This is a genomic window from Mesorhizobium sp. WSM1386, from assembly GCF_055901595.1.
This window is the reverse complement of sequence record NZ_CM148373.1, coordinates 3,108,030-3,159,272: the sequence shown is the minus strand read 5'-3', so window position 1 is coordinate 3,159,272 and position 51,243 is coordinate 3,108,030. Positions and strand designations below refer to the sequence as shown.

General features: G+C 64.1%; 69 protein-coding genes, 1 tRNA gene and 2 pseudogenes (2 of these 72 running past the window's edge). 32 read left to right on the top strand and 40 right to left on the bottom strand.

Annotated features, from left to right (window positions below):
* Positions 1–72, top strand: the final stretch of a protein-coding gene (locus AC0NIH_RS15600; RefSeq protein ID WP_473465350.1) for a hypothetical protein. The gene continues 636 nt to the left of window position 1, outside the view; 72 of the gene's 708 nt are visible here — the last part of the coding sequence; its start codon lies beyond the left edge, outside the window; its stop codon occupies positions 70–72.
* Positions 73–174: 102 nt separating this feature from the next.
* Here AC0NIH_RS15600 and AC0NIH_RS15595 read toward each other — a convergent pair whose 3' ends face one another.
* The 7 genes from AC0NIH_RS15595 to AC0NIH_RS15565 form a co-directional block, all read right to left on the bottom strand.
* On the bottom strand, positions 175–573 hold the full coding sequence (locus AC0NIH_RS15595; RefSeq protein ID WP_473465353.1) for a GNAT family N-acetyltransferase: 399 nt from the start codon (positions 571–573) through the stop codon (positions 175–177).
* A 240-nt stretch (positions 574–813) separates the two neighbouring features.
* Entirely contained in the window at positions 814–1,131 is a 318-nt protein-coding gene (locus AC0NIH_RS15590) for a hypothetical protein (RefSeq protein ID WP_473465674.1), read from the bottom strand.
* Positions 1,132–1,216: 85 nt separating this feature from the next.
* On the bottom strand, positions 1,217–1,411 hold the full coding sequence (locus tag AC0NIH_RS15585) for a hypothetical protein (protein ID WP_473465355.1): 195 nt from the start codon (positions 1,409–1,411) through the stop codon (positions 1,217–1,219).
* Entirely contained in the window at positions 1,396–1,635 is a 240-nt protein-coding gene (locus AC0NIH_RS15580) for an ABC transporter permease (protein ID WP_473465358.1), read from the bottom strand. Before AC0NIH_RS15580 ends, AC0NIH_RS15585 begins: the two co-directional genes overlap by 16 nt.
* A complete protein-coding gene (locus AC0NIH_RS15575; RefSeq protein WP_023768179.1) occupies positions 1,632–1,754 on the bottom strand; it encodes a hypothetical protein in 123 nt (40 codons plus the stop codon). The genes AC0NIH_RS15580 and AC0NIH_RS15575 overlap by 4 nt, the downstream gene beginning before the upstream one ends.
* Before the next feature lies 1 nt (position 1,755).
* A complete protein-coding gene (locus tag AC0NIH_RS15570) occupies positions 1,756–1,923 on the bottom strand; it encodes a hypothetical protein (RefSeq protein ID WP_473465361.1) in 168 nt (55 codons plus the stop codon).
* 2 nt (positions 1,924–1,925) lie between these two features.
* Positions 1,926–2,636 carry a glycoside hydrolase family 108 protein gene (locus tag AC0NIH_RS15565; RefSeq protein ID WP_473465363.1) on the bottom strand — a complete coding sequence of 237 codons (711 nt, stop codon included), beginning with the start codon at positions 2,634–2,636 and terminating at the stop codon, positions 1,926–1,928.
* Between the two features lie 29 nt (positions 2,637–2,665).
* Between AC0NIH_RS15565 and AC0NIH_RS15560 the strand changes: the two genes are divergently transcribed.
* Together AC0NIH_RS15560 and AC0NIH_RS15555 are read left to right on the top strand one after the other, a co-directional pair.
* Positions 2,666–2,902: a hypothetical protein gene (locus AC0NIH_RS15560; RefSeq protein ID WP_156934519.1), complete on the top strand. Its 237-nt coding sequence runs from the start codon at positions 2,666–2,668 to the stop codon at positions 2,900–2,902.
* A 203-nt stretch (positions 2,903–3,105) separates the two neighbouring features.
* Complete coding sequence (locus AC0NIH_RS15555) at positions 3,106–3,879, top strand: glycosyltransferase family 25 protein (RefSeq protein WP_198028496.1); 774 nt, start codon at positions 3,106–3,108, stop codon at positions 3,877–3,879.
* Here the strand turns inward: AC0NIH_RS15555 and AC0NIH_RS15550 are convergent.
* The 6 genes and pseudogenes from AC0NIH_RS15550 to AC0NIH_RS15525 form a co-directional block, all read right to left on the bottom strand.
* Positions 3,876–4,265 carry a hypothetical protein gene (locus AC0NIH_RS15550; RefSeq protein WP_023768183.1) on the bottom strand — a complete coding sequence of 130 codons (390 nt, stop codon included), beginning with the start codon at positions 4,263–4,265 and terminating at the stop codon, positions 3,876–3,878. The two genes, AC0NIH_RS15555 and AC0NIH_RS15550, sit on opposite strands and share 4 nt — an antisense overlap.
* Entirely contained in the window at positions 4,265–6,076 is a 1,812-nt protein-coding gene (locus AC0NIH_RS15545) for a hypothetical protein (protein ID WP_473465367.1), read from the bottom strand. Before AC0NIH_RS15545 ends, AC0NIH_RS15550 begins: the two co-directional genes overlap by 1 nt.
* Positions 6,077–6,087: 11 nt before the next feature.
* A pseudogene (locus AC0NIH_RS15540) lies at positions 6,088–6,375 on the bottom strand (terminase large subunit domain-containing protein); the annotation flags it as partial.
* Positions 6,376–6,620: 245 nt separating this feature from the next.
* Positions 6,621–7,385 carry a terminase large subunit domain-containing protein gene (locus AC0NIH_RS15535; protein WP_473465370.1) on the bottom strand — a complete coding sequence of 255 codons (765 nt, stop codon included), beginning with the start codon at positions 7,383–7,385 and terminating at the stop codon, positions 6,621–6,623.
* Complete coding sequence (locus AC0NIH_RS15530) at positions 7,273–7,668, bottom strand: hypothetical protein (protein ID WP_023768185.1); 396 nt, start codon at positions 7,666–7,668, stop codon at positions 7,273–7,275. Before AC0NIH_RS15530 ends, AC0NIH_RS15535 begins: the two co-directional genes overlap by 113 nt.
* A complete protein-coding gene (locus AC0NIH_RS15525) occupies positions 7,661–8,071 on the bottom strand; it encodes a hypothetical protein (RefSeq protein WP_473465373.1) in 411 nt (136 codons plus the stop codon). The genes AC0NIH_RS15530 and AC0NIH_RS15525 overlap by 8 nt, the downstream gene beginning before the upstream one ends.
* Before the next feature lie 542 nt (positions 8,072–8,613).
* On the opposite strand from AC0NIH_RS15525, the gene AC0NIH_RS15520 reads away from it, so the two are divergent.
* The 3 genes from AC0NIH_RS15520 to AC0NIH_RS15510 all read left to right on the top strand — a co-directional run bounded on the left by AC0NIH_RS15520 (position 8,614) and on the right by AC0NIH_RS15510 (position 10,505).
* Positions 8,614–9,429 carry a class I SAM-dependent methyltransferase gene (locus AC0NIH_RS15520; protein WP_473465376.1) on the top strand — a complete coding sequence of 272 codons (816 nt, stop codon included), beginning with the start codon at positions 8,614–8,616 and terminating at the stop codon, positions 9,427–9,429.
* Positions 9,430–9,862: 433 nt separating this feature from the next.
* Positions 9,863–10,117 carry a hypothetical protein gene (locus tag AC0NIH_RS15515; protein ID WP_224685290.1) on the top strand — a complete coding sequence of 85 codons (255 nt, stop codon included), beginning with the start codon at positions 9,863–9,865 and terminating at the stop codon, positions 10,115–10,117.
* Positions 10,118–10,199: 82 nt separating this feature from the next.
* A complete protein-coding gene (locus AC0NIH_RS15510; RefSeq protein ID WP_013894492.1) occupies positions 10,200–10,505 on the top strand; it encodes a hypothetical protein in 306 nt (101 codons plus the stop codon).
* A gap of 24 nt (positions 10,506–10,529) precedes the next feature.
* Here the strand turns inward: AC0NIH_RS15510 and AC0NIH_RS15505 are convergent, their stop codons facing one another.
* The gene (locus AC0NIH_RS15505) at positions 10,530–10,958 is read right to left on the bottom strand and encodes a DoxX family protein (protein WP_473465380.1); all 429 of its coding nucleotides are present in this window, start codon (positions 10,956–10,958) and stop codon (positions 10,530–10,532) included.
* A 647-nt stretch (positions 10,959–11,605) separates the two neighbouring features.
* On the opposite strand from AC0NIH_RS15505, the gene AC0NIH_RS15500 reads away from it, so the two are divergent.
* From AC0NIH_RS15500 to AC0NIH_RS15490, 3 genes are all read left to right on the top strand, one after another.
* Positions 11,606–11,785, top strand: a complete 180-nt coding sequence (locus AC0NIH_RS15500; protein WP_013894490.1) for a DUF3606 domain-containing protein — start codon at positions 11,606–11,608, stop codon at positions 11,783–11,785.
* A gap of 83 nt (positions 11,786–11,868) precedes the next feature.
* The gene (locus AC0NIH_RS15495) at positions 11,869–12,312 is read left to right on the top strand and encodes a GFA family protein (RefSeq protein ID WP_473465383.1); all 444 of its coding nucleotides are present in this window, start codon (positions 11,869–11,871) and stop codon (positions 12,310–12,312) included.
* A gap of 103 nt (positions 12,313–12,415) precedes the next feature.
* On the top strand, positions 12,416–12,652 hold the full coding sequence (locus AC0NIH_RS15490; protein ID WP_013894488.1) for a DUF982 domain-containing protein: 237 nt from the start codon (positions 12,416–12,418) through the stop codon (positions 12,650–12,652).
* Between the two features lie 121 nt (positions 12,653–12,773).
* Here the strand turns inward: AC0NIH_RS15490 and AC0NIH_RS15485 are convergent, their stop codons facing one another.
* Complete coding sequence (locus tag AC0NIH_RS15485; protein ID WP_023768191.1) at positions 12,774–12,908, bottom strand: hypothetical protein; 135 nt, start codon at positions 12,906–12,908, stop codon at positions 12,774–12,776.
* 88 nt (positions 12,909–12,996) lie between these two features.
* Positions 12,997–13,290: a hypothetical protein gene (locus AC0NIH_RS15480; RefSeq protein WP_023768192.1), complete on the bottom strand. Its 294-nt coding sequence runs from the start codon at positions 13,288–13,290 to the stop codon at positions 12,997–12,999.
* A gap of 150 nt (positions 13,291–13,440) precedes the next feature.
* Here AC0NIH_RS15480 and AC0NIH_RS15475 point away from each other — a divergent pair, with 150 nt between their 5' ends.
* The 5 genes from AC0NIH_RS15475 to AC0NIH_RS15455 all read left to right on the top strand — a co-directional run bounded on the left by AC0NIH_RS15475 (position 13,441) and on the right by AC0NIH_RS15455 (position 15,891).
* A complete protein-coding gene (locus tag AC0NIH_RS15475; protein ID WP_473465387.1) occupies positions 13,441–14,328 on the top strand; it encodes an alpha/beta fold hydrolase in 888 nt (295 codons plus the stop codon).
* 491 nt (positions 14,329–14,819) lie between these two features.
* Positions 14,820–15,110: a hypothetical protein gene (locus AC0NIH_RS15470; RefSeq protein ID WP_473465393.1), complete on the top strand. Its 291-nt coding sequence runs from the start codon at positions 14,820–14,822 to the stop codon at positions 15,108–15,110.
* A 36-nt stretch (positions 15,111–15,146) separates the two neighbouring features.
* Positions 15,147–15,220: transfer RNA gene (locus AC0NIH_RS15465), tRNA-Gln, on the top strand.
* 99 nt (positions 15,221–15,319) lie between these two features.
* Positions 15,320–15,526: a hypothetical protein gene (locus AC0NIH_RS15460; RefSeq protein ID WP_013894483.1), complete on the top strand. Its 207-nt coding sequence runs from the start codon at positions 15,320–15,322 to the stop codon at positions 15,524–15,526.
* A gap of 119 nt (positions 15,527–15,645) precedes the next feature.
* A complete protein-coding gene (locus tag AC0NIH_RS15455) occupies positions 15,646–15,891 on the top strand; it encodes a DUF982 domain-containing protein (protein ID WP_140576255.1) in 246 nt (81 codons plus the stop codon).
* Positions 15,892–15,910: 19 nt separating this feature from the next.
* Here the strand turns inward: AC0NIH_RS15455 and AC0NIH_RS15450 are convergent, their stop codons facing one another.
* Both AC0NIH_RS15450 and AC0NIH_RS15445 read right to left on the bottom strand, forming a co-directional pair.
* Positions 15,911–16,984 carry a sensor histidine kinase gene (locus tag AC0NIH_RS15450; RefSeq protein ID WP_473465397.1) on the bottom strand — a complete coding sequence of 358 codons (1,074 nt, stop codon included), beginning with the start codon at positions 16,982–16,984 and terminating at the stop codon, positions 15,911–15,913.
* Between the two features lie 91 nt (positions 16,985–17,075).
* Positions 17,076–17,318: a hypothetical protein gene (locus AC0NIH_RS15445; protein WP_023768197.1), complete on the bottom strand. Its 243-nt coding sequence runs from the start codon at positions 17,316–17,318 to the stop codon at positions 17,076–17,078.
* 280 nt (positions 17,319–17,598) lie between these two features.
* Between AC0NIH_RS15445 and AC0NIH_RS15440 the strand changes: the two genes are divergently transcribed.
* A complete protein-coding gene (locus AC0NIH_RS15440) occupies positions 17,599–17,904 on the top strand; it encodes a hypothetical protein (RefSeq protein WP_023779766.1) in 306 nt (101 codons plus the stop codon).
* Positions 17,905–17,990: 86 nt separating this feature from the next.
* Here the strand turns inward: AC0NIH_RS15440 and AC0NIH_RS15435 are convergent, their stop codons facing one another.
* The 6 genes from AC0NIH_RS15435 to AC0NIH_RS15410 form a co-directional block, all read right to left on the bottom strand.
* A complete protein-coding gene (locus AC0NIH_RS15435) occupies positions 17,991–19,100 on the bottom strand; it encodes a D-alanine--D-alanine ligase family protein (RefSeq protein ID WP_473465400.1) in 1,110 nt (369 codons plus the stop codon).
* Positions 19,101–19,117: 17 nt separating this feature from the next.
* A complete protein-coding gene (locus tag AC0NIH_RS15430; protein ID WP_473465402.1) occupies positions 19,118–19,735 on the bottom strand; it encodes a C39 family peptidase in 618 nt (205 codons plus the stop codon).
* 103 nt (positions 19,736–19,838) lie between these two features.
* Positions 19,839–20,354, bottom strand: a complete 516-nt coding sequence (locus AC0NIH_RS15425) for a hypothetical protein (protein ID WP_473465676.1) — start codon at positions 20,352–20,354, stop codon at positions 19,839–19,841.
* A 232-nt stretch (positions 20,355–20,586) separates the two neighbouring features.
* The gene (locus tag AC0NIH_RS15420; protein ID WP_473465405.1) at positions 20,587–21,015 is read right to left on the bottom strand and encodes a VOC family protein; all 429 of its coding nucleotides are present in this window, start codon (positions 21,013–21,015) and stop codon (positions 20,587–20,589) included.
* 71 nt (positions 21,016–21,086) lie between these two features.
* Complete coding sequence (locus AC0NIH_RS15415; protein ID WP_473465679.1) at positions 21,087–22,286, bottom strand: aminotransferase-like domain-containing protein; 1,200 nt, start codon at positions 22,284–22,286, stop codon at positions 21,087–21,089.
* A gap of 131 nt (positions 22,287–22,417) precedes the next feature.
* Positions 22,418–22,912 carry a hypothetical protein gene (locus AC0NIH_RS15410; protein ID WP_473465407.1) on the bottom strand — a complete coding sequence of 165 codons (495 nt, stop codon included), beginning with the start codon at positions 22,910–22,912 and terminating at the stop codon, positions 22,418–22,420.
* 117 nt (positions 22,913–23,029) lie between these two features.
* Here AC0NIH_RS15410 and AC0NIH_RS15405 point away from each other — a divergent pair, with 117 nt between their 5' ends.
* A complete protein-coding gene (locus AC0NIH_RS15405; protein WP_474025266.1) occupies positions 23,030–23,626 on the top strand; it encodes a DUF922 domain-containing Zn-dependent protease in 597 nt (198 codons plus the stop codon).
* 12 nt (positions 23,627–23,638) lie between these two features.
* On the opposite strand, the pseudogene AC0NIH_RS15400 reads toward AC0NIH_RS15405, so the two are convergent.
* Positions 23,639–24,192 (bottom strand): annotated as a pseudogene (locus AC0NIH_RS15400) (RBBP9/YdeN family alpha/beta hydrolase).
* A gap of 108 nt (positions 24,193–24,300) precedes the next feature.
* Here AC0NIH_RS15400 and AC0NIH_RS15395 point away from each other — a divergent pair.
* Positions 24,301–24,780 (top strand): Lrp/AsnC family transcriptional regulator, encoded by a 480-nt coding sequence (locus AC0NIH_RS15395; protein WP_473465413.1) that lies wholly within the window; start codon positions 24,301–24,303, stop codon positions 24,778–24,780.
* 153 nt (positions 24,781–24,933) lie between these two features.
* Here the strand turns inward: AC0NIH_RS15395 and AC0NIH_RS15390 are convergent, their stop codons facing one another.
* Both AC0NIH_RS15390 and AC0NIH_RS15385 read right to left on the bottom strand, forming a co-directional pair.
* A complete protein-coding gene (locus AC0NIH_RS15390; RefSeq protein WP_473465416.1) occupies positions 24,934–25,992 on the bottom strand; it encodes a Gfo/Idh/MocA family protein in 1,059 nt (352 codons plus the stop codon).
* A 150-nt stretch (positions 25,993–26,142) separates the two neighbouring features.
* Entirely contained in the window at positions 26,143–26,760 is a 618-nt protein-coding gene (locus AC0NIH_RS15385; protein WP_023768209.1) for a helix-turn-helix domain-containing protein, read from the bottom strand.
* A 136-nt stretch (positions 26,761–26,896) separates the two neighbouring features.
* On the opposite strand from AC0NIH_RS15385, the gene AC0NIH_RS15380 reads away from it, so the two are divergent.
* From AC0NIH_RS15380 to AC0NIH_RS15370, 3 genes are all read left to right on the top strand, one after another.
* Positions 26,897–28,030, top strand: coding sequence for an NAD(P)/FAD-dependent oxidoreductase (locus AC0NIH_RS15380; RefSeq protein ID WP_473465419.1), 1,134 nt, complete (start codon positions 26,897–26,899; stop codon positions 28,028–28,030).
* A gap of 41 nt (positions 28,031–28,071) precedes the next feature.
* Positions 28,072–29,688, top strand: a complete 1,617-nt coding sequence (locus tag AC0NIH_RS15375) for an ABC transporter substrate-binding protein (RefSeq protein ID WP_473465422.1) — start codon at positions 28,072–28,074, stop codon at positions 29,686–29,688.
* A gap of 206 nt (positions 29,689–29,894) precedes the next feature.
* Positions 29,895–30,995 carry a serine hydrolase domain-containing protein gene (locus tag AC0NIH_RS15370; RefSeq protein ID WP_473465425.1) on the top strand — a complete coding sequence of 367 codons (1,101 nt, stop codon included), beginning with the start codon at positions 29,895–29,897 and terminating at the stop codon, positions 30,993–30,995.
* 2 nt (positions 30,996–30,997) lie between these two features.
* Here the strand turns inward: AC0NIH_RS15370 and AC0NIH_RS15365 are convergent, their stop codons facing one another.
* Complete coding sequence (locus tag AC0NIH_RS15365; RefSeq protein WP_473465428.1) at positions 30,998–31,294, bottom strand: hypothetical protein; 297 nt, start codon at positions 31,292–31,294, stop codon at positions 30,998–31,000.
* A gap of 137 nt (positions 31,295–31,431) precedes the next feature.
* On the opposite strand from AC0NIH_RS15365, the gene AC0NIH_RS15360 reads away from it, so the two are divergent.
* Positions 31,432–31,626, top strand: coding sequence for a hypothetical protein (locus AC0NIH_RS15360; RefSeq protein WP_181176884.1), 195 nt, complete (start codon positions 31,432–31,434; stop codon positions 31,624–31,626).
* A gap of 130 nt (positions 31,627–31,756) precedes the next feature.
* Here the strand turns inward: AC0NIH_RS15360 and AC0NIH_RS15355 are convergent, their stop codons facing one another.
* Complete coding sequence (locus AC0NIH_RS15355; protein WP_473465431.1) at positions 31,757–33,850, bottom strand: EAL domain-containing protein; 2,094 nt, start codon at positions 33,848–33,850, stop codon at positions 31,757–31,759.
* A gap of 228 nt (positions 33,851–34,078) precedes the next feature.
* Between AC0NIH_RS15355 and AC0NIH_RS15350 the strand changes: the two genes are divergently transcribed.
* On the top strand, positions 34,079–34,528 hold the full coding sequence (locus tag AC0NIH_RS15350) for an ester cyclase (protein WP_473465434.1): 450 nt from the start codon (positions 34,079–34,081) through the stop codon (positions 34,526–34,528).
* A 77-nt stretch (positions 34,529–34,605) separates the two neighbouring features.
* On the opposite strand, the gene AC0NIH_RS15345 is transcribed toward AC0NIH_RS15350, so the two are convergent.
* The gene (locus tag AC0NIH_RS15345) at positions 34,606–35,142 is read right to left on the bottom strand and encodes a hypothetical protein (protein WP_473465436.1); all 537 of its coding nucleotides are present in this window, start codon (positions 35,140–35,142) and stop codon (positions 34,606–34,608) included.
* A 115-nt stretch (positions 35,143–35,257) separates the two neighbouring features.
* Positions 35,258–35,584: a DUF1330 domain-containing protein gene (locus AC0NIH_RS15340; RefSeq protein WP_473465439.1), complete on the bottom strand. Its 327-nt coding sequence runs from the start codon at positions 35,582–35,584 to the stop codon at positions 35,258–35,260.
* 197 nt (positions 35,585–35,781) lie between these two features.
* Between AC0NIH_RS15340 and AC0NIH_RS15335 the strand changes: the two genes are divergently transcribed.
* From AC0NIH_RS15335 to AC0NIH_RS15315, 5 genes are all read left to right on the top strand, one after another.
* A complete protein-coding gene (locus tag AC0NIH_RS15335; RefSeq protein WP_473465441.1) occupies positions 35,782–36,474 on the top strand; it encodes a winged helix-turn-helix transcriptional regulator in 693 nt (230 codons plus the stop codon).
* Between the two features lie 82 nt (positions 36,475–36,556).
* Positions 36,557–37,681 carry a bifunctional DNA-binding transcriptional regulator/O6-methylguanine-DNA methyltransferase Ada gene (ada, locus tag AC0NIH_RS15330; RefSeq protein ID WP_473465444.1) on the top strand — a complete coding sequence of 375 codons (1,125 nt, stop codon included), beginning with the start codon at positions 36,557–36,559 and terminating at the stop codon, positions 37,679–37,681.
* Between the two features lie 11 nt (positions 37,682–37,692).
* Positions 37,693–37,917, top strand: coding sequence for a hypothetical protein (locus AC0NIH_RS15325; protein ID WP_023768220.1), 225 nt, complete (start codon positions 37,693–37,695; stop codon positions 37,915–37,917).
* 321 nt (positions 37,918–38,238) lie between these two features.
* Positions 38,239–38,793 carry a methylated-DNA--[protein]-cysteine S-methyltransferase gene (locus AC0NIH_RS15320; RefSeq protein ID WP_473465447.1) on the top strand — a complete coding sequence of 185 codons (555 nt, stop codon included), beginning with the start codon at positions 38,239–38,241 and terminating at the stop codon, positions 38,791–38,793.
* A complete protein-coding gene (locus AC0NIH_RS15315; protein ID WP_473465449.1) occupies positions 38,790–39,533 on the top strand; it encodes a 2OG-Fe(II) oxygenase in 744 nt (247 codons plus the stop codon). Before AC0NIH_RS15320 ends, AC0NIH_RS15315 begins: the two co-directional genes overlap by 4 nt.
* An 8-nt stretch (positions 39,534–39,541) precedes the next feature.
* On the opposite strand, the gene AC0NIH_RS15310 is transcribed toward AC0NIH_RS15315, so the two are convergent.
* Entirely contained in the window at positions 39,542–40,444 is a 903-nt protein-coding gene (locus AC0NIH_RS15310; RefSeq protein WP_473465452.1) for a LysR family transcriptional regulator, read from the bottom strand.
* 120 nt (positions 40,445–40,564) lie between these two features.
* Between AC0NIH_RS15310 and AC0NIH_RS15305 the strand changes: the two genes are divergently transcribed.
* Both AC0NIH_RS15305 and AC0NIH_RS15300 read left to right on the top strand, forming a co-directional pair.
* The gene (locus AC0NIH_RS15305; protein ID WP_473465455.1) at positions 40,565–41,479 is read left to right on the top strand and encodes an alpha/beta fold hydrolase; all 915 of its coding nucleotides are present in this window, start codon (positions 40,565–40,567) and stop codon (positions 41,477–41,479) included.
* Between the two features lie 106 nt (positions 41,480–41,585).
* Positions 41,586–42,347 carry an alpha/beta fold hydrolase gene (locus AC0NIH_RS15300; protein WP_287272886.1) on the top strand — a complete coding sequence of 254 codons (762 nt, stop codon included), beginning with the start codon at positions 41,586–41,588 and terminating at the stop codon, positions 42,345–42,347.
* A 20-nt stretch (positions 42,348–42,367) separates the two neighbouring features.
* On the opposite strand, the gene AC0NIH_RS15295 is transcribed toward AC0NIH_RS15300, so the two are convergent.
* The 5 genes from AC0NIH_RS15295 to AC0NIH_RS15275 form a co-directional block, all read right to left on the bottom strand.
* Positions 42,368–43,297, bottom strand: coding sequence for a sigma-70 family RNA polymerase sigma factor (locus AC0NIH_RS15295; protein WP_473465457.1), 930 nt, complete (start codon positions 43,295–43,297; stop codon positions 42,368–42,370).
* Complete coding sequence (locus AC0NIH_RS15290) at positions 43,294–43,824, bottom strand: dihydrofolate reductase family protein (RefSeq protein ID WP_023768227.1); 531 nt, start codon at positions 43,822–43,824, stop codon at positions 43,294–43,296. Before AC0NIH_RS15290 ends, AC0NIH_RS15295 begins: the two co-directional genes overlap by 4 nt.
* Before the next feature lie 2 nt (positions 43,825–43,826).
* Positions 43,827–44,768 carry an alpha/beta hydrolase fold domain-containing protein gene (locus AC0NIH_RS15285; RefSeq protein ID WP_473465461.1) on the bottom strand — a complete coding sequence of 314 codons (942 nt, stop codon included), beginning with the start codon at positions 44,766–44,768 and terminating at the stop codon, positions 43,827–43,829.
* Positions 44,769–44,875: 107 nt separating this feature from the next.
* Positions 44,876–45,757, bottom strand: coding sequence for an SDR family oxidoreductase (locus AC0NIH_RS15280; RefSeq protein ID WP_473465464.1), 882 nt, complete (start codon positions 45,755–45,757; stop codon positions 44,876–44,878).
* 111 nt (positions 45,758–45,868) lie between these two features.
* Positions 45,869–46,456, bottom strand: a complete 588-nt coding sequence (locus AC0NIH_RS15275) for a dihydrofolate reductase family protein (protein ID WP_023768230.1) — start codon at positions 46,454–46,456, stop codon at positions 45,869–45,871.
* Positions 46,457–46,592: 136 nt separating this feature from the next.
* Here AC0NIH_RS15275 and AC0NIH_RS15270 point away from each other — a divergent pair, with 136 nt between their 5' ends.
* Positions 46,593–47,009, top strand: a complete 417-nt coding sequence (locus AC0NIH_RS15270; RefSeq protein ID WP_473465467.1) for a winged helix-turn-helix transcriptional regulator — start codon at positions 46,593–46,595, stop codon at positions 47,007–47,009.
* Positions 47,010–47,157: 148 nt separating this feature from the next.
* On the top strand, positions 47,158–48,405 hold the full coding sequence (dinB, locus tag AC0NIH_RS15265) for a DNA polymerase IV (protein WP_473465469.1): 1,248 nt from the start codon (positions 47,158–47,160) through the stop codon (positions 48,403–48,405).
* Positions 48,406–48,408: 3 nt separating this feature from the next.
* Here the strand turns inward: dinB and AC0NIH_RS15260 are convergent, their stop codons facing one another.
* Together AC0NIH_RS15260 and AC0NIH_RS15255 are read right to left on the bottom strand one after the other, a co-directional pair.
* Entirely contained in the window at positions 48,409–48,741 is a 333-nt protein-coding gene (locus AC0NIH_RS15260) for an excalibur calcium-binding domain-containing protein (protein WP_023768233.1), read from the bottom strand.
* Positions 48,742–48,858: 117 nt separating this feature from the next.
* The gene (locus AC0NIH_RS15255; RefSeq protein ID WP_023768234.1) at positions 48,859–49,392 is read right to left on the bottom strand and encodes a sterol desaturase family protein; all 534 of its coding nucleotides are present in this window, start codon (positions 49,390–49,392) and stop codon (positions 48,859–48,861) included.
* A 182-nt stretch (positions 49,393–49,574) separates the two neighbouring features.
* Between AC0NIH_RS15255 and AC0NIH_RS15250 the strand changes: the two genes are divergently transcribed.
* Positions 49,575–50,045, top strand: coding sequence for an NUDIX hydrolase (locus AC0NIH_RS15250; RefSeq protein WP_023768235.1), 471 nt, complete (start codon positions 49,575–49,577; stop codon positions 50,043–50,045).
* Positions 50,046–50,229: 184 nt separating this feature from the next.
* Here AC0NIH_RS15250 and AC0NIH_RS15245 read toward each other — a convergent pair whose 3' ends face one another.
* Positions 50,230–51,243, bottom strand: partial view of a Gfo/Idh/MocA family protein gene (locus AC0NIH_RS15245; RefSeq protein WP_473465473.1) — the 3' portion only. 174 nt of this gene lie beyond the right edge of the window; 1,014 of the gene's 1,188 nt are visible here — the last part of the coding sequence; the start codon falls outside the window, past its right edge; its stop codon occupies positions 50,230–50,232.

Here is a 51,243-nt window from a genome sequence, read left to right as displayed (position 1 = left end):
ATGGCGGAAGCCATGATTTCACTGCTGACGATCGCGCTGGTCGCGGCCCGCGCGGTCAACATTCTCGCCTAGGGTAAAAGCGCGAAATAGCCCGCTCCGGCGAACCGGAGCGGGCTATTTCGTCGTCTTCGATGGTCGCGATGCTGCGCTTGCTGAGCTTGTAGCTGTTGCCGCTCAATCCGCGCCGAGGTCGCGTTCGAAGACCACCTGATCGCGCAGCGGAATGCCATTCACGAGCAAGCCTTCGGGATAGCCGCTCGACGGCCCGAACGCATCCTGCACGATGCGGCACATCCGAAAACCCTGTCTCTGGTAAAAGCGCAAATTGCCGATATCGGCCGTTGCGGTCGAGACGATCAGGCGTTGGCCGTTGCGCTCGCGGCAGCGGGTAATTGCCGCTGTGACAAGGGCCCGCCCCAATCCCTCGCTCTGCCTTGCCGGACGGACCGCAAGGCTCTTGAGTTCGAAGACACCGCCCTCGCCCGTCTCGATGATCTGCACATGGCCGACGATCCGGCCGCCCTCGCGAGCGACCATCACCTCGCCCAGACCGATATAGCCGGAAATCTGCATGGGAGAATCGTCTGCCAGCGCAAACAGAGGCCGCAAAGCCTCGCGGTTTCCATCGTATCGTTCAATAAGCATTCATAAGTCCGGACTGGATCAACGCCACCGCGAGTTCGGCATTCCTGCGCTGGGATATAGCAGCGGCTGGCCAGGAGCCACAAATGCAAAAAGCCCGCCCGGCGCGAGCCGAGGCGGGCTTTGGCTTGATCGAGCCGTCGGATGCGGGATTCTCAACACCGAGCAAAGTTACTCCTCCGGCGCCGGCTTGAACTTGCGCACGATCACCTCGAACAAGATATCCGATATCCACATGGCGCAGACACCGATGAGAAAGGCCGCCGCCAGCGTCGTGGTGTCGTCATTGGCCAGCGGCAGGCCGGTAGCGCGGGAATATTGGACCACGGGCAGCGTCAAATAGGCCGCGGCCAGAGCGCCGCAAATTGGCGACGCCACCATTTCGCGCAGCTTGTAGCGGTGCCGCGACAGCGCGCGCAGGACACCGCCGGCAAGACCGGCGGCGACGACAGGTCCCTTGATGCCCAGCAGGTCGAAGAGATCGTGCATCATGTCACCAACCTTCTTACGGAAGTCAAAGATCGACTCGGCGCCAGCTCGCCGAGCAGCCCTGCCGAGCGAAGCAAGACAACAGTCAAGGCTTCCACCCGCACAGTTTTTCGCCCTTGCGGTTATGTACCAGCAGCGCCTTGACCTCGGTGTCCGACAGCGCGTCCACGGAGGTCGTCGACAGGCGCAACGGGCTGGACACCGCACAGAACTCACCCTTGACGGTTGTGCACCCGGCCATCGCGGCCAAGACCGACGCCAGCATCAATCTCTTGCCCATGATTTGAGCTCCTTCCGGGCGGCGGCGGCCGGCAGCGCGCCGATATCGTTCTGGACCTGGTCGGCGACATCGCGCGCCGCGGCCTCGGCGGCGGCCTGCCTGGCGCGCTCGCTGCGTTCGCCGGCGAGCCGCTGGTGGACACCCCACCCGAGTGTCGCGAGGATGGCGGCACCGATGCCCAGAGTGGTTGGATTGCCTAGCAGAAAGGCGAGAAGCGCGCTCATCGCGGCATGCCCTTGGCATAGAGCGACAGCACCCATGCCGCCAGGCCGCCAAGGCCAACGACAGCAATGCTGACGGCGGAGGCAATCAGGACATCGCCGATGGTGATAGCGTGGTCCATCTCATGCCCCCCGGTTTGGGACTTGATACACGCCGCCGGCCACGAGAGCCCCGACGATCAGATCGCGCACGATATCGGCAAGGCCGGGGATTTCCACGCCAGCCTGTTGCAGGCCGATAAGCGTGCCGATGCCGACAAGGGCAACGATGAATTTCGCATAGCGTGCCATGGTCAGTTCCTCTTGAAGATGGCTTTGGCGATTGCGTTGAGCAGCCGCCAAAGCCATCTGGTTTCGACGGTTGCAGGTGCTCCGGTCGGGGTTGGAGCAGGATGGATGATCTCCGGCGCGGCCGGAGGCTCGGGAGCAGCGGGAACCGGCGTGGACGCCTGCGGAACCGTGGCTGGCTGGGCTGGCGTCGGCGGGGCTGGATGTGCCGTCATCTTGAGCGCATCGGCGCGAACCGACCTGACCCGGTCGCTCCACCCCTTGCCAAACGTGGCCCATGTCGGCAGGCGCTTGAGAAACGCCAGCCGCGCGTCGCAAAGCTGGTCAATGACGACGCCCGCCGGTTTTGCCCTGGCCGCGCCGAGCGTGGCCGGCCCGATGCGACCGTCCTGCACGGCACCCACCGCGGCCTGTAGATATTTGGCTGCCCTGCCCGGCCCACTGTTTACGGCGAAATCGAAGACAGCGTAATCGACGCCATCGGGCAGTTCGGCACCGAGCACCGCGTCCCAGTAGAACCGCCGATAGACGGTCGCGACCTGGTCATCGCTGATCTTGCGCAGATCGGCCTTGATGGCATCCGCTCTGACATAGCGGCGGAAATTCGCCAGCGTCACCCCCTTCATGGTGGCGCCGCCCGGATCGGCCGGATTGTCCGACCAGCCCCCCTCGGATTTCAAGACAAGCGCAAGCGCCCGCGCGAAGTTGCGGTCCATGGGGAGTTCCTTTCGGAGGAATTTGGATAATGATCGGCCAGGGCGTGAGCCGAAGGGGTTTTACGATGGGGATGATCAATCAAATGGCGACTGGGTGGCGCTGCCCAAGCCGTGGTCGGAACTGCGTCGCGGGTTGTGCGAGCAAGTCGCCACCAAAGCCAACAAAATACACACTTACGATGGCGGGCAGCTTGTGCGCATCGATGGCAAGCGGCGCCAGCCATGATGCCGACCTCATCATGAACGCGCTGCGCAAGCCGAACTGATCGCCACATTAATCACAAGCATTCGAAGCTTGGCCCAACCGCCCGCGATACACTCACGCTCGCAGAAGTTGACTGTCAATGGCCATCCGTATAGAGCTGAAAGTGGCGGCAAAAACTACCTGTGAACTTCACGATCATGTGGGGACGAAGTAGAAGTCGCTGATTTGCTTTCATGCAGTGCGGGGCGACAAGTGAAGTGTTTCGTGATCAATCTTGACCGGGCAATCGATCGCCTTGCGGCTGTCACGGTGGAATTTTCGCGGATCGGAGTTGCCTTTGAGCGCGTTGCCGGTGTTGATGCACGCGCTGGGGCTCCGCTCGCGGCGCCCCCTCTGACAGAGGCGGAAGTCTGTTGTTTTCTCAGCCATCGGCGCTGCTGGGATATCATCGCCGACGGGCCTGATCAGTATGGTGTAGTGTTCGAAGACGATGTCGTTTTCAGCCACGACGCCGGATCCATGCTTCTCGATGACAGTTGGATTCCGCTAGACGCAGATTTGGTCAAGATCGAAACATTCTACAACCGCGTGAGAGTTGGTAGTCGGCACACACCGGCCAAGAATGGATACTCCGTAACGCGACTGTTCGGGCAGCATCTAGGCTCATGCGGATATCTGATTTCAAAAGGGGCTGCCCGAAGATTGCTCAAGAGCACGATGCGTCTTAAGGCACCGGTTGACGTCGCACTCTTCAGTCCGGGACAAATGACGAGCGCGCGCAGTAACATCTACCAGCTGATGCCAGCGCTCTGCGTCCAGGCTCTTTTCATTTCTGGGAATACCGCTTCTCCGACCCAGATCCAATTCACACCGCCACTCCACAGAAACAAGCGGGCAATCGACAGAATCCGGGTCGAGGCCACCCGTGCCTTTGGGCATCTTCGAAACTGGAGCTTTTTCGCGACCGCAGCGGTCGATGCCGTGCCGCTACGCTTTGATAGGGCAGCAGCCGAAGCTGCCAAGCCTCCCGTCGTTTAGGGCGCGAGGATCGCTGCCGGATCGAGCCCCAGCGCCTGCACAAGCCCAACGACGTCCGGATCATCACAGTAGACTACCGGGTGGCCCGGCGCGAACCAACGCGCGAAGTAGATCGGGTTTGCTGTCAAAGCTGCATAGACGGCGCCCATCATGCCGGCGTCGATGATGCGTGCCTGGACAACGGATTTCGCCACCTGCTGGCGGGCCGGCGGGGGCGGCACATAAGGTGCAACCGAGGAGTCCTTGGTAATCTCTTTATAAAGCTCCCTACCGAGCGGGTCCGGATCATCCAGCGACGCGGTGAAGGGTATCCACCCGAAATCAGCGTGATCGATCTCCACGTCAATGGTGCCGGCCTGGTTGTAAGTAGCGTTGCGGTATTCCATTACGAGACCCTCAAGAATACTGCCACGCCGGCAGCACCACCAGTAGAACTAGTCGCGCTCATACACTGCCAACTTCCAGGTGGAGATGTAGTGCCGCTAGGGTTACCGCCGGCATGTGAATATTTAAGCGTGCTTCCCGCAACCACCTGACCGGTGCCCAGGGATGCAGCCGGACTGGTCGCGCAGAGACTGTAAGTACCGATACCGCCTGCCACCAAGGCGGCATTGCCCGTGCTATAGTTTATACTGGACGCGACAAAAGCCGTGGTCGCTAGTTGCGTGGTGTTGGTGCCTGGCGCGGCGGTGGGAGCAGCGGGCGCCCCGGTGAATGTCGGACTGGCGATCGGGGCCAGCAGACCGAGTGCCGCCGCAATCTCCGCCAGCGTATCAAACGTCGCTGACACCCCACCCAGCACGACATCGATCGCCGCCTTGACAAACCCCGTCGTCGCAAGCTGCGTCGTGTTCGTGCCGGGCGCGGCTGTCGGGGCGGCTGGAACACCCGTAAACGTCGGGCTGGCCTTTGGCGCCAGGCTCGACACCGCCACGCCGCTGTCCTTGGTGATCTTGCCCGTGGTACCATTGAACGTGGCGATGTTGTCGGCAACGGCCGACGCAGGCCCGGCGATCAGGTCGCTCGCCTTGATGCCACTGTCCTTGCCCGCCTTGCCCGTTGTGCCGTTGAAGGTGACGATGTTGTCGCTCACCGAGGAAGCCGGCCCTGTGAAATCGCCTGCTCCAAGCCCATCCACCCCCTTGTCCCCTGCCCGGTCGAACATCAGCCAGATGCCGCCTGCCGTTGTCGGCAAGGCGCCGGAGCCGCTGACATAGGCGAGCGTCAGCTTGCGGTAGCCGCTGCCGTCCACCACCGTGCCGGTGACGTTGTAGATATAGGAGATGGCGGCCGATGCCTTGGAGCGCAGCGTCAGCTGGCCCTTGATGGTGTTGGTGCTGTCGTCGAACGTGTCGAGAATACCGTTCACCGTGGCGCCGCCGGCGTCGAGATTGTCGATATAGGCCGCGGTCGCCGAGGCGGCGGTCGCATTGTTCAGCCGCAAGGCGCCGTTGCCCGGGTCGGCATCGGCGGTTGTTGTGGAGAAGGTGTAGCTCAGCGCCGCCACCGAATTTGCCGCCGCCGTCGCCGAAGTCGCGGCGTTGGTGGCGGAGGTTGCGGCGTTGGTCGCCGAGGTCGACGACGCCGTGGCCGAGCCCGAGGCCGCACTTGCCGAGCCGGCCGCTGCGGTGGCCGAATTGCCGGCATTGGTGGCGCTGGTCGCGGCACTGGAGGCGGAGCCCGAGGCCGCACTTGCCGAAGTGCCGGCATTGGTGGCCGAAGTCGTCGCCGTGGAGGCGGAGCCTGCAGCCGCCGTGGCGGATCCGGACGCGGCAGTTGCCGAGGTGCCGGCATTGGTGGCGCTGGTGGCGGCCGCGTTCTTGGAGGCAAGCGCCGCCGCCGCGCTGTTGGCGGCGGCCGCTGCTGCCGCCGTGGCATCGCCCAGCGTGTCTTCGGAGAGGAAGAAGGCGAGCGTGATGGCATCGGTGCCGATCACCGGGCTCAGCGTTTCGAAGGCATAGACGAAATCGGCCGAGACGGCGCCCTGCTGCACATGCACCGTGGTGCCCTTCTGCATGGTGCGCGCGGTGCGCGCGTCGGCAGCGCGGAACCACTGGCCCTCGCTCGCCGTATAGATGCCGTTCTCGCTTGCGTCGGCCTGGTTCTTCACCAGCACGCGGTCGCCCACTTCGGTGGCCACGCCATCGATGGTTTGCAGCCCTGAGAGGGCGATGTTGGCCGTGGTTGCCAGGCGCACGGGTTCGCGTTGGTGACATAGACGACATCGGCCTCCGTATCCCAGGCGAGCTCGACCGCGGCCGACGGATGGTCCCAGCCGAAATCGAGCGCCCCTAGCCTGGGCCAGTAGCGCGGCAGCCGGAACGGCTCGCAGGCGATCAATTCCTCCGCCACCGGAAAGATGCGGCCCGAGCCCAGCACCGGAATGCCGCGAGCGCGCGCCTCGCGCTCATGCGCGGGATAGGCGGCAACGATCGCCGCGCGCTCGTCGGGCGAATAGTGCGCGGCATCGTCGATAGTCATGAAGGTGACGTGACGGGACATTGCGGGGGGCCTGAATCAGCTTGGGAGAGATGTCGTATCAGTTTGGTAAGGCGAGATTTTCCGAGCGAGCGCGGCGGCCTTGCCTTCCCCCCTTGCGGGAGAAGGTGGCCGAGCGAAGCTCGGTCGGATGAGGGGTGCTCCAGCTTGGCAATGACGGTGCGGCCAGCACCCCTCAACCGTCTCGGCGCTGCGCGCCGATCCACCTTCTCCCGCAAGGGGAGAAGGGAAGACAGTACCCTTCACCCCTTCCCCATCCCCTCCACCTCCCCCGCCGACAGAAACAACAGCACCACATCGCTCATTCCGAGCAGCGGCGTGAAGGTGACGATGGTTATCCCGCCCGTCGCGTTGGTGCGGGTCAGGCCTTCTGAATAGATGTCGAGCGGCGGTTCCTCGTCGAACCAGACGCCGTGCAGGGTCTCGCCCTGCCATTTCTCGCGGCCCTTCTCGAAGCTCTTGAACGACAGCACGCTCTCGCCGGCCTGCACGTCGCCGCCGCCGCCATGGCGCACCACGACGCTGTCGAGCGCGCCCGGTGCGCCGCGGCCCATTGTGGTCTGCAGAATAGCATCGGCCGGGATCATGCCGGTGCCCCAGGCCGCCTGCTGCTGCGGCGGGCCGATGAGCACGCGTTGCGGATTGTCGCGCGTGCCCTCGCCGGTGACGCCGGCGGCCCACAACCGCACGGGCGTGTCGAAAACCTTGCCTTGCCACCAATCGGGATAGCGGCCGGTGAGGTGCATCGCCCATTCCGCGCCGCCGGCCCTGGTCTTGCCGAGCTGGTTGCCGGCCATGAACAGCCGTTCCCGGTTTATCGCACCCGCGGCATGGAATTCCGCCTGCCTTGGATAAGGCTTGTATGCCGCCAACTGATTGGTGCGGCGCCGGCGGTCAAGCTCCGCCAGCAGCGCCAGATATTCGGTTCTGGCCGAGGTCAGCGGGCTCTTCGAGGAACGGCCTGAGGACGGTTTCGAGGGCGCGGATGCGGCTGCGGATTTCCTCATCGCTCAGCCCGTCCAGTTGGTTGATGGAGACATCGAAATCCTTGGGCAGCACCGAAAGCACGATCTTCAGATATTGGTCCGGCTTGTCGGCCCGCACCTCGGCGATGACGCCGGCGCCATGGGTTCGGAAATCGGCGCGCACGGCGGTGAGAAAGTCGTCGCCCAGCGTCTTCTTCGCCCGCTTCGGGCGGGGCTTTTGGACAATCGCCGGGCTGGCGGCAGGTTTACGCCTTGCCGGCCTCGCCTTGCGCCGCGCCGGCACGGCATCGGCCTGGTCAGTCATCGGCGTGCCCCACGGTGTTGGCGTCGCCGGAGGAAACCGCCGCCTTCGGCAGCGCCGGTCTGGCCCGCCTCGCCGGCTTTTTCGAGCGGGCGATTTTCTTCCTGGCCTTCCTGGCGCGCTTCGGCCTTGCGGCCTCGGCAGGCTTCGCCGCCCGGGCCGGTTTTGCAACACTGGCCTGTGCCTTGAGCCTCGCCATGGCGAGCCCGACAGCGCGGCCATCGACGCCAGCTTGCGCGAAACAAAAGCCGCCGGCCGCATCCCGCTCCATGCCGACCAGCACGCCGGGCGCAACCTGCTCGACCCGGCCCAGCCGCGCCTGCGGCGCCGCGCCCTCGAATTCCCCGATGGCGCTGACAACCTCGCGGCCGTCGTCGCCGGTGATGATGGTGGCGTAGCGTGGCATGGTTCGTCTCTTGCGGAAGGCGTGTGTGGTTCGAGATGTTTGATGAGAGAACTTGCGTTCCTTCGCACCCCCCTCTGTCCTGCCGGACATCTCCCCCGCAAGGGGGGAGATCGGCCGCAATCAAAGGTTCCGCCAATCTCCAATGTTAGCATCTCGCCAGTTTCTTGGCCGAGATGTTCTCTGGCAACGAAGGAAGAAGAGCGCCGCCAACGAAGCTGCCAATCTCCCTGCTTGCGGGGGAGATGTCCGGTAGGACAGAGGGGGGTGCTGTCCCGCCAACGTTTCAATCTCGAAGCAAGGGCTGCTTTCGCTTGACGGAGAGCCAGAATCAAAAACCCGCCTCGGGGGCGGGTCGTTGGCGCAAATCAGCACCATGGACAAATATGTAGCATAGCTGCCCTCACCCGGTCAACGATTTTCTGAGAAAAAATTCCTATTTCGTTTTCCCCGGCAGCGTTGCCCTCGAGGCCCCTCGGGTCGCCCGCCCCGTTGCCTAAAGCATCCATTGATGGGAAGCTGCGCATGAGGATGGAGGACGCGCCGTGAGCAACGTCACCACGCACTACGGCAGCGACGGCATAGTCGAGCGCATATTGGCCGCCATCCCCGATGCCAAAATCGACGCTCTCGATGCCAGGCAGCTCTATCCGTTCGACCAGCTTCACGGCCGCGAACTGATAGCCACGCAGGACCATGCCGCCCGCTTGGCGCCTTCATCTTCCGACCGCATCCTGGATATCGGCAGCGGCATCGGCGGTCCGGCGCGGTTCCTGGCCTCCACCTATGGCTGCGCCGTCGACGGCGTAGATCTGACAAAGGCTTTTGTCGACGCGTCCGCCCAACTGACCAAGCTCAGCGGGTTGAGCGAGAAGGTCCGCTTCCACGAGGCGGACGCGACCAGACTGCCTTTCGCCGACGACACGTTCGATGCGGCGATCTGCTTTTATGTCGGCATGAACATCGCCGATAAGCCCGCAGTCATCGGCCAGGCTTTTCGCGTGCTCAAGCCAGGAGGCAAGTTGATCTGGACCGAAGCGGTGCTTGCTGGCGGAGAGCCGTATTATCCCTTACCCTGGGCGGTCTCACCGGCGACGAGCCACCTCGTCGACCGCAGTGCCCTGAAAACCCTGTTCGTGGACGCCGGCTTCCGGATCGACGAAATCATCGACGAAACCGGCGAACACGTCGAACTGGCGCTCAAAAGGGCCAATTCCGGCATCTTGCCCTCGCCCGCCCAGCAGCAGGCCAATGAGATCGTGCTCGGCGCCGAATTCGTGCAGCGACGCAAGAACTACATTCGCGCCCTGAGTGAGGGCAAGCTCGTATCGCTGGTCGTGATCGTCTCAAAGACTGGCTGACCGGAACCGATCCGCCAGAGGCCCCAGAAGGTCGTCGCCAGAATCAAAAACCCGCCTCGGCGGCGGGTCGTTGGCGCAAATCAGCACCATGGACAAATATGTAGCATGGCTGCCCTCACCCGGTCAACGATTTTCTGAGAAAAAATTCCTATTCTGTTCCTTCGGCGCGGCGCCGAAGATGGAGCGGTATCGCTTCATGCGAAGGCTGGAAAACACAAAAACCCGCCTCGGCGGCGGGTCATCGGCGCAAATCAGCACCACACCGAAATCATAGCATAACCGCCCTCACCCGACAAACGGACCAAGCGGCCACCGGTGCCCGCCTTTGCCAGCCGGCTTTTCATCGGCCGGCACCTGTGAAATCATTAGGGGAAGCTCATGGAATGATTCGCGTCACGGCCTTTGTGGGAGAGGACGTTTGGACAGACCAGCCATGGCATCCGTCTTCAGGGTGCGACATGCTCCGGCAACGGTTTCCGGCGTGCGCAGCACCGGCCAGGGCCAGGCCGACCCTGTGATCCGGGTGCACTCGCTTGGCGAAGCGGTCCGCTTCGTCGCCAACGCTTTTGCCAATTACGACATCAGCGCCGTCGCCATCACCTGCGGCGATCCCTCTATCCCGCGCCTCGGCAGCCTGGAGGTCAAGGCGCTGTGGCGCGAATATGGCGAGCGCCTGACGCAGGAATAGACCCTGCCCGCCGCCGACCCGCCCTTCGGATCGGAAATGCCGCTGGTGCGTTTCAACTTCGGTCAATGGAGGGAAAAGCACCATGAACGTCGCCAACCTGCAACTCGAGGGCCTGCTGATGGCCGTCGCATCGATCAACCACGTGCTGGTTCGAAAGGGTGTGCTGACATCGGAGGAGATCGACATCGCCTTGCGCAAGGCCGAGGCCGGCGAGACCGGTGAGGAACGGTCCGGCGGCATGTCGGCGTCGAGCCGCGACGCCGTCAACTTTCCGATCCGGCTGCTGGAACTCGCCAATCAATGCCAGCCGGAAGCTGACATGCCGTCCTTTTCGAAACTGGCCCGCATGGTCGGCCAGATGAAGGAGCCCTACAACGACCAGATGTGAGGCCACGACCGAAGCCCGGTTGGCTCACGCCCTGCCCGGCCATCCCAGGTTCAGCGCCAGCGCCGTGCCCGGCCCATGCACCGCCGCGAACAGCAGCCCGGCCACGAAGGAAAAATGGTCGACGAAGAAGCCGAACTCGGCCTGGTTGCCGGCCCAGTGGCTCGGCCCGTGGAAGGCGAAGGCCAGGAACAGCACATAGGCGGCGGCGACAAGGGCTGCCTGCGTGAAGAAGGCGCCGCTCAGGAAACACAGCACCAGCGCGACCTCCAGTATCGCCGCGCACCAGGCGAGGAAGAGCGGGAACGGAAAGCCGGCGGTGGCGATGTAGCCGGCCGTGGCTTCCATGCCCATGAATTTAAAGGTCACCGCCATCAGGAACACGGCGGCGAAGATCAGGCGGGCGACGAGAAGGGCTGCGGTCTGCCAGGACGATTGGGTGGTTTGCGAGGGCATGGATTGGTCTCCAGTTTCATTCGCCCCAAAGGACGCGCCGCCTGGCGCCGATCCGACATGGCATGTGAAGTTTTTTCCAAAGCCTGCCATCGGATGTCGCAAAACCCCGCATAAACCGATTTCGGTCCATCGCTGCCAACACGCTCGCTCCAAGCCGCGAAACTTGTTCGTAACCATGATCGTGCTAATATTAAGCTGGGCTAATGCACTGGTGTCCAGTGCAGCGATTTCGGGTGGGTTCAAAGTGGGCGTGGGTATCAAGTTAAGGGCAAAATCTTATCTGGTCCGGTCACCGGTTCTGGAATGTATTGGCTGCGGCGGCACCGGGCAGGTGTTCCAATGCCCCCGCTGGACGAGTTCAAACGGCCTTTGCTGCCCGGCCGGCACGCACCAGCGCGGCTGTCCTGGCGCCAGCACGGGTTGCGCCGAATGCGGCGACGCCGGCAGCCACGACGCCGGACCGGTCCGCCCCTCGGCCTGAACCGGCGGCTTGCGCTCCGCGCCGGGCGGGCCTTGTGCACGCGTCCGCCGCATGTCATGGAACCAGCAGCGCCGATCGCTGTTATGTCTGACCGCGGCATCGCTTGCCGAACCACGGTGGTTCGATGTCCGCGCGACCATGCGGCTGACAGAAAGTGAGGCCCGGCATGCCCGACGATAAATCCAAGACCAAGCAGGACCGCAAGCTGGTTTCCAGCGAAGACACCTATGAGGTTGCCGCCTTCGCGCGCAAATACGGGATCCCGCAGAGCGAGGCCCAGACCATCATCAAGCGCTATGGCCCATCGAGGAAGAAGCTCGACAACCACATGGCCGCGCGCGGATAGGGCTCGTCGGTACGGTGAACTGCCAGACTGACGAGGCCAGGCAGGCGGGCGAAGCCGGACTGGCGAGAACGGAGGCTGCAACCATGTCCGACACGATACGCAGGACCGGCAGCTGCCTGTGCGGCGGCGTGCATTTCGTTGTCAGCGGCCAGCCGTCCCGGATTGGCCTTTGCCATTGCAAGGACTGCCGCAAGGCGGGCGGCTCGGTCTATTCGGCCTTTGCCATCTGGCCGCGCGCGGCCTTCGAGACATCGGGCGTCGTCGCCACTTACGGCACCCGCAGTTTCTGCCCGACCTGTGGCAGCCGGGTCGCGTGGGTCACCGACGACGAGGCCGAGGTGATGCTCGGCAGCCTGGATGTCGCGCCGACCGACCTCGCGCCCGAATATGAATTGTGGATCAGCCGGCGCGAAACCTGGCTGCATGCCTTGCCCGGCACTGAGCAGTTCGACCATGACAGGCCGCAGGCGCAGGACGCCGATCTGCCGCCGCCGACGCCTCTGTCGGATGCCATCGCGCGCGATTGAAACGCGATTGAAAATTGATCTATCGGGCTTGGAACCCTCCCTTGTCGGCGACGTTATCCGGCGCCCCTTTCGTGGCGGCATGCACCAGTCACGGAGACCACCGTTGAACGACAAGATCTTTCCCCGACCGGTCCACCTCAAATTTGCCCCCGAGCGGGTGCGCGTGGTGCGCAGCGCCTGGGAGGGCCTCGAATGCCTCGGCGACTGGCCGTTCGGCCACGGCCGGCGATACCGAGCGGCATTGCGCAGCTGTCGAGATGCCCTGGATGGCTGGGCGCCGCCGGCAAAGGCAATGCGGGCGATGATCGACGCCGCACGCGAAGCGCATATCCTCCAATAGCCCCCAACATCGCGAACCGATTCAGGTGCGCGCTTTAGATCTTTTGTTTTTATGCGTTCTATCAAAACCAAAGCCACTTTTGGGCGACAGGCATCGGCCTGTTTGTACGGCAAAGCCGTGATTACCGGGCCTGCGGATCGCCATTCACAATCGGGTGGGAAGCCTCGAACCCGGAGCTTTTCGGCGCCATCAGCATCAGGGCGATGACAATGGCGATCGAGGCGATAATCATGGCGGTGCTGGCGACATCTTTCACGACCGTCTCCTAAAATTAGCAGTTGCGAAAGAAACGTTCCGCCAACAGTCGAGTTCCGCCGCGCCACCTGAATACCGGCTTTGCCGCGTCACTTTGCCGGCGGTTGGGCCGGTACCTCGCCCGGCTTGATTACCGGGGTCTTGCCCTCGTCCGGAGCCGGAGCGGCCATGCCCTGGTCGCCGGTTGCCGGCGGCTTCAGCACCCCGCCGCAGTCGTCAAGCTTCTCCGTCAAATTGCCGTTTCCGGCCTGCTGCTTGGCGCCCGGATCCGTCTGGGCCCGGCATTTGTCGGTCTGCTGGGCAGGGTCCTGCTGCTGATTTGTCTGTGCTGCCGCCGGCACGGCCAGCATCAGGGCACATGATGCGATGACGAGAGATTTCATCTCGGTCTCCTTCTCTTACGGGCCGCGTTGCCGCGGCCTTCCCTTCGCAAGGACAACGCCTTTCAGCGAAAAAGGTTGGCAGCCAAAAGAGCTGGCATGGCCCCGCAACCAAATCAGGCTTCCGCCGTTGCGCGTGGCGGAGGCACCGCCATGTTCGATGATTTTCAAAGCACGAAGGTCGAGGTCGGCGAAGCCAGCCTGTTTGTCCGGCATGCCGGCAGTGGCGCGGCGGTTTTGCTCCTGCACGGCTTTCCGCAAACACAATTGATGTGGCGCGACGTGGCGCCAGGGCTGACCGACCGCTTCACCGTCGTCTGCGCTGATCTGCGTGGCTACGGCGCCAGTTCCTGCCCCGTCTCGGACGCGGACCACGCCCCCTATGCCAAGCGCGCCATGGCCGCCGACATGGTGGCAATGATGGCGAAGCTCGGATTTGCCAGCTTCATGGTCGCCGGCCATGATCGCGGCGGGCGCGTCGCCTACCGCATGGCGCTCGATCATCCCGACAGCGTCGACAAGCTGACCGTGCTTGACATCGTCCCCACGGCCGACGCCTGGGACCGGGCCGACGCCCGGCTGGCGCTCGGCTATTGGCCCTGGTCCCTGCTGGCGCAGCCCGAGCCTTTGCCGGAAAAGATCCTGGCGGCAGCCGCCGAAGCGATCGTCGACAATGCGCTGGGCGGCTGGGGCTCCTCGCCTGCGGTATTTCCGGCCGATGTTCGCCAGGCCTATGTCGATGCCTTGCGCGACCCCGCCCATAGCCACGCGATCTGCGAGGAATACCGGGCAGCAGCCACGCTCGACCGCAAGCACGATCACGCCGACAAAGCAGCGGGCCGAACGATCCGTTGTCCTGTGCTGGCGTTGTGGAGCGAACAAGGGGCACTCGCCGAGTGGTATTCCGATGAGGGCGGCCCGCTGGCCCTTTGGCGGGGCTGGGCCGAAGACGTGCGTGGCCAGGCAATGCCCGGCGGCCACTTCTTTCCCGAAGAGGCACCGGCGCAAACCGCGCAGGCATTGGCAGCCTTCTTCGGCTGACAGGATCCAGGCTCCTAGCTCATCCGCACCCCCTGGCGGGGCGCTGTCCGTCCGAATCGCCTTGTCCTGCTTGCGCCCCTTGTCCTGCTTGCCCCCCTCTTGTCATGCTTGCCCCCTTGTCATGCTTGCCCCCCTTGTCATGCTTGAAAGCATGTTTGACCCTCAGCGAGGTTTTCCCTCATCGTCGGTGGGCCGCTCGGCAGCCTGATCGGTCCTTTGCGGGCAATCGTCATAGCGGTGGTCGCGGCCGCCGCAGAAGGAACAGCACATGGCTTCGCGGCGCTCGTTTCCGGGCCACCATTGCGGCGTCTCGTAAGGCTTCCTGTTTTGCATTCCCAGCAATGCGCGGCGCATCATTTGGTTGCGCAAGCCTGCGCCCCGCCTCAAAGAAGAAACTGTCGCGGAACCGCCGGACAGGATAGTGGTTTTGTGGGAACATGAATGCCTGCCGGATGAAGACGCCAAATCGCGTCAAACAAAGAGAAGCCCTCATGTCTGTTCGTATCGTGTTGATGGCTGTGGCGACGCTGCTCGCGACGACCGCTCTCGCCGATGCCCGCCCCGACAGCCGCCGCATGAGCTGCCACGAGATCCGCGCCATGATCCAGAGCCATCGCGCCGTGGTTCTGACCACCGGCCCGAACACCTATGACCGCTATGTCAGGCAGTTCGGCAACGAGTGCGACTGGCCGGAAGTGCCGATGTCGGCCTATATCCCGTCCCGCGACGGTCACTGCCCGGTCTATCGCTGCGAAGATCCGCCAGACGATATCCCGAATTGACGGCCCACCGTACCGGCGTCATAACGGTCCGACTTCTCCCGCTTCGTCTAATGGTAGGACAGCGCCCTTTGAAGGCGTGAATCGTGGTTCGAGCCCATGAGCGGGAACCAGCCCTTCAGCCAGGCAGCGTCATGTTTTCAAACCGTCCCTCCTGAAACCATTCGATCGACCCTGCGTTGACGCCATGGCCAGACACGAGGAGACATCCCATGACCGTCAACTGCCGCATATCCATCGACAACCGGCCGGACGCCACGGACGTCGTTTTCCAAGCCGTGCCGCGGATCGGGGAGAGCGTTTCCCTGTCGGTTGACGGAAGCGCACAGGATCTGCGGGTCTCGCGCGTCGTGCATGTGCCGGATGGCACGTTGGAAGGCGCCGCGATCATCGTCGAGGTGACGACCAATATCCTCTAGCCCAACATGATTGGCTCGCTGGCGATGGCGCCCCGCGGCCTCACGCGACAGTGATCGGCCGCGATGAAACCTCACGCCGCCGCCGGGCGTTTAGGGGCTGGAGAATTGTCGAGGTTTCAATGCAGACTGCGTGGTTTTCCAAGCCCGTGGTGGTTTCGGTCGGCGTCACCGGCGCCACCCGCAACTTGTCCAACACCCAGCAGGCCATCGAATTGCTGACGACACATTGGCGCGACGCCGGCAGCCTGAAACATCAGTCGGCGCTGCGCGCCTGTCGCCGGGCTGCGAGCGGCGACATGTCTTCCGATGTCGCCAGGGAGGCGTTTGTCGAGGCCGCGCGCGAGGCGCATATCCTGGTCGAATAAGCAGGCTGGCAAGCAGTGCCTAAGTTCCGAAGCCCGTATCGTTGTTGGCCTCGGTACCGGCCTGCGGCACGATGATCGATGCCAGCGGAGCGGATAACCTCCAGATGAGATGCCCGGGCGACCGCTCCAGAGTGGCGGAGCCGCCCAGCGACTGCGGTGCAACGCGCTGCAGGACGACCGTCCCGAACCCCTTGCGGGTCGTCTCCTCGCGCCTGTCGTCGGCATAGGGCGGCGATGTCTCGTTCCAGAGCAGCTGGAATTCTCGCTCGCCCAAGGCATCGCGGCCTGACGCGCCGGAATCTATCGTCCAGGTGATCTCGATCCGGCCGGCCTCGCTGGCCAGGGCGCCATATTTGGACGAGTTCGTGCCAAGCTCGTGGAACGCCATGCCGAGATTCTGGACCGCGTTCGACTGCAGCGTCAGAACCGGTCCGGAGAGCAGTATCTGCTCCTCGCGGCCGAAGGGCTTGAGATGCTCCTGGATCAGGTCGAACAGGCTCGCTCCCGCCCATTCCGAGATGACGAGCAGATCGTGCGAACGTGACAGCGCCATGATGCGGGCGCGGATCATCTCTTCGAACTCGTGCGGATCGCTCGAGCGCTTGCTGGTCTCCCGGACCATCGACAGGATGACCGCGAACTGGTTCTTGACGCGATGGTTGACCTCCCGCATCAGCAGCCTGATGCGGCGCTCGCTCTCCTTGGCAGTGGAAATATCGCGGGCGATCTTCGAAGCGCCGATGATCTCGCCATGGCTGTTCCTGATTGGCGACACCGTCAGCGACACGGCAATCAGCGTGCCGTCCTTCCGCCTTCGCGTCGTCTCATAGCTTGCCACCCGGTCGCCGCTGCGAACCTTGGCGATGATCTCGGTCTCCTCGCTCTTGAGGTGATCGGGAATGAGCATGAGGATCGACTGGCCGATAGCCTCCTCGGCGCTGTAACCGAACATGCGTTCCGCCGCCTGGTTCCAGCTTTGGATGACGCTGCTCAGATCCTTGCTGATAATGGCGTCGAACGAGGAATCGACGATTGCCGCGAGGCGCGCATCGGCGGTTGCCCCCTGTTTATCACCGCCCAGGACGTCGATCATCACCGCTCGCAATGCAGTTTCCCCCCATCAGATAAGGCGCAAGCGGACCAAGGCAATCGCCGGTGCGAGGATTGCGGCACCGGACCGACGTTCACTCGGCTTGTTCAGGTGATCCCTTGCCGTCTCCGTTGGGTTTGATCACCCCGAACTCCTGCGATTTGGCCCCAAGTTCCGCCGTCAGGAAGCCATCCGAGGCAAGACCGCGGCGCAACAGTTCCCGCACCGCGGCCGAGCGGCTGGGCATGCGCTTGTCGAAACGCCAGTTTTCCAGCGCCGCGAGTTCATCATGGGTGAGCATGATCTGCAGTCGTTCCGGACGTTCCAGTTCAGCCATGTCCGCCTCCTTGCGCAGGACCAAAATGCGCTGAGTTAGCATCTATCTCATTTGTCTCATAGTTAGGAATAGCTTCATAGCACGTCAAGTGCCGCCAAAGAGTGGAGTCCCTAATCGTCGTGCCTCACATATGATGACAATGATACATAGGTAGAGCGCTTGTATATCTATGCTAACTGCCTGATTTCAATACGATTTTTGAACATTTATGCTTGCCTCGCGCCGGCAGTCGGCGCATAGTCGGGTCTTGACGGAAACCACATCCCCTTGGGAGGTTTCGATGCGGTATGACTATTCCACCCGGTTGCGCGATGACGTCAGTTCGCTGGTCCGCACCGCAGTTAAGACGGCAGGCATCGTCAACGTCACTCTGGTGGCGGAAAGGATCAGGGTCAGGAACCTGACCGAGAATGTCGCCCTCGAGGACGTCGAATATCTGGTGCTGCAGGCAGCCCTGCTGCTCGGCGCGGCGCTCGAATTCGACACATTGAGCAATTGGCCGGCTTTATCAGAAAGCGGCGTTGCTGATGGCGAAGAGCCCGCGATCAGCACACCCGCGTTTTCGCAACTGGCCTCGATGCAATAACGTCGCCTCGCTGCAGCGCCCGGTGCGATCCAGTGCAAGCGCCCCAGTCAAACGCTTGGAACGGAGCTTTTTGCTCCCGAACGGTATCACCGGCTGCGCGCGGACGGAGCCGGGGTCACCGCACCCCCATGCCTGGCCAGCGCGTGCTCGATCAGCACGTCGATGACCTGGCTGTAGCCGATGCCGATCGCGGCGAGCGCCTTGGCGTACATCGAGATGTCGGTGAAGCCGGGCAGCGTGTTGACCTCGTTGACCAGCAGCGAACCGTCGGCGCGCAGGAAGAAATCGACGCGCGCCATCGCCTCGCAGCCGAGCGCAAGGAAAGCCTGAGCGGCCATTTCCTTCGCCTTGCCGGAGACACCTGCCGGGACATCGGCCGGTACTTTCACCACCGCGCCGTCGGCATCGAAATATTTGGCCTCGTAGGTGTAGAAGCCATGTTTGCCGGCCGGGATGATTTCCCCGGGCAGCGACACCGTCAGCGAGCCGTCGGCCTGCTGCAGCACCGAGCACTCGATCTCGCGGCCTTCGACGAACTCCTCGATCAGCACCTTGTTGTCATAGCGCAAAGCCGTCTCGACGGCCTGCTCGAAGCCATCCCTGTCCTTCACCTTGCTCACCCCGAAGGACGAGCCCTGGCGCGCCGGCTTGGCGAAGAAAGGCAGCCCGAGCGCCCCGGCGATCTCCTGGAAGGAACCGACATCGCCTCCAAGCACGGTCACGGAACGGGCAACGGCAAGCCCGGCCTCGCGCAACAGCCGCTTGGCGACATCCTTGTCCATGGCAGCCGCCGAAGCGAGGATGCCGCAGCCGACATAGGCGACATCGGCGACTTCCGCATAGCCCTGCACCGAGCCGTCCTCGCCGAACGGCCCATGCAGCACCGGAAAGACGACATCGACCGGCGACAAGTCAGGCCGCACGCCAGCTTCGGGCACGGCCACCAGCCGGCCCTTGCCGCCGGGCAGCAGGGCAACCTCCACGCCGTCCCCGGACACCGGAGCGCCTGCTCCGTCGACGCCGGCTTCGGACGATGGCTGCAGCAGCCATCTGCCATCCCTGGAAATGGCGATCGGGACCACCTCGTAGCGCATCCGGTCGATCGCCTTCAGCACATTGGCGGCCGACAGCCGCGACACGTCATGTTCGGCCGAGCGCCCGCCATAGAGGATGGCAACCCTGATCTTGTCCTTCATTGAAAATCCCCTGGAAATCAAAAGCTGACGGCAATGCCGCGATTGGCAAAGAAGCGGTCGAAATCGGACGGCGCCAACACTGCGTTTGCCTGTGTGGCGCTGGTATGGCCGGAAGGATTGTGGAAGCGGAAAAGCCGATCCGACGGGGACGTGACCAGCACAAGATGCCCGCCCTTCGACGGCGGCTCGCGCTCGGGCCAGCGGATCGAACTGCTGACCGAAGCAATGAAAAACCGTGACCGCTGCAGGATCGCTGGAATGTCCGACGTCGCGACATTGGTCATCACCTGCGCCTCCAGGCCAAATTCCGCTTGCACGAAGGTGACGAAGGGTGCGTAGATCAGGCCCTTGATCGATCCCGCGCTGACGACATAGCCGCCATGGCCAGTGCATCGCCTGGCAAGCTCGATCGTCGGCACGATCTCGCCGCGGGTCGCCAGGATCATCTTGAGACACGCCATGCCGCAGATGTTGGCGGCCCAGACCGCGTATTCGTCGAGTGTTGCCGCGCCCGAGCCCTGCCACAGCGGATCGCGCCTGAGCGCTGCCTCGGCGCCATCGGCGAGCACGGCCAGCGTCATGTCGGGCGTTTCCCACTGGCTGAAAAACGGCACGGTTTCAGGCAGTGGACGCATGCGGACTCCCGGGAGTAGCTGGCTCCATCTCGTATACGAGGATACGAGATGGATGAAAAGCTGCTTGGTGCCTGTTTCGAAACTCCAGTAGCCCCGGCGCCGCCTACTCGACCTTCGTCCAGCCGAAAACCAGCCAGGCGTATTTCGATTTTTCGTCGGGCTCGGCAGTGTAGGTCATCTGTATGTCGCCGTCCTTGGCGTAGATATCAAGCCTGGGCGCGGTGTCGAGCTTGAGCCACAGCGAACTCTTGCTGAAGGACCAGGCTCCGCACCAGACGCAAGGCCCCGATGCCGGGTCGCCGGGCTGATGAAAATTGTAGCGGCCGTCCGCCGTGATCTCCAGATAGTCGAACGCGGTGTAAAAATTGGTCACCGTCTGCTGGAATTCACTGGCCGCCGCCTCCTGCTCTGGCGTGGGCGCATCCGTCATGTCGCGCGGCGGCCGGGTGGTCGCGCCGCTGAGTTTCCATTTGCCGACAAAGTCCTTCTGGGTCGGAAGATATTCCTCCTGGGCTTGCGCCGAAGAAATATGAGCAACGGATAATGTACCGGCCAGGCCCATGGTCGCGACCGCAAGTAGAAGTGCTGTGGAACAGACGGCCTTGGTCGCGTTTTGCATAAAATTATTCCTCGATGGCGGGGTAAGGGATGTCAGTTTGGGCGTTTTATTGAAAAATCCGCGGCACGCGTTGCATCGATGCTGATTCCCGCCCGCCATCGGCACGGTTAGCATCGAGGCTGGCAATCTGGCAACGCAGGGGATGCCGTCAATGTGCACGACCTCGGGTCAGGGCGCGGAAAACGCCACCGGAGTGGAATGTCCCTGGCCGGACGGTCTTCTCTAGAATGTCCTAGAAGGTGATCCTCACCGAGGCAGCGCTGCGCGTGTGCGGTCCGTGATGGACGGCCTCGATGTTGTTGCCGTCAGGGTCGAGCAGGAAGGCGGCGTAATAGCCGGGATGATAGGGCCGCTCGCCCGGCGCGCCATTGTCCGTGCCGCCCGCCGCCAGCCCGGCCGCGTAGAAAGCATCGACCATGGCGTGATCCCTGGCCTGGAAGGCCAGATGATGACGGCCGGTGAGCTTTCCCAGTGCGGCGCGGCTGTCGGCACTGGAGACGAACAGTTCATCGGCCCAGAAATGATCCTCGGCGCTGCCGCCGATCGGCACGCCGAGCACACTGAAGAGCGCCTCGTAGAAACGCCGGCTGGCTGGCAGATCCCTGACCACCAGCTGGATATGGTCGATGAGCCGGCCGCGATGCAGTTCCTGGGTCTCCATGCAAAACTCCTCCTCGCAAGACCTCGAATTTAGGCCCGGCGGGAGCGCCGTCAATGCGCGCAGACCAGGCCTTAGCCCTTGAGCAGGGCCGCCAGCCGGGGAATGCCCTCGCTCACCGCGCGACGGTCGGCCAGCGTGAAGGATAGCCGCAGCGTGTTGCGCCCGGTGCCATCGGCATGGAACGCGTTGCCGGGCACGAAGGCGACGCGCGCCTCCTTTACCGACCGCGCCAAAAGCTCAGTGGCGTCGGAGCCTTCCGGGAGCGTCGCCCAGACGAACATGCCGCCTTCCGGGCGGCTCCAGCTCACGCCCTTTGGCATGTTGGCCTCGAGTGCCGCGAGCAAGCCGTCGCGGCGCTCGCGATAGGCGCCGATCAGCTTTTCCACCTGGGCGTCGAAGACGGCTTCGGCGACGCGGTGCATGGCGAGCTGGTTGATCGACGGGCTGTGCAGGTCGGAAGCCTGCTTCATCAGCACAAGTTTCTCCACCACGTGGCGCGGCGCGCACACCCAGCCGACGCGCATGCCCGGCGATAGGATTTTCGAGAACGAGCCGCAATAGAGCGTGCGTGCCTTGTCGATGCCGCCGGAGCGAGCGCAGTCCAAAGCCAGGATCGGCGGCACGCCCTCGCCGTCATAGCGCAGCGCCCGGTAGGCGGCGTCCTCGATGACGGCGATGTCGAGCTCGCCGGCAAGATCGAGCACCGCTTCGCGCTGCTTTTGGTCCAGCGTGTTGCCGGTCGGGTTGGCGAAGTCCGGCACCAGATAGGCGAATTTCACCCGGCCGCCATTCGCTGCGGCGGCGGTGTGATAGGCCGCCGGCGTCATGTTGCCGCCTTCCGGCCGCAGCCGGTCGTAACGCGGTTCGTAGGCGTTGAAGGCCTGCAGGGCGCCGAGATAGGTCGGCCATGTCACCAGCGCGGTATCGCCGGGTGACAAGAACAGCTTGCCAAGATAATCCAGCGCCTGCTGCGAGCCGGAGGTGATGAAGACGTTGCCCTCGTCGCAGGCGATGCCCAGCTTGCCCATCTGCCCGGCGATCCAGCGCCGCAGCGGCAGGTAGCCTTCCGAGACCTGGTACTGCAGCGCCGCCCCCGCCTCCGCACCGCCCAGCACGTCGGCATAGGCGTCGCGGATCGCCTCGGCCGGGAACAGCGACGGATCGGGAATGCCGCCGGCGAACGAGATGATGTCCGGCTGGTCGAGCAGCTTCAGCAGCTCGCGGATTTCGGAGGCTTTCATGCGCGACGAGCGCGAAGCCAAAAGGTTCATAAGGGTCAAGTCACGCCTCCCCGGACGTTTCGAATATAGGTCAACTTGACTGACCTATATCCGCTTTGTCAGGCAATTTGAATAGTGCCTGAATGCCTTCCGCTATGCGCCAGGGAGCGAAGCGACGCGGTTCAATCCCCATCCGCGGACTTGGCCTTGCCGCACTGCGCCAGCACTTTGCCGATGGCTCCGCTGGAGCCCTTCAGCGGAAAACTAGTCGCGCCATATTTGGTTGAACCGACCGATACCTCGCCCTTGGAGCGCAGCAGGTCCAGCAGCGGATCGGCCTTGGTCAGGTCGACCACGAAATAATTGTACATCTCCTCCAGTTGCAGCGTCTTGGTCACTGTCTTGCCGTCGGCCTTGAAATCGAACGAGCCGCTGATGCCCGGTTCAAGCTGCTGGCCGGAGGCGCCGAGGTCCAAGCTCAGCATCGGATTGTCGAAACAGGTCAGCATCAGCTGCGCGTCGCCCTTCGGCCCGCCGCAGACCGAGGCGGTCAGTACGCTGCCGCCCTCATCTTCCTCCATCTTCGCGCTCCAGCCGCCGCACGACGCGGCAAACGCCGGCTGCGCAGCCTGCAGTGCGGCCAAGGCACCGGCAACAGCGAGATATCCAGCTCTCATGACTTTCCCCCGAATTGGCTCCTCTGGAGCATTTGCAGCACCCGCCGGCAGCATATAGGAAAAGCCATCCGGTGGCATTGGCTGTTCAGCACCGGTCCTGGTTTGGAGAGAGCGGTGTTGGGAGCCTGTGTTCGTCTGTGCCTTTTCATGGCCGCCCTGGTGGCCATGCCGCTCACCGCCCATGCGCAGTGGAAGCCGGTCGAGAAGGTCGAGACCTATGCCATCTCGGGCCAGTCCGGACCGGAACTCTACCGCTCGATCGGCGAGAACGGGCCGAATGTCGGCGTTGCCCGGGCCATCGCCCACACCAATTTCAAGCTGACCTGGACCCGGGACTATCAGGCGCGGGCCGGTGCCTGCGTGCTGGCATCGGCCAAGCCGAAGCTCATCATCACCTACACCTTGCCCAGCCCCTCCTCGCCGCTGCCGTCAGCCGTCCAGAAGAACTGGGAGGTTTTCCTCGCCGGCGTCAGCGCCCACGAAAAGGTCCATGGCGTGACCATCGTGGATATGGTGCGCAAGATCGAGACGGCGACCGTCGGCCTGACGGTCGCCGATGATCCCAAATGCAGCAAGATCCGCGCCGAGATGACCAAGCGCCTGTCGGCACTCTCGCTGGCGCAGCGCCAGGCAAGCCGCGACTTCGACCGGATCGAACTCGGCCAGGGCGGCAATCTGCAGAAGCTGATCCTCGCCCTGCTCACTGGCGGCTGAGCGCTCTCACCTTCAAGCCTCGGACATGAGGCTGTCGAGCAGTTCGAGGCCCTCGGGCCAGTCGCCCAGGCCGCTGTCGACATTGATGTGGCCGAACGGCCCGATGACGACGATGCGGCTGCCCCATTGCTTCGCCCGCGCCCGGGCATATTCCTGCGAGCCATAGGGATCGTCGGTGCTGGCCACCACCAGCGAGGGGAAACGCAGCCGGCCCTCGGGAATTCTGGCGAAAGCCATGCCATATCCGGGAAAGACCGCCGACGCCGGGTCGGGAACGCCGACCAGCAACGCCGCCTTGACCGGCCTTAGCGAAATTTTCTGCCAATGCGCGACCAGCAGGCAGGACAGGCTGTGCGCGACCAGCACCGGCGGCCCGGGCGCCGCGCCAATCGCTGCCTCCAGCGCCGCCAGCCAGTCGGTGAAATCAGGCAGGTCCCAGCTTGACGGCTGGAAGCGCTGCATCGCGCGATTGGCGCTTTCCCAGCGCGATTGGCGCTTTCCCAGCGCGATTGCCAGTGCTCCGGGCCGGAACCGCCACTTCCCGGCAGGATGATGAAATGCGTCATGTCGCCTTGCTCCAATCGATTGTTCGGGCATGATGGCGTCTTGCGGTGGCGTCGGGAATGGGAAACCATCGGGTAAATCGTTCTCTCGCCGATGGATTCAAGGTGGCCATGAAGATCAGTGATGAGCGCGCGCCGCTCGACCCCACCGACATCGCCATTGTCGAGGCCATGCAGGAGAACGGCCGCATCGCCATATCGGAGCTCGGCCGCCGGGTCGGCCTGTCGCAGCCGGCCACCTCCGAGCGGGTCAAGCGGCTGGAAGAGCGCGGCGTCATCGCCGGCTACACCGCGGTGATAAATCCGGCCGCCCTTGGTCTTGGCATGATGGCGATCATCCGCGTGCGCACCACGCATGAGCACATCCGGCCCTGCCTGAAGCAGTTCGCCGAAATGCCCGAGATCACCGAGGTGCACCGGCTGACCGGCGAGGATTGCTTCATCCTGAAAGTGGTCGTGCCCTCGCCCGCCCACCTTGAAACCATCGTCGACGCCGTGGCGCGCCACGGTGCGGTCACCACGGCATTGGTGCTGCGCAGCGAGACGCCGAAGCCGATCGGACGCGAGCTGATCCGGAGGTCGGCCGGTTAGAGCAATTCCAGGAAAAATGTGAGCGGTTTTCCATAAGGAACTGCTTCGATCTGTCGGGCCAGCCCTATCGGCTGAGATCAAGCGCGGCGCTCAAATCTCCATCGGCGGCTGATCGTTGTTGCCCCACAGAAGGGAAGACCTTGCCAACCACTCTCACCGCGTGTCCGCGCGTGCCGCGAGCTCTGCCCGCCTCTCATCCGACACCACCGCCAGATCCAGCACCTTCTGCAATTCGGCGGCGTGGCGGAAGGACGGTTCGGCTTGCACGCCGGTTCGCACCGCATCGGCGAAACGCTGGTAGTTGGTCGGCACGGTGCCGGCGTCGAGCTCTTCCCATTTGCCATCGTCGACATTGTCGCCGACGCAGGCCTTCAGCGCCGAGCCGTCGAGATTGTGCATCACCTCGATGCCGCCTCTGTCGCCATAGATGCGCAGCCGAAGCTCGTTGAGATGGCCGGTCGCCCAGCGGCTGGCATGCACCACGCCGAAGGCGCCGTTGGAAAAATCCAGCGTCATGGCGAAGCTGTCATTGGCGTCGAGCCCATAGTCGCCGATGCGGTTGCCGGGCGCCTTGTCGAAGGTGCGCAGCCGGCAGAACACATGGTCGATGTCGAGCGCAGCACCATAGCTGGCGAAATCGAGGATGTGGATGCCGACATCGCCGAGCACGCCGTTCGAGCCGTGGCCGCGCGACAGGCGCCACAGCCATTTCGGATCGGTGCGCCAGTCGCCCCAGAATTTCGACACCAGCCAGCTTTGCAGATAGGACGCCTCGACATGCCGGACGGTGCCGATCTCGCCCGCCTGCACCATCTGGCGCGCCTTCTGGAGTGCCGCGACATTGCGGTAGGTGAGGTTCACCATATTGATGATGCCGGCGGCTTCCGCGGCGTCGGCCATCTCGGTCGCCTTGCCGAAATTTTCGGCCAGCGGCTTCTCGCACAGCACCGGCTTGCCGGCGGCGATCAGCGCCATGGTGGTCGGATGATGGATGCGGTCCGGCGTCACATTGGCGACCGCGTCGAAGGCGCCCCATTGCAGCGCTTCCTCCAGCGAGGTGAAGCGGTTGGGAATCTTGTAATTGTCGGCGAATTCGCCGACGCGCGCCGGGTCGACATCGGCGGCGCCGACGATGTCGACACCCTCGACGGCGCTGAAGCGCCTTGCATGTTCCTGCGCCATCCAGCCGGTGCCGAGTATCAAAAGCCGCATTTTTTCTCCCGTCGTCTCAGGGTGCTGCCGGCGACTGTGGAGATACCCCTCTCCTCCCGGCCCTCTCTCGTCCCAGCCAGCGCCTCAGATAGCGCGGAAAATGCCGCCGTCGACACGAATGTTCTGTCCGTAGCCGGCGAGGCGCCGCCCTTACCCCTCCACCGTCTCCAGCACGCTCAGCAGCGTGCCTTCCATGTCGGGCTCCTCGCCGGAGCAGACGCACAGCACCTCGGCGTCGCCCTCGCCCACCGACAGATAGGCGTGACCCATGGTGGAATCGATGTAGACGCTTTCGCCCTCTTTAAGCCGCACCGGCGCGTACTGGTCGGTGTGCAGTTCGATCTCGCCCTTCAGCACGATCAGGAATTCCTCGCCGGCATGTTTCGTCAGCGGGCCGAATTCCTCCGGCGTGCGGGCGCGCGCATAGGCATGGATCGGCACCATGCGCTTGCGCACCAGATCGGTGGCGAGATAGCGGTAGTCGTAGTTGCGGGTCAGCTGGCGCAGCGTGTTGGACTGCGAGGTCACCGAGCGGCGGGTGCGCGCCGAAGGCTGCTTGCGGTCGCCGCTGAGCAGTTCCGTTACATGGATGCCGAGCCCCTCGCAGATCTGTAAGAGCTTGTCGTAGCTCAGTGACATCTGGTCGTTCTCGACCTTGGACAGCGTCGACACAGCGACGCCGGTAAGCGTGCTGACCTCCTGCAGGGTCCAGCCATGCGTTTTTCTCAGGGCGCGAAGACAGTCACCGAGGTTCGGTTGCTCCGACATTGTCAGCTCCGTTGCGCGGCCATCGAGCCGCTTGCCCACCCTAGGTAGTCGAACTCCCCGTCGCCATCAACAACATCAATAATTTTCTTATACGCTAAATATTGACTGGATACGAAATTATTTTTACGAATGGCGGATGCAGTCGAACTCCTCCAAAAAAATCGTTGTCATCGGTGGTGGCATTGCGGGCCTGTCACTGGCCGCCGCCGTGCGGGATTGGGCCGAGGTCACTGTCATCGAGCGCGAGCCGCATCTCGGCTACCACGCCAGCGGCCGCTCCGCCGCTTTGTTCACCGAGACCTACGGCAACCGGCTGGTGCGAGCGCTGACGCTGGCCAGCCGCCAGGCCATCGTCGAGGGCGGCTTCGTCGCGCATCGGCGCGGCGCGCTGCATGTCGGCTGGAAAGGCGACGACGCGGCGATCGATAGGCTGGCCGGCGAATTGCAGGCGCTGGTGCCCAGCGTGCGCCGCCTGTCGGCGGCCGAACTCCATGCGCTGGTCCCGGTCATTGCCGCCAGCGCCACCTGCGGCGGCGTCTATGAGCCGGACGCGGTGGATGTCGACACCGGCAAGATGCTGGCAGCCTGCGCCTCGGCGCTGAAGACCAGCGGCGGCACCATCCGCACCGGCGAGGAGGTCCGCGCCATCTCGGCCCTCGGCGGCCGCCTGCGGGTGGAAACCAGCGCCGGCGCCTATACGGCCGACATCGTCGTCAACGCCGCCGGCGCCTGGGTCGACATCGTCGCCGGCATGGCGGGGCTCCCCGGGCTCGGCTTCCAGCCGAAACGGCGCACTGCTTTCCTGTTCGATCCGCCCGCCGCCACCGATATTGCCGGCTGGCCGCTGGTCGTCGACCTGCACGAACAATTCTACTTCAAGCCCGATGCCGGCAGGCTTATCGGCTCGCTCGCCGACGAAACCGATTCCGAGCCGTGCGACGCGTATCCGGAAGACATCGACGTCGCCATCGTCGTCGACCGCATCGAGCAGGCGACGTCGATGCGCATCGGCCGTCCGTCGACGCCGTGGGCGGGCTTGCGCACCTTCGCGCCTGATCGCACGCCGGTCGCCGGCTTCGATCCGCGCCTGCCCGGCTTTTTCTGGCTCGGCGGCCAGGGCGGCTACGGCTTCCAGGTGTCGCTGACTTTGGCCAGGCTGAGCTCGGCGCTGATGCGCGGCCAGCCCGTGCCCGAAGATGTCGCAGCACTCGGCGTCACCGCCGCGGCGCTGGCGCCAGATCGTTTCCTCGCCCAGGCGGCGACGCCATGAGTTCCATGCCCACCCGTAAAGTGTCATCAGGAGCGTTTGCGATGAAATCCACCGTTCTGCGCGCAGTCCTAATCAGATCCCTTCTGGCCTCGTCCGTCCTGGCCGCATCGATGCTTGTCGGCCAGGCCAATGCCAAAACCCTGGTCTATTGTTCGGAAGCCAATCCCGAGACCTTCAACCCGGCGATCGGCATTGCCGATTCGACCATGGACGCCGCCGCCAAGACGATCTTCAACCGGCTGGTCGAGTTCAAGCCAGGCACGACCGAGGTCGGACCGGCGCTGGCCGAAAGCTGGGAGGTCTCGCCGGATGGCAAGACCTATACTTTCCACCTCAGGCACGGCGTGAAATTCCAGTCGAACGAGCACTTTGCGCCGACGCGCGACTTCGTCGCAGACGACGTGCTCTACACCTTCAACCGCCAGCGCGATGCCAACAATCCCTATCACAAGCTCGGCGGCGGCGCTTACGAGTATTTCAACGCGCTGGGCATGGGCACGCTGATCGACAAGATAGACAAGGTCGACGACCACACGGTGCGGTTCACGCTGACCGCTGCCAACGTCACCTTCCTGGCCGGGCTCGCACTCGACTACCTCTCGATCCTGTCGTTGGAGCAGACTGAGAAGATGGTGGCCGCCGGCACGCCGGAGCTGATCGACAGCCAGCCGGTTGGCACTGGGCCGTTCGTGCTTCAAGCCTATGTGCCCGACAGCCAGGTCCGCTATGCCGCCAACAAGGACTACTGGCGCGGCGCACCGAAAATCGACACGCTGGTCTTCGCCATCACGCCCGAACCGACCACCCGCGTCGAGCGCATCAAGGCCAATGAGTGCCAGGTCGCCGCCCCGCCGCCGCCAAGTGCCGTCGCCGACCTGCGCGCCGATCCCGACATCACGGTGCTCGATCTCAAGGGTCAGAATATCGGCATCCTCGGCTTCAACGTCGAACACCCGCCGCTGGGCGATGTGCACGTACGCACAGCGCTGGCCAAGGCGATCGACCGCAAGGCGATCGTGGAAGCCGTGTATGCCGGCGCCGGCACGGTCGCAGGCAGCGTCGTGCCGCCGGCGCAGCTCGGCGCCGTCACCGATGCCGGCATCGACTACGATCCCGAAGGCGCGAAGAAATTGCTGAAGGAGGCCGGCCACGAAAGCGGCCTCAAGATCAGCCTGTGGGCGATGCCGGTGTCGCGCCCCTACAACCCCAACGCCAAGCGCATGGCCGAGATGATCCAGGCTGACTGGGCCAAGGTCGGCGTCCAATCGGAGATCGTCAGCTTCGAATGGGGCGAATATCTCAAGCGCACCGCCGCGGGCGAACAGGATGCCTTCCTGCTCGGCGGCAGCAGCGACAATGGCGATCCCGACAACATGCTGAGCTATCTCTTGTCCTGCGACGGCGTGAAGGGCGGCTCCAACCGCTCGCGCTGGTGCGACAAGGATTTCGAGAAGCTGCTCGACGAAGGCCGGGTCGCCGCCGACCCGAAAGAGCGCGCCGCCATCTACGGCAAGGCGCAGGCCATCCTGAAGGCCGAGGTGCCGGTGGCGCCGATCGCCCATTCGATGGTGGCGATCCCGATCCGCAAGAGCGTTCTCAACTACGTGCTCGACCCCTTCGGCCGGCAGAATTTCGCCGCCGTCGATATGGCGGAGTGAGGCGGGGCGCTTCTTACCTTCCCCCGTTTTGTGGGGGAAGGTGGATCGGCGCGCAGCGCCGAGACGGATGAGGGGTGTTCCAGCGGAGTGAGGCGTTGGCGTTCCAGTGGAGCGTTGGTGTTCCCTGGAACACCCCTCATCCGACCTCGCTTCGCGAGGCCACCTTCTCCCGCAAGGGGAGAAGGGAAAAAGAAAGCGAGACATCCATGCCAAAAGACCTGACCTCCCTCCTCGACACCTATCTCGCCGATGGCGCGGTCGGCACCTCGCTCGCCTATTCGACAGGCGCCACGCCAACCGCCCTCACCGCCGGCCTCTCCGACCGGCAGCACGTCACCCCTGTCACTCCGGACCAGCTGTTCAAGATCGGCAGTTGCACCAAGACCTTCGTTGCCGCCGCCCTGGTCAAGCTCGCCGAGACAGGCAAGCTCGACGTCGGTGCGCCGATCTCCGCCTGGTTCCCGGATCTGCCAGGCGCCAAAGACATTTCGGTGCGGCAGCTGATCAACCACCGCAGCGGCCTGCCGGAATTCGAGTACTACATCCCGATGGACCCGAGCCGGCAGTGGACGCCCCTGCAGCTGGTCGATATCGCCTTCGCCTCCGACAAGCAGAAGGCGCCGGGCGGTCCCGCCGTCTACAACAACACCGGCTATGTGCTGGCCGGCTTGGTGATCGAGGCCGTCACCGGCCAGTCGCTGGGCGGCTATGTCAGGAGCGCGATCCTCGAGTCGCTTGGCCTGGAAAACACCTGGTCGCCGGCGACCGAAGCCTTTCCGGAAAAGGCGATGGTGCGCGGCTATTACCACCGGCCGCCGCCAGCGCCGAATGCGCCCACCGACATCGCCTCGGGCGGCGAGATGTGGCGCATGGACGGCGTGCTGCCCTACGCCGACGACCTGCAGGACTCTTCCGATTCCTTCCCGTTCGGCGCTGCCTATGGCTGCGGCGACATGGTGTCGACGCCATCCGACATGGTGACGTTCATGCGCGGTCTGTTCTCCGGTAGACTGTTGTCGCCGCCCTTCTTCGCCGAGATGTTCGAACACCGCGTGCCGGCGAGTTTTCCAGGCACCCGCATGCGCGAGACCGGTGCCGGCATGTTCCAGAGCGCCTATGCCGACCGTGCCTTCTACGGCCATCAGGGCAGCATTCCGGGCTACGTCGCCGTGATGCTGCACGATCCGCTCTCAGGATTGACCATCGCCATGACCAGCAATGTCGGTTCCGGCAACCGCCTGTCCTTCCAGGCCAGCGGCTTGCATCCGGTTGTCGATCAGGCGATCCGGATTATCCTGGGAGACTGACTTTATCCACTCAAGGGCGCCGGCCGGAAGACAGCGACGGCCGCCGCGACAATCTCCGCATTGTCTTTTGCCGTCCTGCCATCCTCCAGCCCGACCCGCGTCGACCAGCGCTTCCGATGCGCAAGCTCCACGAACGGCCAGACCGTGGCGTCGACGCCGTGCAGCAGGATCGGGCGCCGCAGTCCGGCGCATTCTAGCACGGCGGCGATGCCGTGCGCTTCGTCGAGTGCTGCAGTCATATCCCATATGTCGATCTCGATCAGGATGCGCAGCACCCGGTCGCGATCGGCAAACGTCACGAAGCGCTCGGCATCTTCCGTCCTGGCAAGCCCGGCCTCGATACCGGCGGCATTTGAATAAAAAGCGCCTGTGGATATTTACCTCGCGTTCCGCCAGGCCGGCCAAGATAAATTAGGGCGGGATCATGGAGGGACCATTGACCAGCGATTTTTCAGCCGCCCGCGTCCACCTCGAACGTGCCTATCACTATCTGCGTGGCAATGACGAGACGAGCCGTGCGGCGTGTGACGCCCTCGATCTGTTGATCGAAACGGTGGCGGAAGCACAACACAGGCGACCCGAAATTGGGGTAGTGGAATTTCCGCGATCGACGGCGCGGCAAAACCGTTAGAGAGCAATCCAGGAAAAATGTGAAACGGTTTTCCCGGGAAAAGCGCCTAGCGCCTTCCCTTGGGATTGCGTCAAAACCTAGTGTCGAGTTTCAGGTAAGGTCATCCTCACCTGAAACTCGATACCCCGGTTCACGATGCCTTGCGGGTCGCCACGTCGCTCGCACGTGCGACGATCTGCTCAAGCGGCTCCGGCCGGTGCAGCAGGAAGCCCTGGCCGAAGGCGACGCCCATATCGCCGAGCATAGCCAACGTGTCCTGGCGCTCGATTTTCTCGCCCACCACGCCGCAGCCGAGGCTGCGGGCAATGCTGGTGATGGCCAGTACGATCTCGCGGTCGAAGCGGCTTTCCGTGATGTGTTCGATGAAGGAACCGTCGATCTTGATCGTGTCGACGGGGAAACGCCTGAGATATTCGAACGAACTCATGCCGGCGCCGAAATCGTCGAGGCTGACCCGGCAGCGCCGCTCGCGCGCCTTGCGCACGAACTGTTCGGCGGCGTCGAAATTGGTGACGGCTGCGGTCTCGGTGATCTCGAAGCCGATGCCCGAATGCGGCACTCCGGTCTCGTCGATGACACTGTCGACGAACGCCCACAGTTGCGGATCGCTCAGCGTCTGTGCCGACAGGTTGAAGCCGAGCGTCAGCGAGCCAGAGCGCAAGGCGGCGCCGTACCGCGACAGCGCGGTGCGGATGATCCAGCGGTCGAGCCTTGAAGCGATGCCGAACCGCTCGGCCACCGGAATGAATTCGCCCGGCGGCACCAGCCGGCCATTGCGCCCGGCGAGCCTGGCCAGCACTTCGACATGACGGCTTTCCTGCCAGGGCTTGCCGAGCAGGTGGATTTCCTGGCCGAACAGTTTCAGCCGTCCGTCTTCCAAGGCGTCGACCGTATCGGCGGCGACGCGCGCGGCATTGAGCCCGCCAGACCCCGATTCGACCATCGTGGAGAACACCGCGAAACGATTGCGCCCGGCAGCCTTGGCCGCATAGCAGGCGTCGTCGGCGCAAGCCAGCGCATCGGCCACCGTGGTGCTGGCGTCGTCGATGAAGGCGATGCCGATCGAGGCCGCCAGTTTGCGTGACAACGCGGCCGTGCCGAGGTCGGCCTCGCGCACCGCGCCGAGCACGGCAGTGGCGATCCGCTCGGCCTGCGAGGCATCGCAATGCGGCACCAGCAGCGCGAATTCGTCACCACCCAGCCGCGCCGCGTGCGCCGCCTGCGGCAGGCAGCCACGGATGCCGGCGGAAACGCTCTTCAGCGCCAGGTCGCCGGCGGCGTGGCCGGCAAAATCGTTGAGCGCCTTGAAGTAGTCGAGATCGAGATAGAACACCGCCAGCGGCACACCCGCGGCGATGTGGTCGGCGAGCAGCCTGTCGAAGGCGGCGCGGTTGCACAGGCCGGTCAGCGCGTCGTGGCGGGCCGCGTAGGCAAGCTCCTGCTGGCGCAGCTTTTCCTCGGTGATGTCGCGCACCGTACCGAGGATCTGGCCGGCAGCACCCGCGGCGGCAACGAAGCGCACCAGCGACTCGACATGGCGGATCTCGCCGTCGCGCCTGATGATGCGGTATTGCGAGGCGGTGACGCCGTCAGAGCCGGGTGGCGGCAGATGCGCCCGCTCGGTAGCTTCCTTGTCGTCGGGGTGCAGATAGCTGTGCCAGAGGTCTGCTGTCACCTCGTCGGTGCCGGCGACCAAGCCGAATATGTCCCTGGTGCGAGCATCCCAATAGCTCTTGTTGGTGGCAATGTCGTAGTGCCAGATGCCGGTGCCGCTGGCGGCGAGCGCCAGGCGGAAGCGCACATTGACCTGTTCAAGCTCGGCCTCGGCGGCCTTCTGCTTGGAAATGTCGGTTTGCACACCCATCAGCCTGGTGGGCCTTCCGGACGTGTCGCGCTCGACGATGCCGCCGCGATCCAGCACCCACACCCAATGGCCCAGCTTGTGCTTGAGCCTGAGTTCGGTCTCGATGGCATCGGTCAACCCCGCAATATGGCGGTCGCCGCTGGCCAGCGCATGCTCGCGGTCGTCGGGATGGGTGAGTTGCAGCCACATGTCGCTGGTGGCGGCGAGCTCATCCTCGCTATAGCCCAGCATATGCGCCCAGGTCGCCGAATAGAAGCAGTCGCCGGCCCGAATATCCCAGTCCCAGACGCCAAGATGGGCGCGTTCCAGCGCTTTCGCCCAGAACGTTCCATCGCGACTTTTCTTGTCCTGACGCGCCATCGTCTGTTTCGCCTGCCCCACCCGCGGGCAATCTGCGACAGAACCAGAGAAGAAAGCGTTACTTCTGCCGAAGGGAAGCCGCTCAGCCCGACAGTCGTTCGTTTGTGAACGCGCCTTTCGATTGGCGGGCAAGAACCGGAGTTTTACTGCCCCCGGTTCGTCCTACTGCTTGTCCCAGGCCACCGGCCCATCCGGTGAGCCCAAAGGCAAGGACAAGAGGATCCTCCAATGACCAAGCAAGAAGACAACAAGGCCGTCGTCGTCAGATGGTTCACCGATTTCTGGGGTGAGACCTGCGACCTGTCGGTGGTCGACGAGATCGCGGCGCCCGACATGCTGTTGAAATATTCGCTGCATGAGCCGCGTCGCGGCCGCGACGATATCAAGGCCTTCATGACCGATTTCCGAGCCGCCTTCCCGGATCTCAACTTCTGGGCCACCGCCGACCTCATTGCCGAGGGCGACTATGTCGTCGGCCAGTGGGAAGGTGGCGGCACGCATACCGGTCCGGCCTTCGGCGATTTCCTGGCCGGCTCGCTGCCCGCCGCCACCGGCCGCACGATGCGCTTCACCGGCACTACGGTGCTCAAGGTGATCGACGGCAGGATCGTCGAGGAGATCGGTCTCGACGACGGCGTTGCCGCCCTCACCCAGCTCGGCCTGATGAAGGCCGCCTGAGGCCGCCAAGCGGGAACGATCGTTTCGGGCCAGGCGGCGTCAATGCCGCCTGGCCTCGTCGACTACTGCCCCGTTGCTTACTGGCTCGGCGCCATCGCATGCTCGCACGACACTTTCGGGTTCATGTCGGCGAAGGTGCCGGTCGGGTTGCCCTTCCAGGCCCAGACATGCAACTCGTAGAACTCACCCAGGCCGTAGCGGTTCGGCGCGCTGTTGAAGTTGAACAGTTGGCCGTCCAGTGATGCCGGCCCCTTCGAGGCGATGTATTCGACCGCCACCAGCTTCAGCGTGCCGTCGGCCATCGGCTCGTACATCACCGCTTCGGGATGGGCGATGTCGATCTTGTCGTCCTTCAGGTACTGGCCGTTGACGTAGTGGATGCCCATGGCGCCGCCGGTGATGCCGCTGGCACAGGGAATGGGCGCATAGCCCTCGGCCGTCGCTGCCTTGACGTCGAGAAAGCGGCTGTTCGCGGACCGCACCTTGTCGGCCAGCGGATTGGGACCGGACGCGGCGTCGGCCGCCTCCTGATGCGCCTGTGCGAAGGTGGCGCCGACGGCAAGCATGGCCCCCGCCATGACGAGCCTGTTGCGAAGATTTGATTTCATATCCATTCCATTCTTCTTGAAAAAGCACGGCTCGCCGGCCGCCGGAAATACGGAGGCCCGGCAGGCAAGCGCCGTGGCTGTTGTTGCTTGGCGATCCCGAATTCGATGTATCGTGGAAGGATCATCCCTTCGGCAGATACGGTATCGTTCCGGCCAGATCGGTGTCGTCGATGAGCTGGAAACGGCTGTCGCTGCCGCCCTGACGCGCCGAGACGAAAGGCGCGTAGGCCGGATCGTTGGTGAAGGCGCGCGCCGCGGCTTCCGACGGGAATGCCATCAGCGCGATCAGCGTGGTGTCGAGCGGCTTGCCCTCGAGCGTCTTCACATTGCCGCTGCGCGACAGATATCTGCCGCCATGCTTGTGGACGAGGTCGTGCACCGAGGCGGCATAGTCCGGCACCCATTTCGGGTCCTTCATCTTGATGTCCGCGATAACGTAAGCAGTCATGGTCGTATCCTTGGTTGCGGCGCACAGGGATATCCCGTGCGACTGGCTAAGGGCTCGCATGGCAAGGCCTCTGCCAACCAGTCCGCGATCTGTACCGGCCCGGTACAGTTTCTGTACTCGCCGCTTCAATCATGAAGAGGTAATGTTCGGCACGAAGGGCTAATGTTCGGCCCAACTTCGAGGGAGAGGCACCGATCATGGCCCAGCACGGATACAAGCAGTTCTGCCCGCTATCGATGGCCGCCGAGGTGCTGTGCACCCGCTGGACGATGGTGCTGATGCGCGAGCTGGTGGCAGGTTCGACCCGCTTCAACGACCTGCGCCGTGGCGTCCCCAAAATGTCGCCGACCCTTTTGTCGCAACGGCTTAAGGAACTCGAGCTGGCCGGCATCGTCGAGCGTAAGGCGGTCCAGGGCGAGAAGGGGATTTTCGACTATCAACTGACCGAGGCAGGCCGGGATCTGCGCCCCGTCGTCGAGGCGATGGGGTTCTGGGGGCAGAAGTGGGTGGAGTCGCGGTTGTCGCTCAAGAACCTCGATCCGTCGCTGTTGATGTGGGACATGCGGCGCAATCTAAACCCCTCGCCGCTGCCCGATGGGCGCACCGTGATACAATTCCTGTACCAGGAGCTCCCGGCCTCCAAACGGTCGTGGTGGCTGATCGTCGAGAAACACGGCGAGGTCGATCTGTGCTGGTACGATCCGGGCTTCGAGGTCGACCTCTACGTCTCGACCGACCTGCATACGATGACGGCGATCTGGATGGGTCTGCTCACTGTCGAGAAGGCCGGCGCCAAGGTCGCCCTGACCGGCGACCAGTCCATCGGCAGGAAGATGCAGATATGGCTCGGCCTCAGCCCGTTCGCGGTGGAACCTAAGCGCGCGGCTTAGAAGCGAGGGCTTGAGGGCGACCAGTTGCACTTTGTCAGGAAACGGGTGGCGAGGCCGGCGTTTTGGCGGCTTCAATGCGGGCATGTTCATCACCCTGGCCAAAGATCTGAAATCCGTCCCGCTGCCGGTCGCCAATGATCCGCGCTGGACGCGCATCGTGGCGCGCGACAAATCGGCGGACGGTGAATTCTGGTATTCGGTGGCGACGACCGGCGTCTACTGCCGCCCCTCCTGCCCATCGCGGCGGGCCAATCCGAAGAACGTGCAGTTGCACGACACGCTGGATCAGGCCAGGGCGACCGGCTTTCGCCCCTGCCGGCGCTGCAATCCGGATGGTTCCTCGCTTGAAGCCGGCAACGCCGCGATGGTCGCCGATGCCTGCCGCAGGATAGAGCATAGCGAGGAGGAACCCTCGCTCGCCGAACTGGCTGGTGCAGCCGGCCGCAGCGCCGGCTATTTCCATCGAGTCTTCAAGGCCATCACCGGGTTGACACCGAAGGACTACGCCACCGCACGCCGGGCCGCTCGGGTTCGCCAGGGCCTCGAAGACGGTGCCAGCGTGACGGCCGCGATCTATGACGCCGGTTTCAATTCGAGCGGGCGTTTCTACGAAAAATCGACCGGCATGCTCGGCATGACGCCGACCCGCTACCGTGCCGGCGGCGCCAATGAGGACATCCGCTTCGCCGTCGGCGAGGCCTCGCTCGGCAGCATTCTGGTCGCGTCGAGCCAGAAGGGCGTCGCCTCGATCTTGCTCGGCGACGATCCCGACGCGCTGGTGCGCGACCTGCAGGATCGTTTCCCCAAGGCGCGGTTGATCGGCGGCGACCGCGACTACGAGGCGTTGGTCGCCCGCGTCGTCGGTTTCGTCGAGGCGCCCGCGCTCGGTCTCGATCTGCCGCTCGACGTGCGCGGCACGGCGTTCCAGCAGCGCGTCTGGCAGGCATTGCAGGAGATCCCTGTCGGCAAGACGGTGTCCTATGCCGAGATGGCGCGGCGCATCGGTACGCCGAACGCCACGCGCGCCGTCGCCGCCGCCTGCTCGGCCAACGCGCTCGCGGTGGCCATCCCCTGCCACCGCGTCATCCGCAAGGACGGCGCGCTTTCAGGCTACGCCTGGGGCGCGGAGCGCAAGCGCGCGTTGCTCGACCGAGAGGCCGGCGTGTCGAATGCTCCCGACAGCGCCTTTCGATCTGCACGAAGCTGACGGGCACCAGCATGCGCGCGATGGCAAGGTCTTCCACCTCCGGCGCGAACGTCCCGCCATCAGGCAACGTTGCGCAGCAGGAGGACGCGAAATCACATGTGTTGGCCGCCATTGGCGAACTGGTCGATGAAGGTAAAGCTGAGTGGAGTCGCGGCGAGAGCGGCGAGATCGAGCTGCGGCTGGTGTCAGGCGAAGTGTTCGTGCTGGGTGAGGTCGCCGTCACCCGTGTTGGGTGAGCATGTTTGGGGGCAGTGTGGTCCAAGTCAGTACTCTACGGCGCCCCCCTCTGTCCTGCCGGACATCTCCCCCACGAGGGGAGAGATTGGCAGTCTTGGCGCCGGCTCTCTTCTTACAACGTTGGAGATTGGCGAAGGCCGCGATAACAGCCAATCTCCCCACAAGTGGGGGAGATGTCCGGCAGGACAGAGGGGGGCGCCGTAGAGTGCCTACCTTCGCCGCTCATCGTCAAATCCCGAAACTTGAATTTGAAAGCAAGCACCGGAGTGAGAGCCGAGCACCCCGCGGCTAGGGTTCAGGCACACAGAAGGAGTGAAGCAATGAACCTCATAGAAACCCATGTGCCGACAGTCTCCAACGCTGCCGCCACCCTCGACACCATAACCTACGCCATCGGCCAATCCGCGATCGGCAACATTCTGGCGGCGCGCAGCCGGATCGGCGTCTGCGCCATCCTGATCGGCGACGACATCCGAACCTTGGAGCAGGATCTCGCCAGCCGCTTCCCCGGCAGGATTCTGATTGAAGACGAACCCGCTCTGAGCGACGACCTCGCCGCGATAGCGCGCTTCGTCGAAACGCCCTCCGCCGGCCTCGACCTGCCGCTCGACGTCAGCCATGGCACGCCGTTCCAGCAGCGTGTTTGGGGCGTGCTGCGCACCATCCCCCGCGGCGCCACCATCACCTACACCGCGCTTGCCCAACGCCTTGGCCAGTCCAACGGCGCCCGCGCCGTGGCGACGGCCTGTGCGGCCAACGCCATCGCGCTCGGCATTCCCTGCCACCGCGTTGTCCGTGCCGACGGCACGTTGTCGGGCTACCGCTGGGGCATCGAGCGCAAGCGCGCCTTGCTCGACAGGGAGGCACGGATATGAACGCCCACGCCAGGGTTGCCGCATCCGCGGTGGAAGCCGCAGAGACACGCGTCGGATCCTACGACTGGCCGGCATTGACCGCCGAACTCGACGGCTTCGGCTGCGCGGTGCTCGAAAAGCTGCTCTCGCGTGAGGAGTGCCGGCAGATCGCCGGCCTCTATCCCCAGGAGCAGCATTTCCGCAGCCACATCCACATGGCCAGGCACGGCTTCGGCAAGGGCGAATACCGCTATTTCCGCTATCCGTTACCCGATCTCATCGGCGGAATGCGCAGCGCCCTCTATCCCCAGCTGGCCGAGGTCGCCAACCGCTGGAACGACCGCATGGGACAGGCGATGCGCTATCCCGCGACGCATGCCGAGTTTCTCGACCAGTGCCATGACGCCGGCCAGACGCGGCCGACGCCGCTGTTGCTGCAATATGTGCCCGGCGACTTCAACTGCCTGCACCAGGATCTCTACGGCGACCTCGCCTTCCCGCTGCAGGTGGCGATCCTGCTTTCCGAACCCGGCAAGGATTTCACCGGCGGTGAATTCGCGTTGACCGAGCAGCGGCCGCGTATGCAGAGCCGGGTCGAGGTGGTGCCGCTGCGCCAGGGCGACGCCGTTGTCTTCGCCGTCCACAATCGGCCGGTGCAGGGCACCAAAGGCAATTACCGCGTCAACCTGCGCCACGGCGTCAGCCGCTTGCGCTCAGGCATGCGCCACACCGTCGGCATCATCTTTCATGATGCGAAGTGAGCGTCGGCTCATGCCTCCCAATAGGGCGGATCGCCAAAGGCTTCGCGTAGCCATGCGGTGAGCGCGCGCAGCTTGGCGGATCCGCGCCTATCCTCGGGATAGGCGATATAGATGGTAGCTCCTTCAGGTTCGACACCGACATCGACGACCGTCAATCGCTTGTCGGCGATCTCGGTTCGGATGAAGTAGGCGGGAAGCAACGCCAGGCCGAGGCCGGCAAGCGCGGCGTCGCGCATCAAAATCCCGTTGTTGACGCGCAGCGCGGTTTCAGGGCGGATCGTCACCAGCCGACGCGAAATCTTGAACCGCCAGTCGGCGGCGCCCCTGATGGAATAGATGATGCCCTTGTGGCGTTTGAGGTCGTCGGCGGTCGCGGGCCATCCGAATCTCTCGGTATAATCCGGCGAGGCCACCAGGAAACGGCGGCTCGAAGCCAGCTTCTTGACAATGACAGGTCCGTCATCGACGACCGGCCCGTGACGCACGACGGCATCGTAGCCATTGGCCACCATGCTGATGAAACGATCGTCGAGATCGAGCGTCAGTTCGATCCGCGGGTGCTTGGCCAAAAAGCCATATAACGCCGGGCCGAGATGGAGGATACCGAAGCTGGTCGGCGCCGATATCCTGAGCGGTCCAGCGAGTTCGCCGCGCTGTTCGGCGATTTCGGCGCTGGCCTCGGCCACCTCCTGCATGATGCGCTTGGCGCGCTCGTAAAAACCTCGCCCCGCTTCGGTGATCGAGAGTTTGCGGGTGGTACGGTCCAGCAGCCTTGTACCAAGGGTGCGCTCAAGCTCCGACAGCCGCTCGCTGATGACGGACTTGGACAGGCTCATGCGCCTGGCCGCCTCGCTGATCGAACCGGAATCCGCGACAGCTACAAACGCGGCGACGGATTCAAGCTTCAGCATTGTTCGGTTTTCCCGAATTCACAATCAGGCGACCGACACCTAACGAAATCAACGATATAGTGCAATAGTTGAAAGGACCAGGATATCGTGGCGACAGAATAATACTCGGGGTAATGCTTCATGTTTCGTCCTTTGGTTATCGTACTAGGCCTGCTGTCATTCGCCGCTCCGGCGTCGGCGCGCGTGATCCCGTTCCCGACTGGCTTCAAGACGCAGTCGATCGATACCAACGGCAGCAGGCTTTATGTGCGCGTCGGTGGGCAAGGGCCCGCGGTCGTGCTGCTGCACGGCTTCGGCGATACCGGCGACATGTGGGCGCCTGCCGCGATGAAGCTGATGAAGGATCACACGGTGATTGTGCCGGACTTGCGCGGCATGGGCCTCTCGGCGCATCCGGACAGCGGCTACACCAAGAAGAACCAGGCGGTCGACATCGCCGGCGTGATGGATGCGCTGAAGATCGACAAGGCCGACCTGGTGACACACGATATCGGCAACATGGTCGGCTATGCGCTGGCCGCGCAGTATCCGAAGCGCATCACGAAATGGGTTGTCATCGACGCACCGCTGCCGGGCATAGGTGACTGGGACAAGATCAAGCAAAGCCCGTTGCTCTGGCACTTCAACTTCCGGGGCCCCGACATGGAGCGTCTGGTCGCTGGCCGCGAGCGCATCTACCTCGACCGCTTCTACAACGAACTTTCGGCCGACCCGAAGAACATCGACGAGGCAACGCGCGTCCACTATGCAAAACTCTATGCACGGCCGCATGCCATGCATGACGCCTTCGAACAGTTCAAGGCATTCGACCAAGATGCCATCGACAACCAGGCAATGCTTTCCACCACCGGCAAATTGCCCATGCCGGTGCTGGCAGTCGGCGCGGAGAAATCGGCCGGCACGACGCAGGCGGACGTCCTGCGGTTTGTCGCGGCTGATGTAACGGGAGCCGTCTTGCCCACATCCGGCCACTGGATCATGGAGGAAAACCCGGACGCCACGGTCAAGCTCATCACCGATTTCCTCTCCAGATAACGACCGCCCGGCGCGACCACTTCGGCCTTGCTGAAACCGATCGCATGAAACCAAGCCGAGGGGTTGTTCCCGGCAAGGCGGCTGTCATCAAAAGGGAAGCCATTCGATGTCGTTGTCGCATTTTCTTATTTCGGGAACCGCCGTCCTCATGGCGATGGCCGCGCCGGCTTCGGCCGCCGGCGGGCCGAAAAAAACCGTCGTACTGGTTCATGGCGCCTTTGCCGACGGCTCGAGCTGGAGCAAGGTCATCCCCTTGCTGGAGGCCAAGGGGCTCAATGTAGTGGCGGTTCAAAATCCGCTGAGCTCGCTTGCCGCTGATGTCGACGCAACCAGGCGCGTCATCGATGCCCAGCCGGGGCCAGTCATCCTCGTCGGCCATTCCTGGGGCGGTGTCGTCATCAGTCAGGCGGGCGTGGACGACAAGGTCAAGGCGCTGGTCTACGTCGCCGCTTTCGCACCGCCAAAGGGCTTGTCTGTGAACGATCTTGGCAAGGGTCAGCCGCCGCTACCCTGGGCAAGCGCCCTGCAACCCGACAGCGGCGGCTATGTCAGGCTAAGCGCCGAAGGCGTCGCCAAATATTTCGCGCAGGACCTGCCACCGCAGGAAATCAGCCTGATCGCAGCCACGCAAGGTCCGCCCTTTGCCGGTATTTTCGACGAGAAGCTCGCTGCCGCCGCCTACGAGAGCAAGCCGAGCTTCTACATTGTCGCCAGCCAAGACGGCATGATACCGCCGGTTGCTGAAGCTGCGATGGCCAAGGCGATTGGCGCTGAGGTGACCGAGCTTGCGACCAGCCACGTTCCCATGCTCTCCAAACCGCGCGAAGTGGCCGATGTCATTCTGGCGGCCGCAGACTCAGTGAAATAGGACAGAGTCAGACAAATCCGTCACCCGTCCTCGAACACCATCTCCAGGATCCACGGACACGCATAATAATCGGCGATGCGGTCGATCACCCCGCCGGCGGCATGGACCCGCACCAGATGGGCTGGGCGCCAGACATCGCCATACAGCCTGTCGACGACCAGGACGATCTCGGCGCCGATCGCACCCTGCCGCATGCGCCAGGGCTCGCCGCGCTCATACTCGACGAAATAGGGCGAGTCGGAGAGCAGGCCGTTGTAGCAATCCGAGACCCGCAGGCGCGCATCGGCGCTGGTCAGCGCCCGTACCCCGTCCCAATCCCGGGCATTGAAGAGTTCGACATAGCGGCCGAGCAGCCGCGCCAGTTCGGGGTCGTGCGCGGGTATCGCCATCGGTTGCGCCGGCAAGGCAGCGAGCTTGGCGCGGCCGCGGTTGAGCGCCGACTTTACGCCGCCTGTCGTCGAGCCGACGAGCTCGGCGATCTCCTCCAGCGAATGGTCGAAGACATCCTTGAGCAGCACGCAGGCCCGCTCCTTCGGCGGCAGATGCACGACCAGCCGCTCGATGGCGCGGCCGGCGCCCTGCCCGGCAGGCTCGACCGGCAACACGATATCGTCGCCGGCATAGCCGGCCTCGGCTCGCTGCCGCGCGCGGCGGCCCCTGATGAAATCGATGCACCTGTAATGGGCGATGCGGAACAGCCACGGCCGCAACGCCAGCGTGTCGTCGAGCGACTCGATCTTGCGATAGGCCTCGAACAGCGCCTCCTGCATGACGTCCTCGCCATCGAGCGCCGAGCCGGTCATGCGCGCGCAGTAACGATGCAGCCGCACGCGCAGATACGAGACGGTCTCGAGGAACGCGGCATAGCGCAGGTCGAATAGGCCTTCGGGATCGAGCCTTGGCCTCATCCCCTGCGCGGTGTCACGAGATCTGCGGATCTGCTGGTTCATCGCGGCACGTAGGTTAGCGTCACCACGCCATTGTCGAAACGGTGCGTGCCGACGAGATCGAGGTCGATGGAACCGACATCGTCGAAGGCGCGCTTGCCGTGCCCGACGCGGGTCGGCACGATCGACAGATGATACTCATCGACCAGCCCGGCGGAAACCAGCGTTTTGTCGAGCTGCGACACCCCATATTTCAGGATGTCGCCGCCCGGTTGCCGCTTGAGCGCGGCGAGCGCCTGCGCGACGTCGCCCTCAAGCAGCGTGGCATTCCATCCCACCGTCTTGAGCGTCTTCGACGCGACCAGCTTCTTCAAGCCGTTGATGCGGTCCATATACGGACCCTTGAGATCGGGCCAGCGCGCCGAGAACATCTCGTAAGTGACGCGGCCGACCAGGAAGAACTCGACGCCGGACAACGCCTGCAAGGCATGCGCCTGGTTCTGCTCGTCGAAGAAGGGCGAGGCCCACCCCATCGGCCCTTCGATGACACCGTCCAGGGAGACGAAGCTGGACACGATCAGCCGGCGCATGATCAGGCCGCCTTCGCGCCGGCGGCAACATCACCGGCATCCGGCAGCCCAAGCTTCGGCCGCACCCATGCGGCGAGGCGGGCGATCGCGTCATCGGCTTCGGGCGCTCGGCCCGCCATCATCTGGAAGGAGTGCAGCATGTCGTCAAAGACATCGAGCCGCGTCTCGACGCTGGCTCGGCCGGCACGCTCGGCGAACATGCGGCTCTCATCGACCAGCGTCTCGTCGGCGCCGGCCTGAAGGTAGACAGGCGGAAAGCCGGAGAGGTCGGCATAGAGCGGGCTGACCTCGGGATCGCGCCGGTCGGCATCGCCGATGAAATTGGCCACCAGCCAGTCGACGCCGGCCTTGGCGAAGGCGGGGTCCTTGTCGCGGTTGGTCTCGTAGCTGGCGGCGGTCAGCGCCATGTCGAACCAGCCGGAGATGATCAGGGTGGCGACGGGCAGCGGCCTCCCCTGCGCACGCAGCCGCTGCAGGACGCCATAGCTCAGCACCGCGCCGCAGGAATCGCCGGCGATGACGATCCGTCCGGGGTCGAAGCCCTGGTCGGTGAGCCAGTTCCAGGCAGTCATCGCTGCCTCGAGTTGAGCCGGATGCTTCGCCTGGTGTGCCAACGGATAATCGTAGACCAGCGCTCGGCAGCCGATCGCCTTGGCCAGATGGCCGACCAGCTTGCGATGCGTGTAGATCGAGCCGCCGACGAAGCCGCCGCCATGCCCGTAAAACAGCGCCCGCTCCGCGTCGGCGCCTTTCGGGACGATCCATAGCGCCGGCACGCCGCCGGCATCCACCTCGATATAGTCGACGCCCCCCGGTTCGCCGGTCAGCGCCGGCCAGTGAGTGTCGTTGAAATCGATGATCGCCTGCGGGCTGGTCAGCTTGCCGGCATTGGCGACGAACGCCGCATAATGGTTCCTGTTTGCCTCACTCTCAATGCTCGCCATAATAGCCTCCGGGGTTATGGATCGCGGGCCGCGCGATCTTCCAAAGCCAAGGACGGACGAGCGGGCAAAGAGGATACGTCACAGCGCTCGCTTTTTCGGGAGAGCACTCAGGCCGCGCCGCCAAACGCCGCCGCATGGCGCCGGGCGAACTCTACGAACGGCGTCGGCTGGACGCCGAACATCTCATGCGTCGCCAGGTGCACCCGCGATTTCGGCCGCCGCCGTCGCTCGGCCAGTTGCTCGTCCAGCGCATCGGCGAAACCGGCCGGAATGCCGGCGGCCAGCAGGTTGCGCCGCCGCTGTTCCGGGCTCACGTCGACATAGCGGACCGGCTTGCCGGTCGCCTGCGATATTCGCGCGGCGATGTCGGTCATGGTCAGCGCCTCGGGTCCGGACATGTCGAGGCTCTCGCCTGCATGGCCGCCATCGCGCAGCAGCCGGAAGGCCACCTTGGCGATGTCCTCGACATCGACCGGCGACAGCTCGGTTTCGCCGAGCGCGAGATAGAATGCCCCCTCGGCGGCGATGGTCGGCGCGTCGCGCAGATAGACTTGCATGAACTGACTGGGACGCAGATGCGTCCACGCCATGCCGGCCGCTTCAAGATAGCGCTCGACCTCCTCATGCATGCGCGTGAAGCGGAACTTCGTCGCGTCGTAGCCGATGTTGGACTCCCTGCCGGAGAACTTCACCACATGCGCGACGCCGGCCGTTCTGCAGGCGTCGATGAAACGGCACTGGGTCTCGGTCATATCGTCGCCCGCGGTCGAAATCATCAGCACGCGATCGACGCCGTCGAGCGCAGCGCCAAGCGTTTCCGCCCGGCGCATGTCGCCCTCGACCAGGTCGACGCCGGCCAGATCGCCCATTCCTGAAGCCGATGCCCGGTTCAGATCGCGGACCAGCGCCCGCACCACATGCTTCTGCCGCGCGAACTCGCGCACGATCGCTTTTCCGTTCAGGCCCGTGGCACCCGTCACCAGGATCATCAGCTTTTCTCCGTCTTGATTGCCGCTGCTGCCATCCCGGCAACCGCAGCTTGAAGACGAAGAGACCCGGGCAAAGGATTCTGCCCAAACGTCTTTTTATCGATGCGAGGCTCAGCCGCTCGGCGCGTAGCGGTTGACCACCATGCCGCAGGCATAGGCATTCGAACCGAGCAGCCGAAGGTTCCGGAAGCCGCCCTGGTCGAAAATGCGGCGGCCGGCGCCCAGCGCCGCCGGATTGACGAACAGCTGGAGCTCGTCGACCAGTCCCGCCGCGATCAGCGCGGAGGCGAAGCCGGCGCCGCCGAAGACGGCGATGTCGGTGCCCTCGCCCGCTTTCAGCGCCTTGACTTCGCGCGGCAGGTCGCCGCTCACCACCGTCGTGCGTTCCCACCGCGAGGTTTTCAACCTGTCGCTCGGCACCACTTTCCGTGCTTCGACGATACGGCGGGCGAAGGCGTAGAACGGATCGTCGGGATATTTCTTCGCCGCATTGCCCCAGTGGGTCAGGTACCCCTCCTCGGCCATCTTGCGGCTGAGCAGGATGGTGTCGATACCGGCAAAGACGGTGTTGAAATCGCGCTTCAGCTCCTCGTCCCAGCCATTGTCGTCGCCCCACTCCCAGAGTTGCCAGCGATGATCCGCATTGGCGCCGACATAGCCATCGACCGACATCTGCATCTGAAGGATCAGCTTTTTCATCATCGTTCTCCGGCTGTGCCGATCGCGGCCGCGTGCTCGGCCAATCCTTCGGCATTGATTGGTTTACATTTGGAACTATTGACGTTCGAGAAAAATGATGTCAATAGTAAAGTGATTTAAAAATGGAACCATAGAGATGTCGACGCGTGAAAGATCCGGGTGCCCGATCAACCTGTCGCTGGAACTGCTCGGCGACCGCTGGACGCTGCTCATCATCCGCGATCTGATCTTCGCCGGGAAAAAGCACTTTCGCGAGTTCCTGCAATCCGACGAAGGCATCTCCTCACGCACGCTGGCCGAGCGGTTGCAGACGCTGCAGGAGGAAGGCATCCTCACCCGCAGCGATGACCCGAGCCATGGGCTGAAGGCGATCTACCGGCTGACCGAGGCCGGCATCGATCTTTTGCCGGTGCTGGCCACGCTCGGCGCCTGGGGCAGCAAGCATCGCAAGGCCGACGATCATCTCGCCCGCATCGCCGACGAGTTGGCGGCGGGCGGCGAGCCGGCGCTGGAACGGATGAAGGCGGCGCTGCGGGTGGAGCATATCGTTTAGGCGGATACCCAGTCTTCCCATGGGAAATGAGTTGTCAGCCTCGGCTGCGGCCAGGGATGTTGATTAAGCTACGCCGCGGCTTGACAGCCGTACATGATTTGTTCTCTATGTGTTCGCATCTATCAGCAACTGCGGATGAGCGGTCGGGATGGAAACGACAGCCACCATCCTGCATGCCGATCTCGATGCCTTCTATGCCTCGGTCGAGCAGTTGCTCGACCCGTCGCTGCACGGCAAGCCGATCGCGGTCGGCGGCGGCGTCGTGCTCGCCGCCTCCTATGAGGCGCGTGCCTTCGGCGTGCGCGGCGGCATGCCGGGGCGCAAGGCGCGCGAGCTCTGCCCGCAGCTGATCTTCGTCGGCGGCAATTTCAGCCACTACCAGCGGCTGGGCGACGCGGCGATCAAGGTGCTCGACGATTTCACGCCGCTGGTCGAGCGCATCTCCATCGACGAGGCCTTCGCCGATGTCGCCGGCTGCACGCACCTGTTCGGCTCACCGCAAGAGATCGCCGCAACCATCCGCCGCCGTGTGCGGGCCGAACTCGGACTGCCGATCTCGATCGGCGTCGCACGCACCAAGCATCTGGCCAAGATCGCCTCGCAGGTCGCCAAGCCCGACGGGCTGGTGGTGGTCGATCCCGGCACCGAGCTGGCCTTCCTGCACGATTTGCCGGTCGGCCTGATGTGGGGTGTCGGCCCGGCGACCAGGGCGCGGCTCGCCGAAATCGGTGTCGAGACCATAGGCCAGCTGGCCAGGACGCACAGCGGCGCGCTGACGCGGCTGCTCGGTCCCGCCGCCGGCGAAAAGCTCTCGGCTTTGTCGTGGAACCGCGACCCGAGGAAACTGGAGACGAAGCGCCGGGCGCACTCGGCCGGCGCCCAGTCGGCGCTCGGTCAGAAGCCAGCCGTGGCGCGCGTCATCGTGCCCACCTTGCTGCATCTGGCCGACCGCGTCGCCAGCCGGCTGCGCGCCAAGGCGCGGCCCGGCCGCACGGTGACCGTGCGTGTGCGCTTTGCCGATCTCAGCGCCGTCACCCGCTCGATCACGCTCGACCAGCCGATCTCGGCGACCACGATGCTGGCCGAAATCGCAGGCGATCTGGTGCGCGGCGTGCTCGCCGACAATCCGCATGAAAGAACGATCTCGCTGCTGGCGATCTCGGTCTCGCATCTCTGGGAAAGTGCCGAGCTGCAGCTCGAACTGCCGCTCGGCCTTGCCGACGAAAAGCACCGGCCGGGCACGGCAAAAGGTCTGGCGCGCTTCGGCGCCGACCGCGCCATCGACAAGATCCGCGAGCGCTTCGGCAAACAGGCCGTCGGCTACGGCACGGTGGCGCTCGAAGCGGCGCGCTCGGTGCCCGACGAATTCAGGGAGCTGGCGGAAAAGGAACTGTGAGAACTACCTGCCGCTGCGCCAATAGCGATGCACCTTGACGCCGCTGGCGCTTTCCCCGTGCCAAGGCTCGCAGGCGATGCCGTCCTTGTCGGCATCATGCGTCGGCCAATAGCCGGGCTGCCCACTGCGCGCGGGGGCAAGACCGACGGCGCGAGCCGCTGCACAGTTCGGGAACGCGGCAAAGTGCCTGAGCGCGGAGAGCGGTGAGTCGATCTGGATGCCGACAAAGCCATAGGCGATGTAGCCGGACAACAGGATGAACGGCGCGAAAAGAGCAACCCATTTCAGCCTGCCAAGGCGATGAGATGCAGGCCAATACAAGAATGGCAGAAGCATTCCCGTCACGCCCCCCGGCCCCAGCACATCGATGCAGGCTATCTCGGGGCAGGCTATCTCGGCCGGCCGCCATGACAATGATGCTGGACCTGCCGGGATCGAGACACGCCCGGCCCCTCAGAGCTGCGCCGTACCGAAAACCCGATCCCAGAATATCGACGTCACGCCGAAATTGGCGGTATCGTCGATGTGATGATGCACTGCGTGGCGGCGCTTGAGAGTGTAGAGATAACTGGGATGTCTGGGATGCCAGTGATGGATCATGTGGTGGACGCTGATGTACCAGAGATAGCCCAGCATCAGGCCGCAACTGACCGCGCTCGCGGTCGCGAAACCGAAGGCCATCCACACCGGCAGGAAGGCGACCAGCGCATGCACGCCCAGACTGAGCCAGGTCGGCGTGCCCACCGAACTGCGCTCCTCGACATGGTGACGGTCGTGCAGATCCCTGATGTAGGGAATGTGATGAAGGACAAAGCGGTGCAGGACGTATTCGATCAGCGTCCACAGGCCGAGACAGAAGATGACCATGCCGATCCACTCCGGCGCACTCTCCTCGCCGGCCTCGATCAACCCGGCTATTCCCAATATGGCGATCACCAGCGGATAGACCACGAAGTCGCTGTAGTAGCCGATCAGACCCAGTTGCATTCGGACGCCTTACCTGACCTTCGACGCCGCCCCAAAGTGATACTTCAGATTGCCGGACTCGCACATGAGGTGCAATGCGGGCGTGTTTGACATAGCGTCGCAATTTGCCGATGCAAGGGTCGGTATCCATGATCGACCGGCAATTGGCCACCTCATATCAGCGCCACGAATGGACACGCAAAATGGCAAAACGCAGTGCCGGCCTGCTGATCTATCGTCGAAGCGATGGTGACATCAGCGTGCTGCTGGTTCATCCCGGCGGCCCGTTCTGGGCCAGGAAGGACGAAGGCGCCTGGTCGATCCCGAAAGGCCTTGTCGACGAGAATGAGGACGAGCTTGTGGCGGCACAACGCGAGACCGAGGAAGAGATCGGCATCAAGGTCGATGGCGCTTTCGAGCGCCTCGGTGACTACAAGCAGCCGGGCGGCAAGATCGTCAGCGCCTGGTCGGTGGAGGCCAGGGCGGAGATCGACGTGGCCGCCATCAAGAGCAACAGCTTCACCATGGAATGGCCGCCGCGGTCGGGCTCGATGAAGGAATTCCCTGAGGTCGACAGAGCGGGCTGGTTCAGCCTGCCTGAGGCCGAGGTCAAGATGCTTGTCGGGCAGCGTCCGATGCTATCGGATCTGGCCGAGCGGCTGGGAATCTGGTGATCTCCCTCCTTGTGGGGGAGATGGCCGGCAGGCCAGAGGGGGGCGCTGTCCCGCCAACCTCTCGGCCAAATCAGCCGTGTCCGCCGGGATTCCCGTAAAAGCGGACCATGCCGAAAAACTGGCGTTCTTTCGCGCCCCCCTCTGCCCTACCGGGCATCTCCCCCACGAGGGGGAAGATCGGCTGCTACTCTTGAAACCGCGCCGCCGTCCAAGCCCCGCCCGCCGCGTTCGATTCCACCGCCGCGGCGACGAACTTCACCCCGCGGGCGCCATCGACCACGTCAGGCACCTGTGCCGCGCGTGCCGCATCGACCACTCCACCCGACCGATGCGCGCGGATGATGTCGGCTGCATCGCGGTAGAAATTGGCGAAGGCCTCGATATAGCCTTCCGGATGCGCCGCCGGCATGCGCGAAACGCGCCGGCTTTCCTCGGTCGAGCCATGGCCGCCGCGCACCAGCGTCCGGGTTTCCTCGCCATATCTGGAGAAGCGCAATTCCTCCGGCCGGCTTCCAGACCATTCGAGCCCGGCTCTGTCGCCATAGATGCGCACGGAGAGGTCATTGTAGTGGCCTGGTGATGTCTGGCTGGCCAGGATCGTGCCGCGCGCCCCGCCGGTCCAGCGCACCAGCACATGCGCATTGTCGTCGAGCCGGCGCCCCGGCACGGCGGTGAACAGATCGGCCGACACCGTCTCGGCCTCGCAACCCGAGATATAGCTCGCCAGATTGAAGGCATGCACGCCGATGTCCGCCAGCACCGCCGACTGCCCTGCCCGCGCCGGATCGGTGCGCCATTCCGCCTGCTTCTGGCCCTCGGCGTCGATCGGCTTCGTCAGCCAGTCCTGGATATAGGCGCCGTGCACCGACACGATCCGGCCAAGCTCGCCCGCCGCCACCATCTCGCGCGCCTGGCGCACCATGGCGTAGCCGGTGTTGTTGAGCGTGACGACGAAGCGGCGCTTCTTCGCCTTCGCCAACGCCACCAGTGCCTCGGCGTCGTCAAGCGTCGTCGATAGCGGCTTGTCGCAGATCACGTCGATGCCGGCTTCGAGGAAGGCAGCGGCGATCGGCGCGTGCAGATGGTTGGGCGTGACGATGACGACGGCCTCTATGCCATCCGGCCGCGCCGCCTCGGCCTTGGCCATGGCATGGTAGTCGGCATAGCTGCGCTCCGGCGCGATGCCGATCTCGGCGGC

Coding starts and splice junctions, on each gene's coding strand:
- AC0NIH_RS15390 (WP_473465416.1), bottom strand. CDS start 25,992: ATGCGGCTTTTGATACTCGGCACCGGCTGGATGGCGCAGGAACATGCA.
- AC0NIH_RS15425 (WP_473465676.1), bottom strand. CDS start 20,354: ATGCAAAACGCGACCAAGGCCGTCTGTTCCACAGCACTTCTACTTGCG.
- AC0NIH_RS15290 (WP_023768227.1), bottom strand. CDS start 43,824: ATGCGCCGGCTGATCGTGTCCAGCTTCGTCTCCCTGGACGGTGTCATC.
- AC0NIH_RS15380 (WP_473465419.1), top strand. CDS start 26,897: ATGCAGTCGAACTCCTCCAAAAAAATCGTTGTCATCGGTGGTGGCATT.
- AC0NIH_RS15355 (WP_473465431.1), bottom strand. CDS start 33,850: ATGGCGCGTCAGGACAAGAAAAGTCGCGATGGAACGTTCTGGGCGAAA.
- dinB (WP_473465469.1), top strand. CDS start 47,158: ATGGAAACGACAGCCACCATCCTGCATGCCGATCTCGATGCCTTCTAT.
- AC0NIH_RS15270 (WP_473465467.1), top strand. CDS start 46,593: ATGTCGACGCGTGAAAGATCCGGGTGCCCGATCAACCTGTCGCTGGAA.
- AC0NIH_RS15590 (WP_473465674.1), bottom strand. CDS start 1,131: ATGCACGATCTCTTCGACCTGCTGGGCATCAAGGGACCTGTCGTCGCC.
- ada (WP_473465444.1), top strand. CDS start 36,557: ATGTTCATCACCCTGGCCAAAGATCTGAAATCCGTCCCGCTGCCGGTC.
- AC0NIH_RS15440 (WP_023779766.1), top strand. CDS start 17,599: ATGCGGTATGACTATTCCACCCGGTTGCGCGATGACGTCAGTTCGCTG.
- AC0NIH_RS15275 (WP_023768230.1), bottom strand. CDS start 46,456: ATGAAAAAGCTGATCCTTCAGATGCAGATGTCGGTCGATGGCTATGTC.
- AC0NIH_RS15525 (WP_473465373.1), bottom strand. CDS start 8,071: ATGCCACGCTACGCCACCATCATCACCGGCGACGACGGCCGCGAGGTT.
- AC0NIH_RS15455 (WP_140576255.1), top strand. CDS start 15,646: ATGCAGACTGCGTGGTTTTCCAAGCCCGTGGTGGTTTCGGTCGGCGTC.
- AC0NIH_RS15445 (WP_023768197.1), bottom strand. CDS start 17,318: ATGGCTGAACTGGAACGTCCGGAACGACTGCAGATCATGCTCACCCAT.
- AC0NIH_RS15430 (WP_473465402.1), bottom strand. CDS start 19,735: ATGCGTCCACTGCCTGAAACCGTGCCGTTTTTCAGCCAGTGGGAAACG.
- AC0NIH_RS15475 (WP_473465387.1), top strand. CDS start 13,441: ATGTTCGATGATTTTCAAAGCACGAAGGTCGAGGTCGGCGAAGCCAGC.
- AC0NIH_RS15385 (WP_023768209.1), bottom strand. CDS start 26,760: ATGTCGGAGCAACCGAACCTCGGTGACTGTCTTCGCGCCCTGAGAAAA.
- AC0NIH_RS15460 (WP_013894483.1), top strand. CDS start 15,320: ATGACCGTCAACTGCCGCATATCCATCGACAACCGGCCGGACGCCACG.
- AC0NIH_RS15250 (WP_023768235.1), top strand. CDS start 49,575: ATGGCAAAACGCAGTGCCGGCCTGCTGATCTATCGTCGAAGCGATGGT.
- AC0NIH_RS15350 (WP_473465434.1), top strand. CDS start 34,079: ATGACCAAGCAAGAAGACAACAAGGCCGTCGTCGTCAGATGGTTCACC.
- AC0NIH_RS15500 (WP_013894490.1), top strand. CDS start 11,606: ATGCCCGACGATAAATCCAAGACCAAGCAGGACCGCAAGCTGGTTTCC.
- AC0NIH_RS15300 (WP_287272886.1), top strand. CDS start 41,586: ATGTCGTTGTCGCATTTTCTTATTTCGGGAACCGCCGTCCTCATGGCG.
- AC0NIH_RS15570 (WP_473465361.1), bottom strand. CDS start 1,923: ATGGCACGCTATGCGAAATTCATCGTTGCCCTTGTCGGCATCGGCACG.
- AC0NIH_RS15340 (WP_473465439.1), bottom strand. CDS start 35,584: ATGACTGCTTACGTTATCGCGGACATCAAGATGAAGGACCCGAAATGG.
- AC0NIH_RS15325 (WP_023768220.1), top strand. CDS start 37,693: ATGCGCGCGATGGCAAGGTCTTCCACCTCCGGCGCGAACGTCCCGCCA.
- AC0NIH_RS15550 (WP_023768183.1), bottom strand. CDS start 4,265: ATGGAATACCGCAACGCTACTTACAACCAGGCCGGCACCATTGACGTG.
- AC0NIH_RS15410 (WP_473465407.1), bottom strand. CDS start 22,912: ATGAGAGCTGGATATCTCGCTGTTGCCGGTGCCTTGGCCGCACTGCAG.
- AC0NIH_RS15495 (WP_473465383.1), top strand. CDS start 11,869: ATGTCCGACACGATACGCAGGACCGGCAGCTGCCTGTGCGGCGGCGTG.
- AC0NIH_RS15575 (WP_023768179.1), bottom strand. CDS start 1,754: ATGGACCACGCTATCACCATCGGCGATGTCCTGATTGCCTCCGCCGTC.
- AC0NIH_RS15285 (WP_473465461.1), bottom strand. CDS start 44,768: ATGGCGAGCATTGAGAGTGAGGCAAACAGGAACCATTATGCGGCGTTC.
- AC0NIH_RS15415 (WP_473465679.1), bottom strand. CDS start 22,286: ATGAACCTTTTGGCTTCGCGCTCGTCGCGCATGAAAGCCTCCGAAATC.
- AC0NIH_RS15580 (WP_473465358.1), bottom strand. CDS start 1,635: ATGAGCGCGCTTCTCGCCTTTCTGCTAGGCAATCCAACCACTCTGGGC.
- AC0NIH_RS15505 (WP_473465380.1), bottom strand. CDS start 10,958: ATGCCCTCGCAAACCACCCAATCGTCCTGGCAGACCGCAGCCCTTCTC.
- AC0NIH_RS15255 (WP_023768234.1), bottom strand. CDS start 49,392: ATGCAACTGGGTCTGATCGGCTACTACAGCGACTTCGTGGTCTATCCG.
- AC0NIH_RS15480 (WP_023768192.1), bottom strand. CDS start 13,290: ATGAAATCTCTCGTCATCGCATCATGTGCCCTGATGCTGGCCGTGCCG.
- AC0NIH_RS15280 (WP_473465464.1), bottom strand. CDS start 45,757: ATGATCCTGGTGACGGGTGCCACGGGCCTGAACGGAAAAGCGATCGTG.
- AC0NIH_RS15510 (WP_013894492.1), top strand. CDS start 10,200: ATGAACGTCGCCAACCTGCAACTCGAGGGCCTGCTGATGGCCGTCGCA.
- AC0NIH_RS15320 (WP_473465447.1), top strand. CDS start 38,239: ATGAACCTCATAGAAACCCATGTGCCGACAGTCTCCAACGCTGCCGCC.
- AC0NIH_RS15435 (WP_473465400.1), bottom strand. CDS start 19,100: ATGAAGGACAAGATCAGGGTTGCCATCCTCTATGGCGGGCGCTCGGCC.
- AC0NIH_RS15470 (WP_473465393.1), top strand. CDS start 14,820: ATGTCTGTTCGTATCGTGTTGATGGCTGTGGCGACGCTGCTCGCGACG.
- AC0NIH_RS15335 (WP_473465441.1), top strand. CDS start 35,782: ATGGCCCAGCACGGATACAAGCAGTTCTGCCCGCTATCGATGGCCGCC.
- AC0NIH_RS15560 (WP_156934519.1), top strand. CDS start 2,666: ATGATCGGCCAGGGCGTGAGCCGAAGGGGTTTTACGATGGGGATGATC.
- AC0NIH_RS15450 (WP_473465397.1), bottom strand. CDS start 16,984: ATGATCGACGTCCTGGGCGGTGATAAACAGGGGGCAACCGCCGATGCG.
- AC0NIH_RS15260 (WP_023768233.1), bottom strand. CDS start 48,741: ATGCTTCTGCCATTCTTGTATTGGCCTGCATCTCATCGCCTTGGCAGG.
- AC0NIH_RS15535 (WP_473465370.1), bottom strand. CDS start 7,385: ATGAGGAAATCCGCAGCCGCATCCGCGCCCTCGAAACCGTCCTCAGGC.
- AC0NIH_RS15305 (WP_473465455.1), top strand. CDS start 40,565: ATGTTTCGTCCTTTGGTTATCGTACTAGGCCTGCTGTCATTCGCCGCT.
- AC0NIH_RS15515 (WP_224685290.1), top strand. CDS start 9,863: ATGGCATCCGTCTTCAGGGTGCGACATGCTCCGGCAACGGTTTCCGGC.
- AC0NIH_RS15370 (WP_473465425.1), top strand. CDS start 29,895: ATGCCAAAAGACCTGACCTCCCTCCTCGACACCTATCTCGCCGATGGC.
- AC0NIH_RS15295 (WP_473465457.1), bottom strand. CDS start 43,297: ATGAACCAGCAGATCCGCAGATCTCGTGACACCGCGCAGGGGATGAGG.
- AC0NIH_RS15315 (WP_473465449.1), top strand. CDS start 38,790: ATGAACGCCCACGCCAGGGTTGCCGCATCCGCGGTGGAAGCCGCAGAG.
- AC0NIH_RS15565 (WP_473465363.1), bottom strand. CDS start 2,636: ATGGACCGCAACTTCGCGCGGGCGCTTGCGCTTGTCTTGAAATCCGAG.
- AC0NIH_RS15375 (WP_473465422.1), top strand. CDS start 28,072: ATGAAATCCACCGTTCTGCGCGCAGTCCTAATCAGATCCCTTCTGGCC.
- AC0NIH_RS15310 (WP_473465452.1), bottom strand. CDS start 40,444: ATGCTGAAGCTTGAATCCGTCGCCGCGTTTGTAGCTGTCGCGGATTCC.
- AC0NIH_RS15345 (WP_473465436.1), bottom strand. CDS start 35,142: ATGGATATGAAATCAAATCTTCGCAACAGGCTCGTCATGGCGGGGGCC.
- AC0NIH_RS15395 (WP_473465413.1), top strand. CDS start 24,301: ATGAAGATCAGTGATGAGCGCGCGCCGCTCGACCCCACCGACATCGCC.
- AC0NIH_RS15595 (WP_473465353.1), bottom strand. CDS start 573: ATGCAGATTTCCGGCTATATCGGTCTGGGCGAGGTGATGGTCGCTCGC.
- AC0NIH_RS15420 (WP_473465405.1), bottom strand. CDS start 21,015: ATGGAGACCCAGGAACTGCATCGCGGCCGGCTCATCGACCATATCCAG.
- AC0NIH_RS15530 (WP_023768185.1), bottom strand. CDS start 7,668: ATGACTGACCAGGCCGATGCCGTGCCGGCGCGGCGCAAGGCGAGGCCG.
- AC0NIH_RS15585 (WP_473465355.1), bottom strand. CDS start 1,411: ATGGGCAAGAGATTGATGCTGGCGTCGGTCTTGGCCGCGATGGCCGGG.